The 57,671-nt window shown below is 62.3% G+C and carries 36 protein-coding genes (1 of these 36 only partly in view); 17 read left to right on the plus strand and 19 right to left on the minus strand.

The window, feature by feature from the left end:
- Nucleotides 1-127 precede the first annotated feature (127 nt).
- Complete coding sequence (locus tag IVB24_RS12235; RefSeq protein ID WP_247773011.1) at nt 128-397, minus strand: hypothetical protein; 270 nt, start codon at nt 395-397, stop codon at nt 128-130.
- An 814-nt stretch (nt 398-1,211) separates the two neighbouring features.
- Between IVB24_RS12235 and IVB24_RS12240 the strand changes: the two genes are divergently transcribed.
- The 6 genes from IVB24_RS12240 to IVB24_RS12265 all read left to right on the plus strand — a co-directional run bounded on the left by IVB24_RS12240 (nt 1,212) and on the right by IVB24_RS12265 (nt 7,034).
- The gene (locus IVB24_RS12240) at nt 1,212-1,853 is read left to right on the plus strand and encodes a DUF3102 domain-containing protein (protein ID WP_247773012.1); all 642 of its coding nucleotides are present in this window, start codon (nt 1,212-1,214) and stop codon (nt 1,851-1,853) included.
- A 292-nt stretch (nt 1,854-2,145) separates the two neighbouring features.
- Nucleotides 2,146-2,304 (plus strand): hypothetical protein, encoded by a 159-nt coding sequence (locus IVB24_RS12245; protein WP_247773013.1) that lies wholly within the window; start codon nt 2,146-2,148, stop codon nt 2,302-2,304.
- A 259-nt stretch (nt 2,305-2,563) separates the two neighbouring features.
- Nucleotides 2,564-3,502 carry a hypothetical protein gene (locus IVB24_RS12250; RefSeq protein WP_247773014.1) on the plus strand — a complete coding sequence of 313 codons (939 nt, stop codon included), beginning with the start codon at nt 2,564-2,566 and terminating at the stop codon, nt 3,500-3,502.
- A gap of 215 nt (nt 3,503-3,717) precedes the next feature.
- Nucleotides 3,718-4,113, plus strand: coding sequence for a hypothetical protein (locus IVB24_RS12255; protein WP_247773015.1), 396 nt, complete (start codon nt 3,718-3,720; stop codon nt 4,111-4,113).
- Nucleotides 4,110-5,702 (plus strand): AAA family ATPase, encoded by a 1,593-nt coding sequence (locus tag IVB24_RS12260; RefSeq protein ID WP_247773016.1) that lies wholly within the window; start codon nt 4,110-4,112, stop codon nt 5,700-5,702. The genes IVB24_RS12255 and IVB24_RS12260 overlap by 4 nt, the downstream gene beginning before the upstream one ends.
- 309 nt (nt 5,703-6,011) lie before the next feature.
- A complete protein-coding gene (locus tag IVB24_RS12265) occupies nt 6,012-7,034 on the plus strand; it encodes a plasmid recombination protein (RefSeq protein ID WP_247773017.1) in 1,023 nt (340 codons plus the stop codon).
- 1,402 nt (nt 7,035-8,436) lie between these two features.
- On the opposite strand, the gene IVB24_RS12270 is transcribed toward IVB24_RS12265, so the two are convergent.
- A complete protein-coding gene (locus IVB24_RS12270; RefSeq protein ID WP_247773018.1) occupies nt 8,437-9,537 on the minus strand; it encodes a helix-turn-helix transcriptional regulator in 1,101 nt (366 codons plus the stop codon).
- A gap of 305 nt (nt 9,538-9,842) precedes the next feature.
- On the opposite strand from IVB24_RS12270, the gene IVB24_RS12275 reads away from it, so the two are divergent.
- Nucleotides 9,843-10,325, plus strand: coding sequence for a hypothetical protein (locus IVB24_RS12275; RefSeq protein ID WP_247773019.1), 483 nt, complete (start codon nt 9,843-9,845; stop codon nt 10,323-10,325).
- Between the two features lie 226 nt (nt 10,326-10,551).
- Entirely contained in the window at nt 10,552-23,367 is a 12,816-nt protein-coding gene (locus IVB24_RS12280; protein WP_247773020.1) for a VCBS domain-containing protein, read from the plus strand.
- Nucleotides 23,368-23,645: 278 nt separating this feature from the next.
- On the opposite strand, the gene IVB24_RS12285 is transcribed toward IVB24_RS12280, so the two are convergent.
- Entirely contained in the window at nt 23,646-23,858 is a 213-nt protein-coding gene (locus IVB24_RS12285; RefSeq protein ID WP_247773021.1) for a hypothetical protein, read from the minus strand.
- A gap of 624 nt (nt 23,859-24,482) precedes the next feature.
- Here IVB24_RS12285 and IVB24_RS12290 point away from each other — a divergent pair.
- Entirely contained in the window at nt 24,483-24,770 is a 288-nt protein-coding gene (locus tag IVB24_RS12290) for a hypothetical protein (RefSeq protein ID WP_247773022.1), read from the plus strand.
- 82 nt (nt 24,771-24,852) lie between these two features.
- On the opposite strand, the gene IVB24_RS12295 is transcribed toward IVB24_RS12290, so the two are convergent.
- Entirely contained in the window at nt 24,853-25,590 is a 738-nt protein-coding gene (locus IVB24_RS12295; protein WP_247773023.1) for a metallophosphoesterase family protein, read from the minus strand.
- A gap of 609 nt (nt 25,591-26,199) precedes the next feature.
- Here IVB24_RS12295 and IVB24_RS12300 point away from each other — a divergent pair.
- On the plus strand, nt 26,200-27,630 hold the full coding sequence (locus IVB24_RS12300) for an undecaprenyl-phosphate glucose phosphotransferase (protein ID WP_346771370.1): 1,431 nt from the start codon (nt 26,200-26,202) through the stop codon (nt 27,628-27,630).
- 38 nt (nt 27,631-27,668) lie between these two features.
- On the opposite strand, the gene IVB24_RS12305 is transcribed toward IVB24_RS12300, so the two are convergent.
- The 3 genes from IVB24_RS12305 to IVB24_RS12315 all read right to left on the minus strand — a co-directional run bounded on the left by IVB24_RS12305 (nt 27,669) and on the right by IVB24_RS12315 (nt 31,180).
- Nucleotides 27,669-27,956 (minus strand): hypothetical protein, encoded by a 288-nt coding sequence (locus IVB24_RS12305; RefSeq protein ID WP_166466827.1) that lies wholly within the window; start codon nt 27,954-27,956, stop codon nt 27,669-27,671.
- Between the two features lie 468 nt (nt 27,957-28,424).
- Nucleotides 28,425-30,653, minus strand: coding sequence for a Wzz/FepE/Etk N-terminal domain-containing protein (locus IVB24_RS12310; protein ID WP_247773025.1), 2,229 nt, complete (start codon nt 30,651-30,653; stop codon nt 28,425-28,427).
- A gap of 32 nt (nt 30,654-30,685) precedes the next feature.
- Nucleotides 30,686-31,180: a hypothetical protein gene (locus tag IVB24_RS12315; RefSeq protein ID WP_166469921.1), complete on the minus strand. Its 495-nt coding sequence runs from the start codon at nt 31,178-31,180 to the stop codon at nt 30,686-30,688.
- Nucleotides 31,181-31,894: 714 nt separating this feature from the next.
- Between IVB24_RS12315 and IVB24_RS12320 the strand changes: the two genes are divergently transcribed.
- The 4 genes from IVB24_RS12320 to IVB24_RS12335 are packed head-to-tail and all read left to right on the plus strand — an operon-like array spanning nt 31,895 to nt 36,643.
- Nucleotides 31,895-33,097: an acyltransferase gene (locus IVB24_RS12320; RefSeq protein ID WP_247774079.1), complete on the plus strand. Its 1,203-nt coding sequence runs from the start codon at nt 31,895-31,897 to the stop codon at nt 33,095-33,097.
- Between the two features lie 7 nt (nt 33,098-33,104).
- On the plus strand, nt 33,105-34,439 hold the full coding sequence (locus IVB24_RS12325) for a hypothetical protein (RefSeq protein ID WP_247773026.1): 1,335 nt from the start codon (nt 33,105-33,107) through the stop codon (nt 34,437-34,439).
- Between the two features lie 6 nt (nt 34,440-34,445).
- Nucleotides 34,446-35,555, plus strand: a complete 1,110-nt coding sequence (locus IVB24_RS12330; protein ID WP_244642897.1) for an acyltransferase — start codon at nt 34,446-34,448, stop codon at nt 35,553-35,555.
- On the plus strand, nt 35,552-36,643 hold the full coding sequence (locus IVB24_RS12335; protein WP_247774080.1) for an acyltransferase: 1,092 nt from the start codon (nt 35,552-35,554) through the stop codon (nt 36,641-36,643). The genes IVB24_RS12330 and IVB24_RS12335 overlap by 4 nt, the downstream gene beginning before the upstream one ends.
- A 21-nt stretch (nt 36,644-36,664) precedes the next feature.
- Here the strand turns inward: IVB24_RS12335 and IVB24_RS12340 are convergent, their stop codons facing one another.
- Nucleotides 36,665-37,810 (minus strand): glycosyltransferase family 4 protein, encoded by a 1,146-nt coding sequence (locus IVB24_RS12340; protein WP_247773027.1) that lies wholly within the window; start codon nt 37,808-37,810, stop codon nt 36,665-36,667.
- Nucleotides 37,811-38,030: 220 nt separating this feature from the next.
- Between IVB24_RS12340 and IVB24_RS12345 the strand changes: the two genes are divergently transcribed.
- Nucleotides 38,031-39,488 carry a lipopolysaccharide biosynthesis protein gene (locus IVB24_RS12345; RefSeq protein WP_166466821.1) on the plus strand — a complete coding sequence of 486 codons (1,458 nt, stop codon included), beginning with the start codon at nt 38,031-38,033 and terminating at the stop codon, nt 39,486-39,488.
- A gap of 19 nt (nt 39,489-39,507) precedes the next feature.
- Nucleotides 39,508-40,869 carry a polysaccharide pyruvyl transferase family protein gene (locus tag IVB24_RS12350; protein WP_247773028.1) on the plus strand — a complete coding sequence of 454 codons (1,362 nt, stop codon included), beginning with the start codon at nt 39,508-39,510 and terminating at the stop codon, nt 40,867-40,869.
- A gap of 25 nt (nt 40,870-40,894) precedes the next feature.
- Here the strand turns inward: IVB24_RS12350 and IVB24_RS12355 are convergent, their stop codons facing one another.
- The 7 genes from IVB24_RS12355 to IVB24_RS12385 all read right to left on the minus strand — a co-directional run bounded on the left by IVB24_RS12355 (nt 40,895) and on the right by IVB24_RS12385 (nt 53,280).
- Complete coding sequence (locus IVB24_RS12355) at nt 40,895-42,019, minus strand: acyltransferase (RefSeq protein WP_166466818.1); 1,125 nt, start codon at nt 42,017-42,019, stop codon at nt 40,895-40,897.
- 255 nt (nt 42,020-42,274) lie between these two features.
- Nucleotides 42,275-46,180, minus strand: a complete 3,906-nt coding sequence (locus IVB24_RS12360; protein ID WP_247773029.1) for an RHS repeat protein — start codon at nt 46,178-46,180, stop codon at nt 42,275-42,277.
- 562 nt (nt 46,181-46,742) lie between these two features.
- The gene (locus IVB24_RS12365) at nt 46,743-48,134 is read right to left on the minus strand and encodes a hypothetical protein (RefSeq protein ID WP_247773030.1); all 1,392 of its coding nucleotides are present in this window, start codon (nt 48,132-48,134) and stop codon (nt 46,743-46,745) included.
- Nucleotides 48,131-49,405 carry a glycosyltransferase family 4 protein gene (locus IVB24_RS12370; protein ID WP_247773031.1) on the minus strand — a complete coding sequence of 425 codons (1,275 nt, stop codon included), beginning with the start codon at nt 49,403-49,405 and terminating at the stop codon, nt 48,131-48,133. Before IVB24_RS12370 ends, IVB24_RS12365 begins: the two co-directional genes overlap by 4 nt.
- 30 nt (nt 49,406-49,435) lie before the next feature.
- Nucleotides 49,436-50,773 carry a cellulase family glycosylhydrolase gene (locus tag IVB24_RS12375; protein ID WP_247773032.1) on the minus strand — a complete coding sequence of 446 codons (1,338 nt, stop codon included), beginning with the start codon at nt 50,771-50,773 and terminating at the stop codon, nt 49,436-49,438.
- On the minus strand, nt 50,773-51,912 hold the full coding sequence (locus tag IVB24_RS12380; RefSeq protein ID WP_247773033.1) for a glycosyltransferase: 1,140 nt from the start codon (nt 51,910-51,912) through the stop codon (nt 50,773-50,775). The genes IVB24_RS12375 and IVB24_RS12380 overlap by 1 nt, the downstream gene beginning before the upstream one ends.
- Before the next feature lie 264 nt (nt 51,913-52,176).
- Complete coding sequence (locus IVB24_RS12385; protein WP_247773034.1) at nt 52,177-53,280, minus strand: glycosyltransferase family 1 protein; 1,104 nt, start codon at nt 53,278-53,280, stop codon at nt 52,177-52,179.
- Between the two features lie 180 nt (nt 53,281-53,460).
- Between IVB24_RS12385 and IVB24_RS12390 the strand changes: the two genes are divergently transcribed.
- Nucleotides 53,461-54,336 (plus strand): aldose 1-epimerase family protein, encoded by an 876-nt coding sequence (locus tag IVB24_RS12390; RefSeq protein WP_247773035.1) that lies wholly within the window; start codon nt 53,461-53,463, stop codon nt 54,334-54,336.
- 26 nt (nt 54,337-54,362) lie between these two features.
- On the opposite strand, the gene IVB24_RS12395 is transcribed toward IVB24_RS12390, so the two are convergent.
- From IVB24_RS12395 to IVB24_RS12410, 4 genes are all read right to left on the minus strand, one after another.
- A complete protein-coding gene (locus tag IVB24_RS12395) occupies nt 54,363-55,211 on the minus strand; it encodes an MBL fold metallo-hydrolase (RefSeq protein WP_247773036.1) in 849 nt (282 codons plus the stop codon).
- A gap of 93 nt (nt 55,212-55,304) precedes the next feature.
- Entirely contained in the window at nt 55,305-56,462 is a 1,158-nt protein-coding gene (locus tag IVB24_RS12400; protein ID WP_247773037.1) for an acyltransferase, read from the minus strand.
- 270 nt (nt 56,463-56,732) lie between these two features.
- Nucleotides 56,733-57,497: a transglycosylase SLT domain-containing protein gene (locus IVB24_RS12405; RefSeq protein WP_247773038.1), complete on the minus strand. Its 765-nt coding sequence runs from the start codon at nt 57,495-57,497 to the stop codon at nt 56,733-56,735.
- A gap of 51 nt (nt 57,498-57,548) precedes the next feature.
- Nucleotides 57,549-57,671 carry the 3' end of an alpha/beta hydrolase gene (locus IVB24_RS12410; protein ID WP_247773039.1) on the minus strand. 1,005 nt of this gene lie beyond the right edge of the window, so only the last 123 of its 1,128 coding nucleotides appear in the window; the start codon falls outside the window, past its right edge; it ends in the stop codon at nt 57,549-57,551.

Genomic DNA, 57,671 nt, shown 5'->3' on the forward strand with positions numbered 1-57,671 from the left:
GCTTGCTGGTGACCTTCTTCCAGCCCTCGTTCAAGCTCAAAGAGAAGCGCCGCGAGGATGCCAAGATCAAACGCTATCATCCGCCTCACACCATACGAACGTGCACTGAGGGCACCCGAAACCCCCATCAGCGGTCAAGCGCCGTCTGCGCCAGACGTATCGGACTCTCGATCCCATACAATTGCTTGCCACCGTCCGTAGGGCGCAGGAAAAGCTCGGCGAACGGATTGGCAAGCGCGTTCTTGCGAAGGTTCTCACCGTATCCCCGGCGGATCCGCTCTCGTTCGCCCGGTCGCTCGGCATGGCGGCAAAAACCGCCGAAGTGCGGGCAACGCATCGCCGGCCGAAACGGCGATACAAAAAGCGCATTCAACTGCCCACCAGGCTCGATCCCCATCTCGCGACCATCGAGACGGGCTTGCCGTTGAACCGCAGCTCACTGCACGGGCCATTGCGGGCAGGCTCACCACGATCGATCCTTCGATGTTCAGACCAGCGGCATTCGATCGTTTAGCGCCTGCTTCGGTCCCTCCGGCGGAAGGTGGCGGAGACAGCCCTCGTATCCATGCCCGTCGTTGAAATACAGCCCGAGGCTGCGGGCGGCGCTACGTGTGACGAGCGCTCCGCCCCGCCGAGCCTCTCCACCGAGCTGGCCGCGGCTCGAGGCCGGTCTGGGCAGTTCGTAGACCTTCATCCCGGGTAACATTACTTCCTTAGGCAGTACGGGGGCAAATTTGGGCCCCGGTTGACAGTCGGGATGCCGCGGGTGTCGGATCGAAGGCCTGTCCGACCTCATCGTCGAGCCGCGATCAGCGGCCTCATTCGTGCGCAGGACCATTCCTGCCCGATTGAGGACTAAAGCGGGTTGTCGGACCCGGCCCAGGACGCGGCCACCGATGTCAACGCGGCCCTGCCAACCCCTGTGGCGAGTGTGGCGGTCTTGGCCCGACTCGGCGCCAACTGAGCGAGCAATTGTCGCGCCTCGAATGCGCCTGCGCGGCCGGTTCGTTGGATCGTCAACGCCCACGTCGCGCTGTCGGCCCAGGAGCCGGTGCCGATGATTGGGCAAATACGAAAACGTTTTCGTTTTTGACTTTTCCGGATGCTGCGAGTGTGCCAAGTTGCCATCATATTGATATTGTTGGTATTTTTCTTGAGTTTCTTTACATGATGCGCTATCGTGTGCGGGAGGTTTTGTTGGGGTACTCGCCATGACGACCAGAGGATCGTTCGACTATAGCCGCGTTCCGGGCCTGGAGGCTGAGCTGCGTGCGCTTGCCGACGCCGTCGGTGAGGGGACGAAGCAACAGACGCAGGCCGGGGTCGCTACGGGCCATACGTTGCTTTTGGCGAAGTCGATGCTGGACCACGGGACGTTTCTGGACTGGTGCAATCGGGAGACGCCGTACAGCCCGGCGATGGCGCAGAACTACATGCGGTTGGCGAAACTCTTTCACGACTTGGACGGGGAGAGCCGTGACAATCTCTGCCTCCTGCCATTGACCGGAGCATTCCAACTCGCTCAGCCCTGGGTGGGCGAGAACGTCGTTGCGGAAATCCTGGAGCGTGTGCGGCGGGGCGAGCGATTGACGGTCGAGATGATCAGGGCCTTCGTCGGCACGAAAGGCGAGGCCGGCGAGCCGGCGTCCGATCCTTCGCCGCAAATGGTCAATCTTATCGTGGACGCGCTCGACGCGCAGAGGAAGCGGCAGCTGTCAAAGTTCCTCGGCAGGAAGCCGGGGAAGCATGACAGGGCCTTCATGAAAGCCCTCCGGTCGGGCCTTGTCCGACACGATCACGGAAGCGATGGGCGTGGCAATTTGCTGATCGCTCACCAGCAGATCGTGGCCTAGTGCCGCAAATCTTTCAACTGACCCTGAGGCCGTTGCGCAGGTGTTCTGCCGGTCTAATACGGCCGCCAGGTCGTTTGCGAGCCATCCCAACCGCCGAACGAAGTGCAACAATTCCGGCTGAGCTTTTGAGGCCGTCGTTGGGTGGGACAGGGGCTGCGCGGCTCGGCCTTAACCATATGAATGCAGCTCGGAAGATAAGGCTGGCGTTGCGTCACGTTTTGTTCTAGGTTTGTCCCATCTTCGCCACCATCGCGACCGCGGCCTAACCACAACCGACCAGAAGGAGTCAGTTATGGCTAGCAGCCACTATATCGCCGATTCGGCGCCCCCGATCTCGTTCCCCCTGCCTTTCTTTCGCGGGTCCGCCGTGCCCGGAGAGGGCTTCATCCTGCGCTTCGCGGCAAGCAATCCGGCGGTCGGCATTCCGCTCGCCGTCACCATCGCCGGCTAAGTCGCGATCGCAAGGCTTTGCGGTCATGCGACGCTCGTCGTCAGTGGGCAAGCTGTTCGCGGATCGTCCGACGGCCGCGGCCTTTCACCGCATGACCGATGCGTGCCGGGCAGGTGGTCTGAAGAGGTGTCCCGAACAGAGCGCCGATCGACCCGGACGGGCTGCGGCCTGCGCTGATCCGCGCAGGAGCAGCGTCGGGCGTCTGCGAGCGATGACCCGAGCCTTGCGATCTCTCAACCCCAAGAACGAGAGATCCAGAATGAACATCTTCTCCAACGACACCTCTCTGCGGCTGGCCTGCAGCAACAAGGTCTATCGTCCGCTCGGCGGGATCGCCGGCGTCCGCGAGATCCGGGACGACGTCGGCCGCCTCATTGTCGCGGCGCTGCCGTTTGCGATGGTGAGAGACCTTCCTCTCGCGCGCGCCAACATGCCGGCGACCTACATCCTGGCCGATCACGCGTCGGTCTATATCGGCGAGAGCGGCGGCGTGGGCCGACGGCTGTCGGACCATGCGGCCGACCCCGGCAAGGCGTTCGCGCGGGAGGCCTATCTGATCTACGGCTACCGCCGCGACTGGTTCGACAAGACCGCGGCGATCTATCTCCAAGCGCGCCTGACCGAGCTTGCCGAGCAGGCCGGCCTTGTCGAGGTGGTCCGGGGGACCAATCCGCAGGTGCTGGAGCTGCCCGACGACGAGCGGGCCGCGCTCGAGACGTTCGTCCAGCACAGCGTGCGCCTGCTGTTCGACGCCGGCTGCCGGGCGTTTCACTCCTGCTTCGCCAGCCAGCGCCGGAGCGCCTCGGAGGCCGAGACCGCGATCGAGCCTGAGGAGGCCGGCCCGATCCACATCGACGTTCCCACCGACACGCCGCACGAGAGCGAACTCGAACTGTCCTATACCGGCCTTTGGGCGCGGGGCTATCTGGCCGAGAGCGGCTTTGTCGTGATGCCGGGCTCCGAAGTGCGCAGCATCGTGAACCCGAGCGTGAACCCGATTATCCACACCCGCCGCGCCGAGCTCGCGGCCGCCGATGCCCTCGTGGCCATCCCCGGCGTGCAGGACCGCCTGCGGCTGTGCGTGCCGGTTTGGTTTCCGTCGGCGGCCATCGCGGCCAAGGTAATCACCGGCGCCCACGTGAACAGCAGCAAGTGGATCCCGCCGCGCAACCCCCGCCCTATCCTGATCACGGACTAGGCGCAGCCGCGGCCCCGATGCTGTCGACGACGTGCCGGAGCACAAAGCTCCGGCGACGCGACAGGGACCTCGGCGGACGTCATGCCGGCGGGTCTCGCCGAGCGCGGCGCACAATCGCTCGGTCACCCTCGACGGCACGTCGGCGAACCGCATCGGCCGGCCGCGGTCGCCAGCCTTTCCATTTCCCGCAAGTCTTCCTTGAGTGCCTTCTCACCATGCTGACGCGTCTGCTTACCCATCTGGATCCCGCCCGCATCAAGCCCGATTTCCCGGCGAAACTGCGTCGCCTCGCCGAGGACTGCGAGGGTGGCGAATACCTCCTGCCGGGCCTGCACCAGCCGAAGAAGGCGCCGCCGCTGGAAGATCGGGCCCCCACCGTGACGCCGCAGGGTTTGCTGCTGATCGACTATGCCAGCGATCTTTCCGTCTTGGGCGACGGCCCCCTTCCCACCTCGCCCCTGTGCTTTGCCGATCCCGGGGATCGGTTGGTCCGCACGCTCTCGGGCTTCTATCGACTCGGCGCTTTCGTCGAAGAGAGGGCGATCCGCCGCAGGCTCCCCGCGGCCGGCGCCGTTAGGGGCGACGTGGACGGGTGGGGGGAGCAGGGATGAGCGGCGAGGACGCGACGGACGACGTTAGCGACAGCGACCTGCCGCGGGCCATCGACGATGTCGTCTCCACGGGCGCTGCCGCCGATTCCGCCGGCTGGAACACGCGACTGGAAGGCCTGCCCCGCCTCCTGCGCTATGCCATTTTGGTCGGCGACGGGGCCAGCCATGTCGAGCAGCGGCTCATCGCCGAGATCTACCAGCTCTGCCCGCGGCTCCCCCACACCGCGGCCTGGGCGGCAGCGCTCGACGTCGAGGCCGGCCTTGCGCTTGCCGCCGAACTCGACCGCCGAGCCGCTCTCGACAGCGAGCCCACGCTAAGAAGTGTTGCCGATTGCGTGCGGTTGCTATCCCTGCCGACACCGCGCGACATCAGATATTTCGAGGACCATCGTCGGGTCGGCAAGGCCCTGGTGCAGGCTTTTAATGCGATCTCCGGGCGCGCCACGGAGGCGCTCTGCTGCGATCTCGAGCGCTGTGTCTTCGGCTGGGCCGCGCTGCCGACCTGCACCGACCTGCTTCGAAAGGGACCCCGGCGGCGCGCGGCCATCTTCGGAAAGCGTATGGCGAGACACCGCGTCTCGGCCGCAGCCACGGCCACCCGGCGACAGATTCAGGACGAACGCCGAAGCAGGAAGGAGGCGAGAGTACAGGCTGCCGGACGCACCGAGCAGCCTGTCTCCGACGGGCATCAAGTCGTTCCCGCCCATCATCTGCGGGTTGCCAGCCTGAGCAGCGAGGAGATGAAGAACGCCAAGCTCAAGGACGTGATTGGTCCACTAAAGGGGGCCATCAATACCGCCCTGCCGCTGGTTGAGGTGCCGCCGTTGCATGAGGTGCGGTGCGCGCTTGTCCGCGAATTCCCCTACGCCAGGGATGTGGTCGACTTCGCACTGGCCGATTTGATCGGCCGAACTACCGTCCGCCTGCGGCCGTTAGTGCTGATCGGCGATTCGGGCGGCGGCAAGAGCCGTTTCGCCAGACGTCTTGGCGAGGCCCTCGGTCTGAACGTCTGGCGCACCGATGCCAGCCGCTCCGACGGCGCCGCGTTCGGCGGCACGGACCGCCGGTGGTACTCAGCAGAGCCTTGCCATCCCTTTCTCGCCATCGCCCAAAGCGGGATCGCCAACCCCCTCGTCCTGATCGACGAAATCGACAAGGCTCCCACGCGTTCCGATTACGGACGGTTGTGGGACTGCCTATTGGGATTTCTCGATTGCGAGACGAGTGCACGCTATCCGGATCCGGCCTTGCAGACCAATCTCAATCTGTCCGAGGTCTCCTTCGTCGCGACCGCCAACAGCCTCGACCCGTTGCCCACCCCGATCCGTGACAGGTTGCGGGTGGTGAGGTTTCCGAAACCGGGCGCACACGATCTCGACGCGCTGCTGCCGGCCATCATCACCGACATCGCCCGCGAACTCGGTCTCGATGAGAGCTGGATGCCGCGGCTCGATGGCATCGAGCGTGCGGCTGTCGCCCGGCACTGGCGTGGCGGCTCCGTGCGCCGCCTCCACCGCGTCGTGGAGGCGATCCTGCGCGAGCGCGGCCTCGGCGCGGCATTGATCATGCGCCGGCTACCAGCCCTTTGATCATCGGGCGCCGCTGTCGGTTCGGCTCCGGTGGCGCTGCGTCGGCAGTTCCTGTGCGGTCCGTCAGGTCGCGCGGACAGGTCCCTTCCGACGTCGCGACGGCCGGCTCATGGGATTCTTGCTCGGGGCCTTGATGTCTGAGGGAAGCCGACCACACGAACCAAGTTTCGAGAAGTGATTTTGCGCCAAGGACACATCTAGTGAAACCGACTAGATGTGCGATTTCCTCACCCGTAAACACATTGGCACTTCCAACTTGCCAATGCCGACTCCAAGCTGTCCTCAATGAAGATAGCACGAGAGCCGCCGATGCCCTACCAATTCTTGCACATCGAAACCTACGCCCGGATGGGAGCTCACAAGAGGCGATCCTCGGTGCGCAAACGTTCGATGCATGACATCCGGGACGAAATGCTTCGCGCCCCGCATGCCTGCCCCCACGTGGCTTTTCCGGGCGAGCCCGGCGTTCTGATCGGCTCGCCGGACCAGGCGTTTGCCATCGCAGCCGAGCGCGCCCTTGCGGCCGTGGACAAGGTGGGACGCAAGTTGCGCTGCGATTCACCCGTCACCCTGGTCGGTGTCGTCTCCTGGCCCGACCTCGTCTCGGAAGTGACGGCGGACCCGGAGAAGCAGGCCGAGTATGCCTTTTGGCGCGCCACGACGATCGCCTGGCTCCGGGACCGGTGGGGCGACGATCTGGAGAGCGTGGTCGAGCATTTGGACGAGCTTCGGCCGCACCTGCACTTCGTCGTGGTGCCCAAGCTGTGCGGCGCGGGACGTCTCCGGATGGAGAGCGTGCATCCGGGAAAGCGTGCCGCCGCCCAATGTGAGGACGCGGGCGGGACCCGGCGCGAGCAGAAGGATGCCTACATCGACGCGATGATCGACCTCCAGCACGCCTACTACGAGCAGGTCTCGGTGCTCTGCGGCCTCACGCGCCTCGGACCGCGTCGGCAGCGCCTGACGCGGAAAGAATGGATCGAGCAGCAGCGTCAGGCCGAAGCGCTGGCGGAGGCGCATGCGAAGCTGGAGACGCTGAAGACCGAGGTGCGGGCAAAGGCAGTCGATTTCGTCAATACCCGCGTCGCCGCCGTCCGGGCTGAAGCGAAGACGACGGCGGATGCAGAGGCGAAGCAGTGGCTTCAGCACATCGAGGTGGTGAAGAACGCCGCTCGGCGGCGCGTCACGGATCTCGACCGGGAAACCGCCGAGCTGAAGCGGCAGCTCTCCGTCAACAACGCGATTAACGCGGCCCAAGCGGAAGAGCTCCAGCTGCTCCGGACAATGCTCGAGGAGCACGGCATCGGGCTACATATGACGCTGCAGAGATGACATGCCGATGCTCGCGGATTGGCTCATCTATTGCGAGCGGATCGCGAGGGAAGTTGAGGTCGCGAAACGTTTTACGTGGCGAAGGCGCCCCATGCTGCCCGTGAAATTCGATGCCGCGCCGAAACGAACGTGCCACGTCTTTCCTTGGCCCACGTCCCTGGTAGGGCCTGCCCTTTTGGCAAATGTCGCTGATCGATCGAATTTCACGCGAAGCCGCGTGCGCTGGCGGTCGTGGTTCGGACCAAATTGCGAACGACGCCCGGGCGATATTATCGGCCCCAAGCCCGAGCCTTCCCTCTCTCCCGATCCAGCCCGGGCATCGGATTCGACCCGGCCGACCTCTCGGAGCCCGTCGGAGGCCGCGACCTCGCAAAGATCCTCACATCGATGCACGAAGAGGCACCCGTCGGAATCCGGTTTCAACTGCCCAACCCGGATAATAAGCTTCCTGCCGGACTTCGCCGCAAGGTCGAGTTCGCGAATGGGCTTTGATTGCGCGTTAGGTCCCAATGCGTGGTCGTGATGCCCGACAGTTTTTTCACCTTCGTGCGGATCAGGCGCCCAAGTACTTCGAATCCAACCAGTGCTTCCGCAGCGCCGTGATCTCGCGAGAGGAAGCGCTGCGCCGTACGACGGCGGCTAACTCTGGAAGGAGGTCGCGATGCGGCTGCTCGCCGACCGCTGCACCAGGCGGACCGGGCGTCACGGAAAAGATGGCTGCTGGCCGATCTTCAGGTAATCCGACGCAACTGGCTCACCGATGATCAGCGTGCATCGAGCGCCTCGTCGTCGCCTTCCGTGCGCTTTGCCCGCTCCCATGCCTTTGCAGCTACGACTCGCTCGCCCGGCCGAAGCCCGGCGCCTGATCATGGTCGGGGCCACTTTGTCCGACACGCGATCGAATTCCACATCCGCCGAGAGGGTTAGCCGTTATTTTTCTTCGCCATGCCCATTTGGGGGAGGCGCAACGAAGGGAGATTGCATATCGCCTTACGCAGCCCCCATTGCCGTAGCTTCTTTGAGTATGCGACAAAATGTCGGCTGGGCTTCAAGCAGGAAAATGACCCCAAACTCATTGGGAGACAATTTGGTGGGCTTAGACAGCTTCTCGTTCTTCGAGCTCGAAATGCAAGCGTTCGCGGAGTTGGGAATGGTGTGTTGGCTCCGGCGATGGACAAGCCATCATGCGAGGACGAGCGAGGAAACGCGTGGTGGCAAGATATCAGGCGACCAGCGCGTTGTTTCTCTTGCTCATGAATGCATCGGTGGCGGCTCGGAGCCGAAAATGAAAAGTGGCGCGCAACCTAAGGTCGCATCTCAATTGAATTACTGAAACGATGAGCCCGGTCTTTCGTTGGCGCGCGGGCCAATTTGTGGCCGTCGACGGACACAAACCAAAGCCTCACCCCAGCTGCGAAACCAGCGTGACCAGCTCCGATTGCCGATGAACGCCCGTCTTCGAGAAGATCGACTTGAGGTGATTGCGGGCCGTTTCGCGCGAGATGCGCAGGTGTTCGGCGGCGCCGGCGATTGATGAACCGGTTGCGAGCTGGGCGGTCAGTCGGGATTCTGCCGGGGTGAGATCGAAGGCCTGGCCGATCAGCGCCGGGTCCGGCGCCCGCCGCGGGATGAGGTTGGACAGGATCACCATGGCGCGCGCGCCGAGGAAGACGGAGCGCGCCGCGCCGTCCACCGGCAGGAGCCGCAACACGACCGGGGGCTTGGTCGTCCGGCGAATGAGGATCGGAGAGGCGGGGATGGCGGCAGCGTCCGGCGTCGACCGGATCAAGCTGATCAGCTGATCGAACCGCGTCATCGCCTGCTTGTCGCGGAGAACGAGACGCCGCTCCCTGATGCGGATCTCATCGTCGAAGCCGCGATCGGCCGCCTGGTTGGTACGCAGCACAATCCCTTCCCGACTGATGACGAGGGCGGGTTGGCGGACCCGGTCGAGGACATCAGTCATCGAGGTCAGCGCGGCCCGTCCAATCGCTGTCGCAAGCGTGGCGGTCTCGGTCAAGCGCGGCGCCAATTGGGCAAGCAGCTCTTTGTCGCGCGCCTCGAATGCGCCTTCGCGGCCGGTTCGCTGGAGCGTCAAGGCCCACGCCGCGCTGTCAGCCCAGAAGCCGATGCCCGCAAACCACCGGTATCCGTATGGAAACAGCACCTCGTTGTACATTGGATCGGCGCGAATTTGTTGAGCGCTCATGACATCGAAGTCGGTCACGACCTCGCCCGCCATCATGCGCGGAAAAGCCTTGGCGCGAGGGTCCCTCAAATGCCAATTGTTCCTGAAGTAGAGGTCAGTCGCTTCGGCGATTGATTCCGTGCGTGGAACGTCCGGTGTCCTGATGTCGCTCTGAAGAAGTATGGCCGCAGAGGCTCCAACGGCCTTGCAGATGTCGTCCATGATGCCACGCCAGGCCTCCGGATTTACGGCAGCTTCGCCAAGTCGATTGAGGACCTGCGAAAGCTCACTTTCGTCAATTTTGCTGGCCTTCACGAGCGGTCCCCCTCCGCTGAGCCCTCGGTCATTCGCTACAAGCCGCTGCGCATTTGCGCTGTGCCATGTAGGCCCCTCTGTTGGGGCTCGACCCCTTTCCCTGACCGCCCATGCTTCGTGAGGAGGCGGCTAGACGCAAGCCCTCCTTTGCCTGATTTTCCTGAAAATCGCGCCCGACCAAAGTCTAACAGGATAATCCTGCGGAGGCCCCGTCCCCAAGACCCGGATGACCCATTCGGGTCATGCGCCAGGCCGCACCGGGGCTATTCCATGGGACGAGGAAAGTCCTAGTCCCGGGAATCGAGATGACGCTGCTCTGTTCGAGCCAGATGGATTTCGGCATTGGTCCGCCGCGGCTGAGGTCGATCCGCGGTGAGATCTTGGTACGTCAGAGTGTCGCAGGGGGTTCGGCGGGACTGAGCGCGGATTGCACGCTGGCGCTATCAGCGGTGGTAGGTGATCTGCGCCGCGGCTTGAGCGATCTTGTCGTGTCAAGCCGGGGCGGCAAGGCGATCGCTTCATTTCATCCCATGTCGCACGGCGGTTCGGCAAAGCTTCGATCCGCCGGTTCGCTGAAATCGCGCGCGACCGCAAGCCGGAGACATGAACTTTCGCGGTTGCACCGTTCAGTCCACACCCCGCTTAAGGTTAGCCGCTGTGTTGTCTTGACGCAGTCGCACAACAGTGAAAACAAACTGCAATTATCAGAAAAGTCTTTTCGACGGTCGGAAATTGCAATTGCGAGAATCCAGGGATGCCGGGCAACGGGGCAAGGCGTCGAACAATAACAAGACCACGTCATTTCAAACTCACGCCGTTGGGCTGACGGCGAACCTTAACAATCAAGAAGGTTACGGGAGGAAGCTCACCATGCGCGACCGCACGATGTCACGCGTCGCATCCATACCACGTTCTGCTTTCGCCGATTGAATATTTCTACATCCGTACAACGCGAAGCCGCTTCCGCGCGCTCGCGAGCAATGCCCCTTGCTCCATTGAGAGAGATGAATCGCCATGATCATTAACGGCACCAATGCAAACGATCGGATCACCGGCACCAGCTCAGCTGACATCATCAATGCAAGAAATGGCGACGACACCGTCGGCGCCGGGGCAGGGAATGATCTCATTCAGGGCGGCAACGGCAACGACAACATCAATGCCGACTCGGGCAACGACATCATCGACGCCGGCAATGGCAACGACACGGTGGATGGCGGCACCGGCAACGACATCATTTTCGGCGGCAACGGCAACGACACGCTGCTCGGCGGAACGGGCAACGACCTGATCTCCGGCGACAACGGCGACGATATCATCGACGGCGGCGCCGGCACCGACATCGTTAGCGGCGGCAATGGTAACGACATCCTGATCTATCGTGCTTCAGAGAATGTGGGCTCGGTCGACATCTACGACGGCGGCAAGGGCCAGGACACGCTCCGTCTCGTCGTGACGCAAACGATGGCGAACTCGGCTTCGTTCAGATCCGATCTTGCGGCCATCCAGGCCCTTATCGCGCGCTATGGCAGTGCGGACTATGCGTTCAGGAGCTTCGACCTCACCGTCGCCTCGATCGAAAAAGTCGAAATCGTCATCGAAGGCCCGACCAATCACGCGCCGGTTGCATTCGCGGACACCGCCTCTGTCAAGGAGGACGTGACGACCGTTGCCAGCGGAAATCTCCTCGCAAACGACGCGGACGCCGATGCCAGCGATACCCACACCGTGTCGGCCGTAGCAGGGGGCACCGACAACGGCACCACGATCACCGTCGTTGGTACTTATGGAACGCTGTTGGTAACCAAGGCGACCGGCGCCTACACCTACACGATCAACAATGCCGGCGCCTCCGTGCAAGCCCTCGCCGCAGGCCAGCAGGCCACGGAGCAGTTCACCTACACCAACTCCGACAACCATGGTGGAACGGGCTCTTCGACTCTTGCGGTGACCATCACCGGCAGTAACGATGCGGCGACGATCACGGTGTCAGGGAGCCAGGATATTTCGGTGACCGAGGCCGGGAGCGTGGCCGGCGATCCCAGCGCATCGGGCCAGCTCGTAGTGCAGGACGCCGACATCGGACAAGCCCATTTCGCAGCCCCGGCCTCGTTGGCCGGGACCTATGGCAACTTCAATTTCAACGCGGCGTCAGGAGCCTGGACCTACACGCTTGATCCCGTGAAATCGAACCCGCTCGCCGCGGGACAGCACGTCACGGACACCCTGACGGTCGCCTCGTCCGACGGCACCGCCACATACGGTATCGTGGTCAACATCACGGGCACCAACGACGCGGCCGTGATCGGCAACCCCGTTCAGCACGACGTCACAGAGGACGGCGTCCTGACGGCGTCCGGCACGCTGTCAATCGACGATGTCGACCAGAACCAGAATTCCTTCCAGACCACCGTGGTCTCGCCGACCAGCAATCTCGGGACGCTGACGATCGGCACAAACGGCAACTACAGCTATTCGGTCGCCAACAGCTTCGTTCAATATCTCGGCCAGGGCGAGTCCCGCGACGAGACCTTCACCGTCAAGGCGCTGGACGGTACCACGAAGGACGTCACGTTCACGATCCACGGCGTCAACGATGCCGCCATCATCGGCGGCCCGACCCAGCACGACGTCACCGAAGACGGCCAGCTGACCGCATCGGGGCAGCTAACCATCAGCGATGCCGATCAAAATCAGGCCGCGTTCCAGGCCGGTGAGATCACGGTGCAGGGCAACATCGGCAAGGTGACGCTGCAGGCCGATGGTCACTACAGCTATTCCGTCGACAATTCCGCGATCCAGTATCTCGGTGCCAACGAGGTCAAGACGGAGACTTTCACGGTTACGTCGGTCGACGGCACGGCCGAGAATATCAGCTTCGACGTCCACGGCGCGCAGGACGCGCCAAACTTGAGTGTTCAGGACTCGTCGGGCGCAGCCGACGGAAACATCACGCTTCACATAGCGGCCGAGAAGGTCGATCTGAGCAGCACCTTGTCGGTGAAGATCGAAGGTGTCCCGTCGAGCTTTGCGGTACAGAACGGCGCAGCGATCGGGGACGGCGTCTGGCTAGTGACGGGCGACTCAATCCAGAGCGTCGTTCTGATCCCGAACCATGCCGTCGGCAGCTCTGATCCGTTCACACTGCAAGTCACTGCCATCTCCGACGACGGCGTTCATCAGGCGGTGAGCTCGGCCGCGCTCTCGCTGACCGTGACGTCCGGTGCCAACGAGATCAACGCGCTGGATATCGACGGCTATATCGGCGGCGCGACCGTATTTGCTGACGCCAACAACAACGGAATACTTGACGAAGGCGAGGCGCACACGACGACGCGGGCTGACGGCAGCTTTACGCTGGCGGGTGGATCCGGTCCGCTCGTGAGTATCGGCGGCGTCGATATCTCGACGGGGTTGCAGGTCGCCGGCGTCCTGAGGGCGCCGGAGGGCTCCACCGTCATCACTCCGCTGACGACGTTGATCGCCGCGCTGGTGGACAGCACGGCAAATGACGAGCACCCGCTGACGGCGGATCAGGCCATGAGCGCCGTGGCGGCCGCATTCAACCTCGATCTCACCGGAGGCGTCGACCTGAGGTCGTTCGACCCGGTGCCCGATGCGGTAAACAACGATGCCACCGCGACCGCGGTACTCGCGGCAGCCATCCAGGTCCAAAGCACCGTCGCCCAGGTGTCGGCCGTCGGCGTGGAGACGGGCGCGGTCATTACAGCCATTGCGAGCGCAATTACAGCGTCTCTGAGCGGCCCCGGTGCGCCCGTCTTCGATCTGGCCTCTTCGGATACGGTTCAGAGCGTCGTCACATCCTCCGGTGTCGATTCCGCGGCCGCCGCGACGGTGATCCAGGTTGTTGCTGCTGCGAACGACAGCATTCAGTCGGCCACGAACGTCACTGAATTGGCACAGGCCGGTCAGGTCGCTCAAGGCGCGGCTGCCGACCAACTCGCCGCGACCGATTTTTCGGTTCAAGAATCGATCAATCAGCTTACGGACCGTTTTGTCGACAATCTCGGCGCTGAGGTTACGAATGCCGTGCTGACGCCGGTTGGGAGCGCCTTGTTCGGCTCGCTCGGCGACGACGTGCTTTCTGGCGGAGGCGGCAACGATCTGATCGACGGCCAGGATGGCAATGACCGCATCAGCGGTGGCGACGGAAACGACATCCTCTTCGGCGGGGCCGGCAAGGACTATCTCGGCGGCGGATCAGGCGACGATATTCTCGACGGTGGCCCGGGCTTCGACCGCGCCATCTACACCGACGCAACCGGCGGCGTCACGATCAACCTCGCGACCGGAACGGCGTCCGGCGCTGGCGTTGGGACGGACACCCTCGTCAACATCGAAGCAGCCGTTGGCAGCGATTTTGCCGATACATTCAACGGAGCTGGCTTCACCGGCGATGCACGTGTCCCGGGTAGCCCTGTCGGCTACAACGAGTTCGAAGGCAGGGGCGGCGACGACACCATCATCAGCAACACCAACAGCCAGGGCGCTGAGCTGACGCGCGTCTCGTATGTCAGCGCCACCGGCGCGGTCACGGTGGATATCGTCGCCGGCTACGCACAGGGCGATGCATCGGTGGGCCACGACACGCTCGTCGGGGCCGGCTTCAACGGTGTCTGGGGCTCCGCGTATAGCGACACGATTCTGGGCAGCAACAACCCGATGTTCACCGCAGAGGTGTATTCGGGCTTTGCGGGCAACGACTACATCGACGGCCGCGGTGGCTACGACCGCGTGGACTACAACGTCGATCCGAACACCACGACGGGAATTACAGTCAATCTCGCCGCCGGATCTGTCACCGGCGATTCGACCGTCGGAACCGATACGTTGCGCGGGATCGAGGCGATCCGCGGCACCAACTTTGCCGATACCTACAATGCCGCCGGTTTCGGCTTTGGCAGCGTCAATGCCGGCTCGAACGGGACGTTCAACGAGTTCACCGGCAATGGCGGCGACGACTTGATCACCGGCAACGGCTTCACGCGGCTCGGTTTCAACAACGCGACGGGCGGAGTCCAAGTCGACTTCGTCACCGGCATTGCCACCGGCGATTCATCGGTCGGAACCGATCATTTCACCGGCGTCAACGCTGTCCAGGCCTCGATGTTCGACGACACGCTGCTGAGCGGGGCGACCAACGACACCTTCGCCGGCCTTGCCGGCAACGACTACATTGACGGCCGCGCCGGCTTCGACGTCTCGTCCTACAATAACATCTTCTTCACCACGGGAAGCATCACCGTCAATATGGCGGCCGGCATCGTCACCGGAGACGCCTCGAACGGCACGGATACGCTTCGTTCGATCGAGGGCATTCAGGGCACCAACTTCCAAGATACCTACGATGCGACCGGTTATGGGGTGACGGGCGCAAATGTCGGCAACAACGGAACCTTCAACCAGTTCAAAGGGCTGGGCGGTGATGACGTCATCACCGGTAACGGCAACACGCGCCTGATTTTCGCCAACGCGACCGGCGGGGTGACCATCAATCTCGCGGGCGGCACCGCCACCGGCGACGGCTCGACCGGTCACGACACGTTCACCGGCGTCAACAGCGCCCTGGGCAGCAACTTTGCCGACATCTTCGACGCAACCGGATTCTCCGGTCCGAGCGGGACCTCGTTCCAGGGGCAGGGCGGCGACGACCAGATCACGGGCAACGGCGCGACGCAGATCCAGTACAACAACGCCACTGCCGGCGTGACCGTCAACCTCACTGCGGGCACGGCCGACGGCGACGGATCGGTCGGCCACGACACCATCACGGGCGGCGTGTTCAATGTTCTGGGCTCCAATTTCAACGACACCATCATCGGCAGCGTCAGCAACGACAGTCTCTCCGGAAACGTCGGCAACGACATCCTGGATGGTCGTTCCGGCAACGATTTTCTAAGCGGCGGCGCCGGCGCGGACACCTTTGTCTATACCAGCGGGGGCGGCTTCGACTTCATCCAGGACTTCGTCCACGGCCAGAACGACAAGATCGATCTGACCGGGGTCTATGGCATCTATAGCCTTTTGGACGTGCAAGCGCATGCCGTGCAGAGCGGCCCCAACACGATCATCACATTTGGCTCAGGTGACAGCCTCACGCTTCAGAACGTCAATCTGGGCAGCCTGGTCGCCGGCGATTTCGTGTTCGGAACGCCCGCCGCGCCGATCGTCGGTGACGACAACGCCAATACTCTCGTCGGAACGGCCAACGGCGAGACCATCAGCGGTGTCGGCGGCAATGACCGGCTCCAGGGCATGGGCGGTAGCGACTACCTCGCTGGTGGTCTGGGCTTTGACCGCGCCATCTATACTGATGCGACCGGCGGCGTCTCCATCAACCTGACAGCCGGCACGGCGTCGGGAACGGGGGTCGGCACGGATACGCTCGTCAACATTGAGGGCGCGGTCGGCAGCGACTTTGCCGATACGTTCAATGCTACCGGGTTCACCGGCGCCAGCGGCATTCCCGGCGCCTCGGTTGGCCTTGCCGAGTTCGAAGGCAGGGGCGGCAACGACGTCATTATCGGCTCGATCAATGCGTCCGGTGAGATTCTTGGGCGTGTATCCTATGTCAGCGCCACGGCTGGCGTGACCATCGACATCGCGACCGGAACTGCCGATGGCGATGCCTCGGTCGGACACGATACGTTCAGCGCGGTCAATGCCATCGTCGGTTCCACCTATGCCGACACCTTGCTCGGCAGCGACAATCCTAATGGAACTTACGAGCAATACGATGCCCGCGGCGGCAATGATCTGATCGACGGCCGCGGCGGCTACGATTTCGCGAATCACAACAACGACCTGGCGACGACATCCGGTCTCACGGTCAATCTCGCCGCCGGCACGTTCACGGGCGACGCCTCGGTCGGCACCGACACGTTGCGTTCGGTGGAAGCGGTGCGCGGTACCAATTTCGCCGATACCTACAACGCCACCGGCTTCAGCGGCTCCAGCACCAATGCCGGCTCGTACGGCACCTTCAACAATTTCGAAGGCATGGGCGGCGACGATACCATCACCGGCAATAGTAACACCCGCCTTCAATATACGCTGGCGCTCGACGGCGTGACGGTCGATCTCTCGGCAGGCACGGCTCACGGCACCGCGGCGGGCGACGTCGCCCAGGTCGGCACGGACCACTTCACCGGCGTCAATGCGGTCATGGGATCGCTGTTTGACGACATCATCGACGGAAGCGGCGCCAATGAAAACTTCATGGGTCTTGCCGGCAACGACACGATCAATGGCGGTGGCGGATTCGATACCGCTCAATACGGCAACCTGACCTTCGTCACGGGCGGCGTGAACGTCAACATGGCGAGCGGCACGGTCACGGGCGATGCCTCCACCGGGGCCGATACCCTGCGCTCGATCGAGGGCATCCAGGGGACGATCTTCGCTGATACTTACAACGCGACCGGCTTCGGTCTGGCCGGCGCAGCCAACGTCGGCAACAATGGCAGCTTCAACCAGTTCGAAGGTCAAGGCGGCGATGACCAGATCACCGGCAACGGCAGCACACGGCTGATCTACACGAATGCCACCGGCGGCGTCACCGTCAGCCTGAGCGCTGGTTCGGTCACGGGTGACGTGTCGGTCGGGCACGACACCTTCACGGGCGTCAATAGTGCTTATGGCAGCAATTTCGCCGACACTTACGACGCATCAGGCTTCATCGGCTTCAATTCCTTCCAGGGTCTTGCGGGCAACGACCTCATCACCGGCAACGGCAGCACGCAGCTGCTGTTTGCCAACGCCACCGGCGGCGTCGTTGTCGATCTCGCCAGCGGCACCGTCAGTGGGGATGCCTCGGTCGGGCATGACATCATCACCGGCGGCGTGAACGGCGTATCCGGATCCGGCTTTAGCGATACACTGAAGGGCGGCAGTGGTGCCGACAATCTGCTCGGCAGCGGCGGCGCCGATACCTTCATTTACGTCAGCGGCGGCGGCGCCGATTTCATCGGCGACTTCTCGCATGCGCAAGCCGACAAGATCGACCTTTCGGGTGCAGGTATCTACAACCTCGCCGACGTGCAGGCGATCGCTTCGCAGCAGGGACCGAACACGTTCATCAATTTCGGCAATGGCGACGGCTTGACGCTGCAAAACGTGACTCTATCGAACCTGACTGCTGCGGATTTCGTCTTCGCGCCCGGCGTTCACCTGATCGGCGATGCCAACCCGAACACGCTGGTCGGCACAGTCTATGCCGACAATTTGAGCGGCCTCGGCGGCAACGACGTCCTGCAAGGCCTCGGCGGCAACGACCAGCTCGATGGTGGCCAGGGCTTCGACCGTGCCGATTACGGCGATGCATCGGGAGGCGTCATCGCCAATCTTGCGGCGGGCTCGGTGACCGGCCCGGGCGTCGGCACAGATACGCTGACGAATGTCGAGGGGATCCTCGGCAGTAATTATGCCGACACATTCAACGCGGCCGGGTTTACCGGCTCGACCGGTCTGCCCGGCGTGGCCGCCGGCCAGAGCGAGTTCGAAGGACGGGGCGGCGACGATAGCGTCGTCGGCGATCTCAACGCCCTGGAGCAGGCGGTGACGCGATTGTCCTATCTGAGCGCGACCAGCGCGGTCACGGTCGACATCGGGGCGGGAACCGCCGATGGCGACGCCTCCGTCGGTCATGATACCTTCTCCAACATCTCGACGATCTGGGGATCGGGCTACAACGACACGATCTACGGCAGCGACAATGCGGCCTTCACCTACGAGACCTATGAAGGTCGCGGCGGCGACGATTATATCGACGGCCGTGGCGGCTACGACCAGGTCACCTACAATTCGGACACGACGACCACGTCAGGCATCTATGTTCACCTCGCCGCGGGCGTCGTGAACGGCGATGCGACCGTCGGCACCGACACGCTGCGCAGCGTCGAGGCCGCGCGCGGCACCAACTTCGACGACACTTTCGACGCGACCGGGTTCGGTCAGGTCGGGGCGACCAATGTCGGCTCCTCCGGAACCTTCAACGACTTCGCCGGCGCCGGCGGCAACGACACCATCATCGGCAACGGCTCCACCCGCCTGAACTACCAGATCGCCGCTTCCAGCGTCAGCGTCGACCTCGAGACCAGCGTGATCGGGACCACCAATGCGGTCACGGTCGCCGGCAGCGCCACGGGCGCGACGGAGGGCACCGACACCTTCACCGGCGTCAATGCGGTGCAGGGGTCGACGTTCTCCGACACGCTGCTCGGGAGCAGCTTCAACAACAACTTCGCCGGCCTTGGCGGCGACGACTATATCGACGGCCGCGCTGGCTTCGACGTTGCCATCTACAACAGCCTCAGCACCGTCACGGGCGGCGTCACCGTCGACATGGCGGCGGGCACGGCGAGCGGCGATGCGTCGATCGGAACCGATACGCTACGTTCGATCGAGGGCATTCAGGGCACCGGCTACGCCGACAGCTATGTGGCGACGGGCTACGGCCTGGCCGGTGCGCTCAATATCGGCAACAATAGCAGCTTCAACCAGTTCGAGGGCCTCGGCGGCGACGATGCCGTCACCGGCAACGGCAACACCCGCGTCATTTACGCCAACGCGACTGCCGGCGTCACCATCAGCCTCCAGGCGGGAACGGCCAGCGGCGATGCCTCGGTCGGCCACGACACGTTCTCCGGTGTCAACAGTGCCACCGGCAGCAATTTTGCCGACCTGTTCGACGCGACCGGCTTCGCCGGCTTCAACGCCTTCCAGGGCCAGGGCGGTAACGACACCATCACGGGCAACGGCAGCACGCAGATCCAGTTCGGGAATGCGACCTCCAGCGTGATCGTCAACCTCGCCGCCGGTACCGCGGACGGCGACGGCTCGGTGGGGCACGACACCATCGTGGGAGGGGTGACCAACGTTGCGGGCTCGAACTTCAACGACACGATCACCGGTTCTGGTGGCAACGACCAGCTGTTCGGCAATGGCGGCAGCGACTTGCTCAGCGGCGGTGCCGGCAACGACGGCCTGAACGGCGGCATAGGTGCAGACACCTTTGTCTACGCTGCCGGCGGCGGCGCCGACACCATCGGAGACTTCCTGCAGAGCGATGCCGACAAGATCGACCTTACGGGGATCCCTGGCGTCTCGACCCTTGCCGACATTCAAGCGCTTGCCACGCAACAGGGGCCGAACACAGTCATCAACTTCGGCAATGGCGACACACTCACGTTGCTGAACGTGACGCTGTCGAACCTCACGGCTGCCGGCTTCGTCCTGGGGCAGGGCGTGCATCTCACCGGCGACGCCGGCGCAAATACGCTGGTGGGCACCGCCTACGCCGACAATCTGAGTGGCCTTGCCGGCAACGATCGCCTGAAGGGCCTCGACGGCAATGATCTGCTCGATGGCGGTCTCGGCTTCGACCGCGCCGACTATGTCGCGGCAACCGGAGGCATTACCGCAAATCTCGCAGCAGGCTTCGTGACCGGTTCAGGCGTCGGCACTGACACGCTGGTGAACGTCGAGGGCATCGTGGGCAGCGACTATGCCGACACGTTCAACGCCACAGGATTTGCAGGCGATACCGGCATTGCCGGCACCAATGTGGGCTTTAACGAGTTCGAAGGCCGCGGAGGGAACGACAGCATCACGGGAGCGGTGAACGGCCTGGGTGCGCTCCTGACGCGCATCTCTTATGCCAGCGCGACGGGCAGCGTGACCGTCGATTTGACAGCCCATTCGGCGACGGGAAATGCTTCGGTCGGCACCGATACCCTGGTGGGTTCGGGCTTTGGGGGGGTTGTCGGCTCCGGCTTTGCCGACCAACTGCTCGGCAGTGCCAACGGTCCGGGGACCGTGGAAATCTTCGAAGGCCGCGCCGACGACGACTTCATCGACGGCCGGGCTGGCTTCGACCGGGCGGACTACGCGCTCGATCCCGCCGCGGTGGGCGGGATCGACGTTCAACTGGCCTTGGGAACCGTGACGGGCGACGCCGCGACGGTCGGCACCGACACGCTAAAATCGGTCGAGTCCTTGCGCGGCTCGAACGCTGCGGACGTCTTCAACGCTGTTGGCTTCGGTGCGGGCAGCGCGAACGCGGGCTCCAATGGGACGTTCAACGAATTCATCGGCATGGGAGGTGACGACAGCATCGCCGGCAACGGAAACACGCGTATTTCGTTCACCAATGCGACGGGCGCGGTGGTCGTTGACCTGCAAACCGGTGCGACGCCCGGCACAGGTACCGCAAGTGGTGATGATTCCACGGGCCTCGATACCTTCAGCGGCGTCAACGCCGTGATGGCGTCCATGTTCAACGACATCATCCGCGGCAGCAACATTACAACGGCGACGGAGACGTTCACCGGCCTTTCCGGCGACGACTTCATCGACGGCCGCGGTGGGTTCGACATCGCCAGCTACAACAACCTCTACTTCTCCACCGGACCGGTCACCATCGACTTCACGGCGGGCACCGCGACCGGCGACGCCTCGATCGGCAACGATACGATCCGCGGGATCGAGGGGGCCCAGGGCACCAACTTCAACGATGTCTTCACGGCGACGAATTTTGGTGCCATCGGCTTCCAGAACGCCGCTGTCAACAACGTCGGCAACAACGGCAATTTCAACCAGTTCGAGGGTCTGGCCGGCGACGACACGATCACGGGCAACGGCAACACCCGTATCATCTACTCCAGCGCGACCGATGCGGTGACCATCAATCTGCAGGCGGGGACTGCAACCGGCGCCAGCTCGATCGGTTCCGACACCTATGTGGGCGTCAACAGCGCGACTGGCAGCAACCAGAACGACACCTACAACGCCGCGGGCTTCACCGGAGTGACCTCGGCCGGATCGTTCGGCACCTTCAACCTGTTTGAAGGCCTGCTCGGCAACGATACCATCACCGGTAACGGCAACACGCGGGTCTCGTATTCTCAGGCGAGCGGAGGCGGGGTTTCCGTCGATCTATCGACGGGAATTGTGAGCGGCGTGGCTGGCGCCGACGTCATCACGGGCGGTGTCAACAGCGTCCAGGGCTCGAACCAGGTCGACTTTCTGATCGGCGGCTCAAACAACGAGTTCTTCTTCGGCGGCGGTGCTGGCGACACGATCAATGCCGGCGGCGGCAATGACGGCATTACCGGCCAGGGCGGCGACGATTCGATCGATGGTGGCGCCGGCACCGACATGGTGATCTTCTCGGGCACGCAATCGCAGTACAACGTCGCGACGGCGGGAACGATCCAGGTTCAAGACACGGTTGTGGGCCGTGACGGCACCGACATTCTGACCAACGTCGAAGTGTTGCAGTTCAGCAATGCCATCGTGCTGCAGTCGGCGGGTACCTTGGGGAATCCGATCGATCTCTCGGCGCAGCAGTTCTCCAACTCTGCCCCCGTGATCGGAACGGCTGCAGATGATTATCTTCGTGTCGGAAGCAATATCTTCGGACACGTGCTCAATCTGGGGATCGGGACGGGCGATACGGTGCTGCTCAACGGCACCTTTGGCAACGGCTACACACTCAATTTCTCTGGCGTCGAAAACCTGGTCGGCAGCGGCAACGACGAATTCGTCAACCTCGTGACGACTGCCAGCGGACTGGTCGTTGACCTCGGGGGCGGCAATGATCAGCTCAATCTCGCGGGTGGCGCCAATACGCTTAGCTTGATTGGCGTCGAGGCAATCGCCGGATCCGATTTCGGTGCGACGCCTGGCATCAACGACGTGCTCACCTTGTCGACGACGGTCACGGGCCTGAACATCAGCCTCGGCAACGGCGACAATACGATGAATCTCGCTGCCGGCGCGAACTCGTTCGTGAACATCTACGATGTCAATCACGTGCACGGAACCGCGAGCGACGATATCTTGACGGTAACCGGTGCGATCGCGGCTGCCAACGGCGTCGCGATCGACCTCGGCGATGGCGAGGATACGATCGCCCTCAACGGAAGCTACGCTGCGTTCGCCGCGATCGGCGTCGAGCACATCAGCGGCAATTCAGGGGATAATTCGCTCAGCCTGACAAATGACGTCGCCGGAATCGCTATCGATCTGGGCGGCGGAAACGACTTCGTGTCTCTCGCCAATGGCGTCAACTCGCTCAGCATCAACGGCGTCGAGAACCTCAACGGCAGTGATTTCACCGGAAATCTCAATCCATCGGACGATTCGGTCACGCTGTTGACTACGGTGTCCGGCGTGACGGTCAATCTCGGGGAGGGAACGGCTAACGTTCTCAACCTCGCCGCAGGCAGTAATTCGTTCGACAATCTGTGGAACGTGAACCTGCTGAACGGGAGTTCATCGGATGACACTCTGACCCTGCAGGGCAGCCCGGCGAACGTGATCGATCTCGGGAACGGCAACGACACCCTGAACTTCAACGCGAATGTCTACGACATCACGGTGACCAACGTCGAAACCGTCAATGCCGCCGCGAATTTCGACCGGATTACGATCGGCAACACGTCGGGCAATACCACGATTACCGCGGGCGCGGGCGCGGACGAGATATTCGCCAGCGCGGGTCATGACAACTTCCGCTTCGTCAGCACCGCAGACTCCGCCGCGGGTGCTGCCGATACCATTTACAACTTCGATGCGGACAATGACAGCTTCACGTTCTCGGGTATCAGCGTCGCGGGTGGTCACATCGAGTATGTGGATGGGGCAGCCTTGTTAGGCGGCAACCAGGCTTCGGCCCATCTTCAGAATTTCGGGCCGGGCAACGATCTACTTCAGATCGATATCAATGGCGACGGAACGAGCGATATGGATGTGAGCCTGCAGAATGCGACGGGCGCGCTGCACAACGGCAACTTCCTTCTGAGCTGAGGGGGCACCGGATTCGGAGCAAGCGTCGGCGGTCCCGCCGTTTGTCTCCGGAGCCGTCGTCCTGGCAATCGCCGCTGGGCTTTAAGACGTGCACCTTGGCGGCCGGATCGCGTCTGGCTGGCTTCCTATCCGCGGGAAGCCATCGGAGCAGTCTGCGTGCGCGCCCAAGCAAAGACCGCCGCCACCGGCTATCCGGCAAAACGGCGGTCTCTGATCAAAGTTGGCCGGGTCGAAGGCGGCTGGCTTCTCAGGAGGCTGCTAGCCAAGCGCTCCCCCGCTCACCGAGCGTACCAATAGCCCCACCAGCGCTGTGACACCGGACGCGCCTGCGCCTTCATGGCGGCGACTTCATCGACGGAGCGAAGCTGCGGGCCGTAGATTGCGGGCGGATAGACGTCATCCCACAGCACGACCCCGGTTTGCGCGTAGGCCGCGCGCTGATGTGCCGGAGCAAGCGCGAGCTCGGCGGCCGGCGCTACGGATGCTGTCAAGACGAGTCCGAGAGCGGACAGGGCAATGGATGGAATAAGAGCGCGAACGGTCATTAGATTGAATCCCTCGTAATATGAGATGCGAAATAATGCGACGGGCCCCGAATGGTTGCAAGGGATGGATTGGCCGGTTGGCCCGAAATTTCCTGTTCGTTGGGAAGCGCGCCAGGTCCATCCAACGGCAGCAGGTTTGGACGGACCGTGGTGCGAGGGCATCTCTCTATATAGAGTGGCCCTAATAGACGGATCTTGATCGGTGCGGCCGATGAAGGGAATGCTTTGCTGCATGCACGTGAGAGGTCAGGCATGAACAATCTTTCGGCGCCCGAAGTCGGCAAGAACCATGATGTCGACACACTGCTCGCTCTTGATGAGTCTCGACTATCCAGGGCTATCCCCATGACTTCTGCATTCCTCTCCGCTTTCATCTTCAGTGCTGGCCTCACCTTGGGATACGCACTGCGTGCTTGGCGCGTCCAACGAAGCCCTGCCAATTCATCCTGCGGCGCCTCGCGCCGAATGGATGAGCCGACTCCCACCTCGACGTTCGGCCACGTCCGACGCGCCTTTTAGGCAGCGCTCGACGAACTGGCGGATTTCACTGACACGAATGGGCATGACGAGATGAGTGAACCCAAGAACGACGCGCCGCGACGCTACATCGTCGATGGCGCCGGACAACGCGTGCTTGTCGGGCTGACGATCTCGGAGACGGTCGAGTTCGAAGCGCTGGATCATCCGGGCTCCCGCCCTGGCGCCGACTTGCTAGTCGAGGCGCGCCGTGTCCAGGACAGACATCAGGACGGACATGGGAAGCGTTGGCTGGAGCTTTACGTCGAGCACGAGCGAGCCTGGAACGATTGGATGGCCGAAACACGTGCGCGGCTGGAACAGCCGCGCTTGCTCAACTAGATCCCGCCGAGGTCGATGTCATCCTGGTCGCGAGACGGTTTCGACCGGCCGATGGAGAAGTCGTCGCGACCAAGTCTCCACCTCACACCGCGAGCATGCGGCTACCCTGGATGCTCATCAGGGTGAGGTTGCCGGTCGCATAGGCGCCGGTGTCGATGTTGACGCGGTTCGCCAAGAATTCGGCACTGCGGACCGGCGTGTGGCCATGCACGATATACTTGCCGAACTGCTCCTCGCTGCGCAGGAACTCATCGCGAATCCAGAGCAGATCGTGCTCCGTCTGCTGGGCCAATGGAATGCCGGGGCGAACGCCGGCGTGGGCGAAGAAGAAATCTCCGCAACTGAAGCTCAGCCGCAGATTGTCGAGGAATTCCAGATGCTCGGTGGGCATCGCCCGAATCAAATTGCGCATGATCGTTGCCGGCTCGTCGCGCCTCAAGTCCGGCGGGGCAAGCCCGTAGGACATCAGCGTCTGGGTCCCGCCGACGGCAATCCAATCCTCGAACAGTGAAGGGTCTTCGAACACATTCACCAGAAATGCCTCGTGATTCCCTTTGAGGAAAACCGCGTTGCCCCGGCGGCTTCGTTCGATCAGGACGTCGAGGGTGGAGCGCGTATCCGGGCCACGATCGATGTAATCGCCCATGAAGACCTCGATCGCGTAGCGCGGCCGGCTGCAGGCAACGTCGGCGTCGATCACGCGCAACATCGGCTGGAGCAGATGCGCGCATCCGTGAATGTCCGAGATCGCATAGATGCGAACTCCCTCCGGCAATTGCGGTTTGGGAACAGGCGGGCGTGGTCGGGCGAGAGATATCATGGTGCTCAATCGATCGGGTGGTCGAAAAATTCCCCAAGTCGCCGGCACCGGAGAGCTTCCATCTAACACAGACAACGTGAGGTCGGTGGAGAGCGCCCTTGTTGTCCGGCTCGATCACGCCAAAAGAAGGGCGGCAGCTTTTGCCGACCTTGTCATACGATCGCGGTGCGAACGGATGGTCCTTAAGAATTGCATCGCTCAAGGCGAGAGCGCGGCAAAGATGCATGCCGGGCGCAATTCTGCATTTCGCGCGAAGATAGAAAATCATCGGAATGCCCGCAAACGACTGGCCGTCGGCCGCCGAAGGATTGCATCGCCTGAAAGTTGAGCGAAGAGTGGCTCACACGACGGCAAAGCATCGCGACGGGCGGTGGAACTTGAGTCAAAATAGGGCAGCGCGTTCGCTCGTGTGTCGGCACTGTGACGACATTTTCAGCGCGCCGAATTTCACGTCGCTATTCAACACGCAGCATCATTCGTGCGCCGCAAAACTTTTGCGTGCAGCGCCACAATGTCGCTGCGATCACGCAACACGTTCCGTGCGGGGAAGTGACGAGTCTTCAGCATCACGATGAGCGTCAGACACTCTCTCGATAGGCAGAGGTTCGAATGGCTGTTGCAACTTACGGTTCTGAAAACGCTCGCGCGCTGTCGTCGACGCGAGGTGGCGCTCTTCAGAGGCCATTTCAGATCGTCGTCATGGCTGCTGACTTTCTGCTGATCTTGTTGAGCTATGCCGCCGGGGCTTCGCTGTACGGCGCGGCCGTCGCTTCGCCCACCGACGGTGCTTCGGTGGGAGCGGGATTATTCGTCGGCGTGGTGTTCGTCGCGGTCGCCTATTTCCGGGACGTCTATGCCACGCACCGGCTGCTTAATATCGTCTGGCAGCTTCGAAAGGCGGTGTTTATCTGGCTGACGTCGCTGACGATCCTCGCCGTTGCGGCCTTCTTGCTGAAATCAACCGACAATCTGTCCCGCGGCACCGTCATCGTGTTCGCCGTGATCGGCGGACTTGGCTTGGTCAGCCTCCGCTTCGTCTGGCAGGCGGTGTTCGCTACGAGCTTTGCGAGAAGCCGGCTGGTCGATCGCAAGGTGATCCTGCTCAGCCTCAAGCCGCTCGACTTCACCTCCAGCCGCTTCAAGGACCTGCGGAGAAACGGCTTCGACGTGATGCGCCATTTCGTGCTTGGCGACGAGCGGGATGACGGCCATTGGGAGCGGCAGATTCGCGATGTGATCCGTCAGTCGCGCTCGGCCGATGTCGATGAATACCTGCTTGCGATCGACTGGAACGAATTGCCGATGCTCCGCAAGCTCGGACCCTATCTGCGCGCGGTCCCACAGCCGATACGCCTACTGCCGGACGATCCGATCGCCGATCTTGTGGCTCGTCCCTTCCTGCCGGTTAGTGGGACCGTCGCGGTCGAAATCCAGCGGCCGCCTCTGACCATTCTCGAGCGGTTGCAGAAGCGCTGTCTCGATGTCGGCGTGGCTCTGTTCGCGCTCGTGATCCTGACGCCGCTGTTGCTCGCCGTTGCCGTGCTTATCAAGCTTGATTCCCCGGGGGCCGTCATATTCCGCCAGTCGCGCCGCGGCTTCAATGGCAAGCCGTTCGAGATCTGGAAGTTCCGCAGCATGACCGTTTGCGAGAACGGCGAAACGATTGCCCAGGCGACCAAGCAAGATGCCCGCGTCACCAAGATCGGGCGCTTCCTTCGCATGACGAGCATCGACGAACTGCCGCAGCTCTGGAATGTGCTGCGCGGGGACATGTCGCTCGTTGGGCCGCGTCCGCACGCTCTGGCCCATGACAATTACTATGATGAACTCATCAGCAAGTACGTCTACCGCCACCACATGAAGCCGGGCCTGACCGGCTGGGCCCAAGTGAACGGCTTCAGGGGAGAAACTCCGACGATTGATCTGATGGAGAAGCGGGTCGAATATGACGTCTGGTACGTCAGCAACTGGAGTATTTGGCTCGACCTGAAGATTATGGTCCGGACAGCCTCCGCCGTGATGTTCCAGGAAGCCTACTAGTCGTTCAGTTCTTCACTGTCCGGAATCGGATCGAAGGATCAGGTTCCGTCTCTCGATGACCTGCTGAAGAGCCGCATGATCGCATCGCGCAAGGCGAGCAACGGCGGCACCAGCACGAAGAAAGCCCCCATCGCGACGGAAACGATGACATGGCGGACCGAGAAGGGTTCGTCCCGCTCGATTTCCCGTTGGCTCGGGTCGATGGGTGCGGGTGAGAGCGTCGTCGCCATCGCCTGCGGACGCGGTTTCCGCGGGGGAACAACGATCAACACGAACAGGATGTTGAGCAGAACCCAAATGGTCAAAATCGTCAGGACGATCAGCATTCCGAGCCACCGGCAAAGGACTATAAATATGGGTTGAGGTTAGCCTCAGGGAACCCAGAAAGAAAGATGCCAAGTTTCAGCATTTTGAAGCATCGAGGACCCGGATCGCCTGGTTTTGCCGATCAAGGGTTGCCAATTGGCGCACTGTTCTAGCCATCGTCGTCGTCGTCAATCCTTGCTTTTGGCTAGGGCAACAACCGTAGTTTGTGGATTCCGGAGGAATACGGGGGCCTCCGCTGCCGCGGTCTCGTGTGGGTAGGCGCCCTCGATCGCCTTCAGGCGAACAGTTCCGCGAAACGCAAAAAGGGCCCGCTGCCAAATGGCCGCGGGCCCGAGGTCGTTCCAGTTCGGCGCGACGTCGCGCCTCCTAAGAGGCGATGCGATCAGGATGAATCGTCATCGCGCTTTGGGTTGTCGTCTGAGCATGATCTTTTCGGAAAACCGCTGCGCACATTTCCGGACCGTGCTTTAGGCATGTTCGACGTAGTAACTGTTGTGGTGCTTGCCCTTATACGCCTCGATGCGCTTGAGCATCTTCGGGTTGGCGCGGTTGAGCACGGCGCCGAGCAATTTCTTCTGCAGGACTTCCGATCCCGAAATCGATTCCTGAAGAGCGCTTCGTGTCGTCTGGCCCCATTCGATCACGTAGACCATGGCGTCGATCAGGAAGCTGACGGCCTTTGCATCCGCCACCGGCATCACCGGCGCAAGGTCGATCACGATGTACTCATAGTGCTCTTTCAGCACCTTGAGCAGCTCGGCCATCGCCTTCGATCCAATGACGTCGGCCGAATTGACCATGCGGGAGGCCACGACGGACGGCAGGAAATCAAGCCCCGTCTCCTTGCTTCGTTGCACGTGGTAGCCCAGGCTGGCCGGATCGTTGAGCGCCTCGACCAGTCCGGTCGTGGCGTTCGGCGCGAGTTCGCGCGTGAGCGAGCGCGTGTGCAGGTCGCCGTCGATCAGGATCGTGCGATGTCCGGTGAGGGCGATCAACTGTGCGAAGTTGGCCGCCACCGTCGTTTTTCCCTCCTTGGGGAGGGATGATACGATGCCGATCACCTTGATCTCGCGGGTCAGGCGCGCAACGTCGATCGACACCTTGATGTTGCGCAACGTCTCGGCAAACCGCGAGAACGGATGATCGACGACGTAACGGGACAGGTTGGGTGGACCGTTTCTCGCAGACGTCAACAACGCGCCTGTCTTGGTCGGTGGACGAATGTCGGGCAGGACTCCGAGGCACTTCACGCCGAGCTCATCCTCGACCTCTCCGGGCGTCCGCAAGACATCGCTCAGCATTTCACGCCCGAATGCGACGCCAAAGCCGAGACAGAGGCCGCCCACGAGACCGCCGACCAGCGCCAGGACCGTACGCGGCGAACTCTTGCGATCCGGCTTGTTCGCAGTGCTGATGAGGCGCGACTCGCTGAGCGGAAAGCTCTGATTCTGCGTCGCGCTTTGCAGCTTCTCGAGGAAATTGTTGTAGAGATTGCGATAGGTGTCGGCCGCGCTTTCGAGGTCGCGCAACTGGACCTCGGCCTGGCCGGTGTGGCCGGCCTGGGCGACGAGATCCTTTACACTCTTGTCGAGAGAAGCCTCCCGGCTCTTGGCGATCTCGTAGTCGCTGCGGTAGGCGTCTCCGATCCGATGCAGTTCGTCCGCCATGTTCTTGCGGATTTCATCCATCTTGTTGGCCAGATTGACGGCGGCAAGATGGGTCTTGCCGTAACGCTTGGACCAATCGGAATATTGAGCCGCGAGATCGAGATATTGCGCCCGCAGGCGCGTGATGACCGAATTGTTGAGGGCGTCGGTCACGGTGGATTGTGCGACGTCCTGGTCCGAGATCGTGTTGATCCGGTCGAGTTTCGCCTTGGCTTCGGCCGTCGCTGCCCGCGCTTGAACCAGCTGCGTGTTGAGGTCGGACAATTGCTGTTCGGACATCAGGCCGCGGCTGGTTCCGACGATGTTGTGCTCGGCCTTGAAGGTCTGCACGGCACGGTCGCTGGCGGTTGCCTGCGCACTCAGCTCGATGCTGCGCTGCTGAAGCCATTCGGTTGCCCGCTTGGTGGACTGATATTTGGCTTCCAGCGCGCCGACCAGGTAGGCGTTGGCAATGGCGTTGACGATCTTGGCGGCTTTGTCGGGGCTCCGGGAGCGATAGTTCAGCGACAGGACATAGGTCGTCAGGACGCGCTCGGTTCTCAGGTTCTTCTGGACCGCCTCGACCACAGCATGTTCGAGCTGCTCCTGCGACGCCGGTTCGCCGGAACTGAACAGCGACATGACCTTGCCGAGGACAATGGACAGAAGGCCCGGTTTGGAGCCGTTGAACTCCGGATCCTCAGTCAACTTCAGGCGACGGACGACCGAAAGGATCAGGTCGTCCGAATTGATCACCTCGACCTGGCTGTCGACATAGCCCGTGTCGATCAGGGCGCTGTTGGCGTTGCTGTCCTTGTCCAGCACCTGGGCCTGGCGCGTATCCATCATGATGCGGGCATTGGCCGTGTACATGGGTTGCGCCGTGGCCAGATAGACGATCACCAGGGCCAGCGAAGCACCAGTACAGGCTGCGATGATCGGCCATTGCCGGCGCAGGACGTCGGTCACGCGCTCGAAGCTGAGGACGGCCCCGCCGAATTCGATACCGAATCGGTGTCCCGACTGGAAATGTTCTCTAGGCTGATACATTTGTTAATTCGCTGCCTTTTGACGATCGCTGATCAATTCGGAAGGGGGACGGGCTTGAATGGGTTGGCCAGCTTGGTCTTCCACTCGCCTCCGAGCAGCGCGCTGCCTCGAGGCGGTTGCCCAGGTCCCTTGTCTTGCGATTGAGCTTGGGCGCCGGAGGCGTCGTCTCCCGCGGCGGCATAGCCTGCCTGCACGTTGAGATCGCCGATTCGCTGCACGAAATCCCTGATCTTGCGTGCGGCGTCCGGCTTCTTCGACGTGCATCGCCCTTCGGCAATCCTCAGCGCGGCGCCGATGGACGAGCGATCGGTCGAAGCCGAAGCGGAGATGAGCGTCTGCACGGACGGCAACACCGACGGGCTTGTGGCGATATAGTTGGAGAGCCGATATCTCAGCTTCTCCTTGTCATTGCGCAGCCGCTCGAGGAGCGAGGAGGGCGATTTTACGAAAGTGTCGAGTTCGAGCTGTGAGGCACGATCGGAAAGTTCGACGCACTGGGCGCGGCAAGCATCGATACTCCCGACCATCAAGGCTGAACCCGCCAAGATGATTGGTAGCCATCGCGATCTCGCAAGAAGACGTGTTAGTCCGCAACCCATCCGTGTCCCTTCCTCCCTGTTGCAATAGGAGAACACACGAAACCTGGCAGGTAACTGTGTCAATTTTTGTGCGACGCAAAAGATGCGCGCGTGTGTGCTCTACGACAACGCGTGCACTCCCTTTTCCCGATCGGTTGCAAAATGAAGTTATGCAATGCCTGCGAGATCGGCGCCTGCGAGATCGGCAGTCCCGCGCCTAGGAATGTTGCAAACTGAAAAAATTTGAGGCGCTGCACGTCGAAGTGTCGCGAGCATGCGTCGCAAAACCGACACAAGTCCCCACCCGAGTCATTGTTCCAGTCCGAGAAAAAATTATGACCCGATAGGCGCAGCAGCGTGCATGCGAGAGACCAAGCGTCTTTGTGGGTCGCGTTGATCGCAACAGCGCCGAATTTCGCGCACACTTTGCACGCAAATACTCGCAATCATCTCGCCCGAATTGATTTGCGCGCCGACGCAGGTCGATCTCAGGCAAAAAGTGGCGTGAACTTGGCGCTCGCATGTCCGAATGATCTGCGAGCGTTGAAATTTTCGTCGCCCCTCATGCGTCGAATGCGAATCCACGATCGCAGAGATTGAACGCGCGCAAGACCTGATACACACTGCTGCGATGCAATAGCTGGGAATGTTGATGTGACGGAGATGGTTCATCGTGAGAAGGCGCATGTCCTGCCGCTCGACAGCATTCGGGGGATCGCCGCGACGTCGGTGGTGATACATCATCTGCTGCTGATGCCGACCTTCCTCGCGGCGTTCCCGCACAATGCGTGGATCAACTGCTCGTTCTTCAGAAGCTCCTGGCTACTGGTCGATCTGTTCTTCGTTCTCAGTGGGATCGTCATGTCGCTCAGCTACGTCGAGGGCGACTTCGGGCGCTTCTCGCTGCGTGAGTTCATGGTGCGGCGCCTGGCGCGGGTCTATCCGCTGCACATCGTCATGCTGATGGCAAATCTTCTGTTTCGACTTCTGCGGATCGGTTTGGTCACGGCTGGCGTCGTGGTGGCCGCGCCGGCGGCGTTCGAAGTGAACAATGCCTATTCCTTCGGACTCAACGTCCTGCTGCTGCATTCGATGGGGTTCATCGACTATCTCAGCTGGAATGCGCCGAGCTGGAGCATCAGCGTCGAATTCTATACATATCTGGTGTTTGGCCTGATCGTGCTGCTTGCCCAGCGCATGCGGTCCCTGCTCTGGTTCTACGTTCTCTGCGGGACGCTTGCGATTGGAAGTCTGGTCGTTATCATCTTCGTTCTGGACAAGAGGAGCCTCGGGCTCCAGACCGATTTCGGCATCTTGCGCTGCTTCGTGAGCTTCTTTCTGGGCGTGCTGACGGTGAGGATCGTCGATCGCCTGCCGGCCAAGCCGGGTCCTGCCGTGCAGGGCGCGCTGCAATTCGCCGCCATGATCGCGAGCATCGTGCTGGTGTCCCTGGCGGAGACCAATCCTGCGGCAACGTTCCTTGCGCCGGTGACGTTCGCGATCTTCCTCGGTAGCTTGCTGGCCTTTCCTGACGCGCTGTTGGTGCCGCGGATCCTGGTGGTCAAGCCGCTGGTCTGGCTCGGCAAACGGTCCTACTCGATCTACATGGTACATGCGCTCGTGGTGCTGCTCGCCGAATATTTCGTGCGGGCCGTCGGGGCAGGGCGGATCGCCGCGCTGGATTCGGTCTGGGCAGGCCTGCCGGCGACCTTGAACCTCGTGGTCTCGCTGGCCGCCGTGCTGGCGGTCTCGCACTTCACTTATCTCTACGTCGAAATCCCCGGCGGCAAGTTCATGCGAAATGCGCTCGGAAGCCGTCGGGATTTCGCGCGATCTTCCGCGCAATCGGCGCGCCTGACGAACTGAGTCTAATATGACGATCCTCGCGCTGCATCGGCCGAAAATCACGTTGATCAGCCTCAACATCGAGGCAATCGCGCTCGGGGTCTATCTGGTCCGCGACGCCTTCGGCGGCGTGATCCGTTATTACACCAGCATCTACCACGTGGACCCGCTCTGGTACCTGCCTGACGGCGTTGCGCTTCTGTGCCTGGCCCAGTTCTTCGTGCATTGCATTCTGCGCAATCGCAGCACCCTGGCGCTGTTGGTGCTTGTGCAGATCATGTTGTCGCTCGTGCTCGGCTACTTCTTTATGGGGACGACGAACGCTGCGATCTCGTCGTTCAAGATGATGCTGCCGGTGTTCGTCGGATTCTGCTTCTGTGATTCGAGTCTCGGCTCGTACAAGAAGCTGCTGTCGGTCATCGCCGTGACGTTCTACCTCTCCGTCATCGGAGTGTTGCTGACCAAATTCTATCTCATGCCCTGGGTCGGGTATAAATACGAGTCCTTCGGCGCGGTTCGGGAGGCGGGCCGGCTGTGGTGGGCCTATGGCGGCGACGACCAGCGTCTGATGGGTTTTGCGGCCGACAACACCATGGCCGCCTTCTTCATCCTGGTGTCGTTCGCGATCACGTCCATTCGAATGAGCACCACGTGGTGCCTCTTATTCGGTTCCATCGCGATCTATACCATCAAGCTGACCACGAGCAAGACGACGATGATCGTCCTCGTACTGTATCTGCTCCTGCTCGTGTTCGTGCGGATGCTGCCGGAGAGGTCGCGCTTTCCAGCAATCAGGGGCATCGCGCAGTGGTCCTTTGCCGCGATCTTCGTTCCGTTCTTCATGATCGTGGTCGCGTCCGGCACCGCTGCGGTTCCGCATTCGACCTTGTTCAGCATCGTCGATCGCATCAACAACAGCTGGCAGTTGCCGTTCGTCTACATGAACCAGCTGATGCCGATCGGTCTGGTGACCGGCTGCGGCGCGGGCTGCTTCAACTATCCGCAGAAGCTGTTCTCGCCGCTCGCGCACTTCTGGGTGCCCGTCGACAATTTCTACATCGGGACCTACCTGATGTTCGGTCTGCCGTTCGTCGCGTTCATGGTGATGGTGTTCAGGGCGACATTCGGCGCGACCGACGTGTACAAGCTGACGCTGATCTTCGTCGTCAACCTGTTCACGATCACGGTGTTGAACTACGGTCCGGCATCCGGCCTCCTGATCATCGCATTGAGCTTCAGCGAAGTGTTCTCGCGCCGCGCGGCCTCCGCGCGGGCGGGCGACGCCGTGCCGGTTGTCGTGCGGCCGATGCCGTCATTGGAAGGCTTTCGTCCGGATATGCCGGCGGCGAGCGGAGGCAGGTGAGAACGGATGATGCATAGACGGCTCGCATTTATCGACACGCTGCGCGGCATTGCCGTGTTGTCGGTCCTGGTCCAGCATGTGTTCGAGGTGATCGTCGAGAAGCACCCGACGGGTGCCTATTACTGGCCCATCCACGATGTGTTCGGCTACTACATGAACTTTGGCCGCTTTGGCGTGGTGTTGTTCTTCTTCGTCAGCGGCTTTGTCATTCCGTTCAGCTTCCCGGACAGCGCCACGCCCGTGCGGGATTTTGCGATCAGCCGCTTCTTCAGGCTCTACCCGGCTTACTGGACCTCGCTCATAGTCGGCCTCGTGACGATGCAGTTGCTGGATTCGAAGATCTATCCGCTCGGGCAGATCGCCGCGAACGTGACGATGTTGCAGACCTTCGTGAACATCCCGAACCTCTGGGTGTTCTATTGGACGCTGGCGATCGAGCTGCTGTTCTATTTCGGATGCACCATCCTGTTCGCGATGGGGCTGCTGAACCGACGCTTCACTGCGGTGACGATCGTCGTTGCGGCCGCGCTGGTCGGAACCACCGCTGCGCTCCTGGTGGAGAACAGGGCCGTTTCCTCGGTGATGGAGGTCGGGCTGAACCTGTCGGCGATGTTCCTGGGCAAGATCATCCGCGACACCGTCATCGGCGGAAAGCTGCGATGGTCCCACGTGGCGGTCTGCACGCTCCTGTATGCGATCTTCGCCATCGCCCTCGCCGACCGGCGGTTCGGAGGCGTGTACCACGAGAACTTCTTCCACAGTTATTCGATCGCAGCAGCCTATGTCTGCGCGGCGCTCGTCTTCATCGGTTTTGCCGTGTTCGGTGAGAGAATGTCGTGGCGGCCGATGGCGTTCGTCGGCGTGATCAGTTATTCGGTCTATCTGATGTCGCCGTTCGTGATCGTCTTCATCCATCGCCTCGTCTGGTTCGGCGACGGGCCGCTCGGATGGTCGATCTTCTTGACCCTGATCTTGGCGTTGTCGATCCTGGTCAGCTGGATGACGTTTACATACATCGAGAAGCCCAGCATCGCCTTCGGACAAAGGTTTCGCTCGGCACGGAGAAAGAAGGTCGTTCTCGAACCTGCGCTCAGTACCCAGGGTGCTGCGGAATGAGCAAAGCGCCGCACCAGTCGGGCGCCGCCTATGACGGATCGTTCGTTCCGTCAGTGCAGGGGCTACGCGGCATTGCGGCGCTGAGCGTGCTGATGGATCATTTCTACGACATGCCGAAGGGAGGCATGTACGACATCCCGGATCCCGGCTTCCTGCCGCCGCTCTGGCTCTGGCTACAATCGGTGATCAATGTCGGCGGACATGGGGTCGAGCTGTTCTTCATGATCAGCGGCTTCCTGATCCCGGCCAGCCTGGTGCGGCACGGCTCGCTGTCGCGATTCTTCTTCGATCGTGTCCTGCGCATCATGCCGGTGTTCGTCGTCCTGCATCTTGCGCTGTTCGCGATAGGTCCGATCGTCGGCTACAAGTTCTTCCGTGGAATCGACCTGACGAGCTATCTCGGAATTTTCGCGGCCAATCTTTTCTTCGTCCAGGACGCGCTTGGCTTGCCCATTGCCCAGCAGAACGCCTGGACACTGACCTATGAGTGGGCTTTCTACATCTGGTTTGCAATGACGTTTTCGATGCTCCGCGTCGGAGGCAGGATACTGGCAGCCCCCCTGATCCTGCTGGGCATCGCTTGCCTGCTGCATTGGCCGATCACAGCGTTCTTCTGCGTTGGTATGCTCGTCAGCGCCACTGGCTTTCGCATTCGTATTCCGGGACGTCTCGGCTTGGCCGTGGGCCTGGCTTGCGGAGCGGCCATGTATGCAAGCCTGGTGCTGTTTCACCCGTTCGTGGGGCTGCTTCCCGGATTCCTGCTGTTCGGCATGGTGCTTGCCCCGGAGTCGGGCCTCGGCAAGGCTCTGAGCGCGCCAGCCCTGCAATATGTCGGCAAGATCAGCTACAGCCTCTATCTCGTGCATCCGTTCGTGCTCTTCCCATTGCAGGTGATCGGCCTGAAGCTGGTCGCAGCCGGAGTCGATCGCTGGCTGCTGTGGGCCGCCTTCATCGTGCTCGGGCTGGTGATGTCGTTGGTCGCAAGCGCGATCAGTTATGAGCTGATCGAGGTCAGGCTGAGGCGCCTGCTGGATGGAGCGATCCGCGGCATGTTCTTTCGACCGTTGAAGGTCGGGCAATCGGTTTGAGTGACCGCGTGCCTGTCGCGGTCAGCTCACGGTACGGCCGGCGAGCTTGTGATAGGACCCCAGCAGCTGTTCGGCGATGCGGTCCCAGTTCAGGAGGCCGGCCGCGGTTTGCCGTGCGCCGTCGGTCAATGTCGCGGCAAGCGGCTTCGAGGTCAGCACGCGTTCGAGTGCATCGGCCAATGCAGTGGCGTCGCCCGGAGGAACCAGCAGCCCGTTGACTCCGTCGGTGACGACGTCGGGAATGCCGCCGGTGGCGCTGGCAACGACGGGACGAGCATTGCCGTAAGCGGAGGCAAGCACGCCGCTCTGCGTTGCATCCTTGTAGGGCAGGGCGACCACGGTGGCGGATTGAAACAGCTGTCCGGTGTCGGCGGGCGAAATGTAGGCGTTGATGGTCTTGACCGTCGGCATCGCTTCCATCCGCGCGCCGAGCCGTGTCATCTCGGGGCCGCGGCCGGCGACGATCGCCTCATGTGCCACACCGCGCTTGACCAACATGTCGATCGCGTCGATGAAGACGTCGAGGCCCTTGTAGGCCCACATCCGTCCAAAAAACAGGATGCGCGCAGCCTCTGGCATAGCGACCGTCCCCCGGGCTGGTGGAACCATGAGCACGCCGTGCATGCTGGAGACCGTTGCGCCGTTGAAGCCGGGCGAGGCGCGACGAAAATCGGCAATGCAACTCTCGCCATGTGTCGTGACGACCGACGCGGCGGCGCGCATGCGTCCGCGCCAGCCGTCTTCACGTGGCGAGGTGCCGGAGCCGCCTTCCGAATGCGGGATAGCATCGTGAACCGTCAGCACCAGGGGAATGCCGAGCGGGCGTAGGAACTGGATCAGCTTGGACGTGTAGATCTCCGGAACTTCGTGACAATGAACGACGTCCGGACGAAACGAAATTATATCGAAGAAAGAGGCCGGGATGCCGATCACGCCGCCGCGGCGCAGGCTCAAATCGCGAACCCGGGTTTCGAAGGGAGCCGCAACGGCAATATCGGCCAGTTCCCATTGCTGGTTGGCATCCTTGCGGTTGAGCACGAGCCTGACGTCGCAATGGTGAGCCAATCCCGAAGCGAGCCGGTAGGAATATTCTGCAAAATGCGGTGCGTAGATCGCCACACGCAAGCGCCTGGAATTGGAGATAGAACGCGGGGCGGACGAATTCATCAAGGCATCCATTTTGCATCACATCGCAGAGAGCGATTGGAGTGTAGTCCACGATTTGAACTCACTTCCACTCTAAATCGGAATCGTGATGGCGCTCATCTGATTGCCATCACTCCGTCGTAATGTAGCGAGCAATCAGTCGCCTTTGTGAGCGGCGACAAGCGGTGGCGCGTCATCATCATTGTCGCGTCGTCTGGGTCGAAATTGGGTCGAATTGTTGATGAACGTCACTCGAGGCAGGCAACATCAGGTCGTGGTGGCGCTGTTTTGGTCGCTTGCGCAGAATTGGGGCGGCCGCGCATTGTCGTTCGTACTGTTCCTGGTGTTGGCTCGGCTGCTGGATCCCGCGGACTTCGGCCTTGCTGCGCTGGTCGCCTTCGTCCTGCTGCTTTTGAGCTCCATCGCGGAATTCGGCTTCGGTGATGCGTTGATCCAGCGGCGGACGCTCGAGCCCGCCGACGTGACGCTGCCGTTCTTCTGCTCGTTTGCGGCCTCGTTGCTGCTGGCCGTTCTGATTGCTCTACTCGCGCCCCATATCGAGCGTTGGCTCGACGTGAAGGGGCTCGCGCCGCTGCTGACGGCCGCCAGTCTCTCGCTTCCGATCGGTACCGCGACCCTGTTCCAGGAGGCGCTCTACAAGCGCCAGATGGACTTTCGCGTGCTCGCGGTCAGGACCATGGTGGCGACAGCCGTCTCCGGCGTCGTGGGGATCGCCTGTGCCTATGCCGGGTTTGGCGCCCTCAGTCTCGTGATCCAGGTGGTCGTTCAGAGCGCAATCAGCGGCTTGTGGCTCTGGAGCCAGCCGCGATGGTTGCCGATGCGCAGCTACGATCTGAAGAGCTTCCGCGAGCTCTCCGGCTACAGCATCCACGTCGTGCTGAACAGGCTGCTGGACTTCGCCATCGTTCGGACGATCGACATGATCATCCTGTCGCTCTATGGCGTAGCGGCGCTCGGCATCTACACGGTCGGGGCGAGGGTCTACCTGATCCTGATGCAACTGCTCACCCAGGCTGTCATGGACGTCGCATTGAGCGCCTTGTCCAAAATCGCGCACGAGCGGGACCGCATCGCAGGCGCTTATCTGCGCAGCGTCAGTCTCGGCGCGCTGATCGGATCTCCGGTCTTCGTGCTGCTCGCGGCGATCGCGCCGGAGTTCTCCCTGCTGCTGTTTGGCGCGAAATGGGGCGGCAGCGAAGCGGTGATGCGGCCGCTGATGCTGATTGGCGCGGTCCAGACGGTGCAGTTCGTCAACAGCGCCTATTTTGGCGCCCTGGGGAAGCCGAACTACGTCTTTGCGCTCAACATCCTGAAATTCTGTACGGTCGTGCCGGCCATGTTCCTGCTTCCTTCGCACGACATTGGTCAACTGGCCACGATCTTCGCGTTCTCGCAGCTCGTGGTGACCCCCGTCACGTTTGCGCTGGCCCTTCGGCTGCTTGGCCTGAGCTGGAGCCAGTTTCTGCGTCCCATTGCAGGCTGCCTTTGCGCCATCGTTCTGGCCTACGGCGCGGTCGTGCTGTGCCGGGAGGCGACGCCGGGCATGAACCCCTATTTGCGGATTGGGCTGCTGTCGTCCTGTTTTGGGGTGACCTATCTGACGGGCATTCTGCTGTTCTGGCGGAAACAGCTCCTTTCCCTGATTGATTTCGTCGTGAAGCGCGGTGCGACCGCTTGATGAAGACGAGGAGAATGTCGTGAAGCAATTGATCCCGGTGCCCGTACGCAGGCAACTCCGAGGCTGGCTCAACAGCGCCAAGAATACGCCGTTGGCGCTCGATTTGCTCGAGCTGCGCAGATGGCAGAACGCCCGGAGGGACATCGGCGTCAACGCAGCGCCGCGTAACGACCCGCGCCGGCTCGTCGTGCTTCCTTCCGATCCCTGGAGCATTCGTCAGTCGCGCGGCGATGAGGCCATGATCGAAGCGGCCACCGGGGAGGTGAGGCGGACCTATCCGAACCTCGAGGTCTACATCGTCACCGCGACCGCAGCGGCCAGCGCGGACGTGCGCGCGATGGGTTTCAAGGCGCTCGAACTCTGGCGACAGCCATTCTCATACGAGACGGTGGCGCAGGAGCTGTCGCTCACCAGGCCGGATTTCGGGCTGGTTCTCGGCGCCGACGTCCTTGACGGCTACTATTCTCCGGTCGATGCCGCGCGCATGCTGCTCGTCGCCGACCTGATGGCTGCGTTCGGCGCCAAGGTCAGCGTGCTCGGATTCAGTTTCAATTCGCGCCCGGCAAAGGCGCTGCGCGAGGTGTTCCGGCTGCTGGATCCGGGCGTGGTCCTGAACCTGCGCGATGCGATATCCCTTCAGCGTTTCGACGATTTCGCCCGGAAACGCGCCCATCTGGTCGCCGACGCGGCGTTCATGCTGACGCCGCGGGCGGACACGGCCGCAGTGAAGCAGATCGCGGCGTCGATCGCGCGACAACGCGAGCAAGGTCGCAAGGTCTTCGTCTTCAATATCCATCCGATGTTGTTCAGGAAGCCGGAGCCGGCCAAGCTGCGGCAGATGATAGAGCTCGCGGCGGTCGCCATGGAGCGGCTGTCTCGGGAGCACAATGCAAGCTGGCTGTTGCTCGCACACGATTACCGCCCCGAGATCGCCGACGATAACTGTCTTCGGCCGCTGGCTGACCGCCTCAAGCCCACGCTCGGCGATCACGTGCACCATGTCGATCAGGCGCTATCGGCGGGCGAGATCAAGGCCGTCGTCGGTCTGGTCGACGGCGTGATCACCGGCCGCATGCATCTGGCGATTGCGGCGCTGGGTCAGGGAACGCCCGTCGCTGCGATCACCTATCAGGACAAGTTCCAGGGCCTGTTCGCACACTTCGGCGTCAGCGAATCGCTGTTGCTCTCGCCGGCCCAGTTCCTGGTCGACAACAGCTTTGAGAAGTTCGTGCTGCACTTCCTGGGCGCACACGAAACCGTCGGCGGGAAGGTGCGTAAAATGTTGCCTGATGTCATGGAGCTGTCCCGCGCCAACATCGCACCGCTCCTGGGCGAGAGCGCGATGCGGGCCGTGCCGGAGGCCGACGGCAAGGTCGCTTGAACGCCCTCATGTCATCGGCAGGCGGTCAGTTGACCGCCCGTTCGGTGGTGTTGTCAAAGCGGACGGAGGTGTCGGTTGCGGCCGCCTTGCGCGAGGATGCGGCACCGATGTCGGCCCAGCGGTTGACGAAGCGCCGCGCCGGATTCTCGAAATAGGCGTAGGTGCGGTCCGCGATGACGGTCAGGACCACACAGCACGCCAGGGCGAACATGCCGAACTGATCAGGCCGCAGTCCGAGCCAGGTCCACAACGGCTTGAACACGGCAATGAGGACCGCATCATGCAGCATGTAGATCGCATATGAGGTGTTGCCGAGCCGTCCGAGCAGGCGGGCACCCGGAAACTGCTTGAAGGCGCTTTCGCCGACCGCAGTGAGCAGGATCGCGCAGGAGAAAAGGACAATGGCCAGATCCGGCTTGGCGAAGACGTTGAGGACGAGCACGGAGAGGCCGAACGTGCCGATGCCGGCGAAGATCATCCGCTTGTGCCGATAGGGATGCGACATCCGGAATAGAATGGCGAGCAGGATGCCATTAAGGAAGCTCGGCAGCGCGCGGAGCATCCCGTAGTCGAAATTGGCGCCATACATCTGCGACCGTTCCTGCCAGATCGGCAGATGGCCGTGGGCAAGGACCAGATAGAGCGCTGCCACGATCGCGCCAAGCACGATCGGCTGGACCTTGCGCGCAAGCAGCATCAGCAGCGGAAAGACCAGATAGCAGAAGAATTCCGCGCTGATCGACCAGGACGGCGAGTTGAAGCTGAGATGGTTGGTGACGCCCCAGGCCTGGAGCAGCAGAAGGTTGTACAGGAAGTCCACAGGGGTCGAGCGGGCCGTGCGCTCCAGGCCGACGCCGATGAGCACCACGAAGATGAGCAAGCTCAGCAGATGTAGTGGATAGATCCGCGCAATGCGACGGATCATGAACCGGGAATAGGCCGCCACGCCACGCGCGTCCGACGGGTATGAATAGGAGATCACGAAGCCGGACAGGATGAAGAACATGTCCACGAACAGGCCGTAGGACCCGTTCCAGGCCGGCGAAATGCCCGTGTCGATCAGCTTCAGGTGGAAGATGAAGACCCCGAGCGCGGCGACGAAGCGGTAGAAGTCGAGAACGACGAAACGTCTTGCTTCACTGGCTTCCATCGGGCCTCGGAGTCCTTGCGCGGTTCATCCCTCTTCTAGAGTCGAATTGTGACGCAAGTTCGCTGGATGGAGCGGTGGAGGCAGCTTGATCCCGGATCGTTCAGCCTCGAGTTCCTCGGACCATCTTGTCAGGGAAGCGAACGTCTTCATCGTCCCAACGCTGCCTCTTGATGAGGCAGACGCCAAGTGAGCTGGCCGGGACCTTGACTGGTCCCGGCCAGCGTCGAGGTTGACGCAGCCGTCGGTCCGCCCAGCTCAGACGAACAGGAAGTCGTGGCTCGTCAGGCTGGAGACATAGACGTTCTTCAGCAGGATCGAATCATCGGCCGAAAACGTGATCAGCGCGTTCGTGCCGGATTGCGTGATCTGCAGGTGACTGTAGTCCGCAGCCAACAGCTTCGAGATCTGGACCACGTCATGGGTTGTGCCGTCGCCGGCCTGGAAGTTGAGGATCTGGTCCTGGCCATGATCGTAGGCGATGGTGGTCGAGTTCGGCGCGGCCGAGAACACGTCGTTGCCGGCCCCGCCCTGGATCGTCACGCCGCCGGCGACGGCCGTGACATTGTGGGTGCCGTCGGCCTTGCTCTGATCGAAGAATTGCAGCGCGCTGGCAGAGTTGTAGTTCTCGTGCTGCGTCGTGCCGGTCTGTCCGTTGAAGTTGAACAGGAAGACGTCCTTGGAGCCGTCGGTATTGTTGGCGATCTCCTGGGTCTTGGTGCCGGCGCTGTTGTAGATGTCGGTCAGCTTGCTGCCATCGTCATGGATGACCTGGGTATAGTCCAGAGTACCGTCGGCTTGGGTCCGGGTGAGCTCGACCATCTTGCCGGAGGCATCGAGGTGCTGATGCTGGGTCGTGTACGACTGCCCGGTGATGTTGTAGTTCCAGTTGTCGGACGTGCCGTCAGCGTTCTTGATGTAGGCAGCGCTCTTCACGCCGCCGCTATAGACTGTCGTGGAGCTGTAACCGTCGCTCTTGGTCGTCACCTCGCTGGTGATGACGCCGTGGGCGTCGTACCAGTCGGAGGTCTTGGTGCCGTCGGCGCTCTGCTTCAGCGTGAAGGCCAGGCTGTTGTCCGCGTGGGTGCGAACGATATCGGTGAGGAAGCCGGCCGAATCGTAGCTGTCGTGCTCGTTCGTGTAGGTCTGGCCGACGACGTTGAACTGAAAGACGTCCTTCGAACCGTCGGCGTGATAGTCGGTTTCCGTCTTCTTGACGCCTGATGCATCGTAGTTGGTGACCACGCTGCTGCCGTCGCTATCGACGATTTGGGTGTAGTCGAGCGAGTTGTCGGCATGCCAGCGGGTCACCTCGGTGGTCTGGCCGGATGGATCGAGGTGCTGGTACTGCGTGGTATAGCTCTGCCCGGTGATGTTATAGCTGTAATTGTCGTGACTCATGTCCGCGTTGGTGATGTAGGTCGCGGTCTTCACGCCGTTGGTGTACACCGTGGTCGCGCTGTAGCCGCTCGGCTTCTGGAGCACCTCGCTGGTGAGCACGCCGCTGGCGTCGTACCAGTCCGTGGTCTTGGTCCCATCGGCGCTCTGCAGCAGCTTGAACGCCATGCTGCCGTCGGCGTGCTTGCGTATCAGCGTGGTGAGGAAGCCGGTCGCATCGTAGATGTCGTGCTCGGTGGTGTAGGTCTGGCCGGTGATGTTGAAGAGGAAAACGTCCTTGCTGCCGTCGGCATGGAAGTCGGTTTCCTTGGTCCGCGATCCCGCGGCATCATAATTAGTGACGACGCTGCTGCCGTCGCTGTTGATCACTTGGGTATAGTCGAGCGTGCCGTCGGCATGCTTTCGGGTGACCTCGGTGACCCTGCCGGAGGGATCGACGTGCTGGATCAGCGTGGTGTAGCTCTGGCCGGTGATGCCGTAGGCGGTATTGTCCTGGCTCCCGTCGGCGTTCTTGACATAGGCGTTGGTCTTGACCCCGTTGCTGTAGAGCGTGGTCGAGGAGAAGCCGTCGGCCTTCTGGATCACCTCGCTGGTGAGGCTGCCGGCGGCATTGTACCAATCGGTCGTCTTGGTGCCGTCGGTCGTCTGAATAAGCTTGAAGGCGAGGCTGCCGTCGCTGTGCAATCGCGTCAGGCTGGTGAGGAAGCCGGTGGCGTTGTAGACGTCGTGCTCACTCGCGTAGGTCTGGCCTGTGATGTTGTAGGTCCAGACGTCCTTGCTGTGGTCGGCATGATAGGCGGTCTCGACCAGCTTGACGCCGGTGGCGCTATAGGTGGTGATCACGCTGCTGCCGTCGGCGTTGTAGACTTGGGTCGAGTCCAGCGAGCCGTCGGCATGGCTGCGGGTCACCGAGGTGACCTTTCCGGACGCGTCGAGGTGCTGAACCTGGGCGGTGAAGCTCTTGCCCGTGATGCCGTAGGTGTAATTGTCCTGCGAGCCGTCGGCATTCTTGATGTAGGCGGCGGTCTTCACGCCGCTCGAATAGAGCGTGGTGGAATAATAGCCGTCGGACTTCTGGACCACTTCGCTCAGAAGAGTTCCGGCCGTGTTGTAGGTGTCGGTGGTCCTGGTAGCGTCGGTGCCGACGTGAACGAATTTCGTCTGCACGCCGCCGGTGTAGCTGATCAGGTCCTTGGAACCGTCGGTGTAGGCGACGGTGGTCGAGGTCGGCTGTCCGCTCGGATTCAGCCCGGTGTCCGACTTCGACAGCAACGCTCCATTGGAATTGTAGGTCTTCGTGCTGCTCCAGGTCGCGGCCGTATTAGTCACCGAGAACGAGTATCCGCCCTGGATCTTGGAGAGAGCGCCGCCGTAATGGGCGATCATGTAGTCCATGGTCGCCTTCGAGGCGACCGGCAGGACGTGAGAATCGGTCAGCGTGATCGTCTGAAGCGCCGTCGAGTCGCTGAGGTCGGACAGTTGCGGCACGATCTCGGTTGCGGTGCCGCTGACGCTGGTCCTTGTGTCCGGCGGAGTCGTGGTGGTCGGAGGCGCGTCGATCTCGATGATCAGCGGGTGATCGCTGACCGGAATAGTGATCGTGCTGACGTCGGTATAGCTGGCGATCGCAGTGGTTCCCGTCAGCGTGTCGTACACCTTGACCGAATGATGCACGCCGCCGAGGTTCACGGTGACCGTCTGAGCCGGATTGGAGACCTCGGTATCGGTGGGATCGTTCCAGAGCTTCGGCTCCGCCCACACGACGAGCTCGTAAGCGCCGTTGCTCTTGCCGAGCACCATGCTGTTGCCGTTGGCCGGCATGTTGCTCAGGGTGTAGTTCAGTGGATCAGTCGGCTGCAGGCTCCCCTTGCCGTCGTCGGCCAGAATGGTCGTCAGGTTGTGAATGGCCGTAGCGGCGAGCTTCGGCGTCCCGTCGGAATTGAACAGTCCGAAATTGGCCTCGGGATTGGTATTGCTGGCTGAGGAGTCGCGGTCGAACAGCTCGTAGAGATAAGTCGCGCTCACGCCCGCCTTGTAGGCATCGACCAGGGTGTTCAGGATCGATTTGGCCTGCACTGTCTCGCTGACGCCGAGATACTGGGTGTTGGCCTGCGTGGTGTAGCCGGTCTCGGTGATGACGACCGGCTTTCCCGGTGCCGCGGTCATGACGGCGCTCAGTGTCGCGGCAAGCGAGCTGCTGGTCGTCAGGCTGGTGCTGACATAGGCATGCGCGTTGGCGTAGTCGACCGAGCCCGACATGTTGCCGAGCTGGCTGTAGCCCTGCGGATCGTTGTAGGCCAGTGACAAATTGTACACGGGGATGCTGCCGAGCGCGGCGTTGCCGTTGACGGCCTGATAGAGCGCGCTCTGGAACTGAGCCGCGGCGGTGAGACTCGAACTGCCATTGTAGCTGAAGGGCTGGTGATTGGCCTCGTTGAGCCCTTCGATGGCGCTGATGCTGCCCGGGTGGCTGGTCGCGAACTTCTGCAGCGAGGCGATGTAGTTCTGCAGCCCGGTTGTGCCGGTCTGGGGCAGCGCGGACGACACCAGGAAGTCGAATTTGTAGCCGGCAGCGGCCAGACCCTCGACGACGGGTTGCGCGGCCGGGGTCCCCATGGCGTCGCGGAGATGGGTGACGCCTAGATACTTGAGGTCATCGACCATCAGCGCGAGATTGTTGTAGCCGGTCCAGCCGAAGCCGGCGTGCGTGTTGACGCCGATGGAGTTGATGAAGCCGCTGGCGGATAGGATGGTTTGATCGGACATTGCACACTCGATTTCAGCGCGAACGAAATTGCTCGCAGGGATTGCGTTCAAGCTTCTCTGTCGAGTGTGAATTTCAGATAAAAATCGAAGCTACAAATCGCGAGCGAAACGCGGTTCCTTGTGCAGGAACAGACGCGCTCTGTGTTGCAGCAGAATATCGATGCGATGCCGGGGCAGCATGGCGTCAGGAAGGCGCTTTCAAGATTTTCGCAATTTGCGCTGCTGAATGTATACGCATGCTGCGCGAATTGGATTTGATATGACAGATTTTAAACGAGTGATCGGCGCGCTTGCGGTGCGCGAGGTCGATAAAGGCAGCAAGACTTTCTCTCGCTCTTCGTCGTTCGAAGTATCTTCCTCTCATTCCCTCGTGCAGCTTGCGCTATCCTGCACGGGAAGTTCGCAGATGCCGCTTCCGTGGGCGGTTAAACTGAGAGATTTGCTCGCAATGGTTGTGGTTACTCAGAGATGGTGCAGCATTCGCTGCTGAAGCACCAAAGGTGATGAGGCAGACGGTTCCTCATCGGAACCCGATTTGCTTTGCCGCTGCCGGTGCGACCAATCAGCCGCGGCGGGCCGACATCAGAAAGTCTCCGCGCCATGCGATGACCGCGGTCGCAATCGCGGCGATCGCGATCTTGCCGGCGAGCCATGCCGCGGGCTCCGTCGGTATCGAACCGAGCGATCCGATCAGGATTGCGGCCAATCCCGCCTGCACGACCAAAGGCCAGCGCGGGAACGCTTCGAACCGCAGGGTAGGACCGAGCGCGACCAATATCGTTGCGAGCGTGGCGAGTGAAGCGCAACTGACCGCCCCTCGCGGCGACAGGCCGGACGACATTGCGATCAGGGCGAAGGACACGACGAGAGCGAGCTGGCCGGCCGCAACGACGACGAGCCTGATCGCCAGCTTCTCGAGGTGGGGAACGACCGCGATCGTTGCCTGCAGATGGGTGTGCAGGAAATAGAAGGCGGCAACCGTCGGCGCCGTCTCCACAAAGCCATCCAGGCTCGCCTGCGGCACCAGGAGACGGGCTGCGTCTGGAATGAATCCAATGAGACCACCGAGCAGCACGAGAGTCGTGCAGATCATGAACTCGAACATCCGCCGCGCCGACTGCACCGATTTTGCGCTGCCTTCGTGTTCGAAGTCGTTGACCAATTCGGGATAGCTCACGGTGTGGATCGCAGCATTGAGGACCCAGAAGGGACGCTGCAGGAGGTCGAGCGCAATCGAGAATCCGGCCCCGGCTCCTGTCGCACCCAGCTGACCAATGACGACGACACGGAGCAGCACCGGAACCGACAGATGGATGACGGACGCGCCCGCTGCGAGCATGCCGTAGCGGGAGAAATCCTTCCAGTCGGCCAGCATGTCCTGCAACGACACGCGCTTCATCGGCGTGCGATAAGCGATAAGGCCGGCAAGGAGGCCGAAGGCCTGCCCGGCAGCAATTCCAATCAGCGCCGCTTCGGCCGTTCCCGAGATCACGCTTCCCGCGGCGGCTCCGGCCAGAAGGGCCGTGGCGCGCAACGCAAGCAGAAAGGAGGAGATACCCAGCCGGTCGGACAGACGGATCGACAGGAAGTAGAGATCCGTCAGGCCCTGAAGCACGGATATGCCGAGGCCCAGCGCGACGATCCCCGTCGGGAGCAGGCTGGCCAGAGACGCGCAGCTTCCGACCACAACGAGCGCGGCCGCGCTCGACAGGCCCGCTGTGAACAGCGACCACCTCAGCCGCGACGCCTCGTTCTCCCTGGCTGCCGCCAGAAACCGCAGTCCGGCCAGCTGCAGCCACTCGAACATCAGGACGCAGAGCAATTGGCTCGAGGCCAGCGCCAGCGAAAAGTTGGTGTAGTCGGCGGCGGGCAGCAGATGGCTGATCGCGAAGATCAGGATGATCGCCGCGGCGCTCTGATAGACGTAGCCCGCCATCGCGAGGAGGCGTGTCATCTCGGAATGAGGCGCTCCTTGCCGACGGTCCGCCCCTGTGGCGCGCCGGAAGTTATAGCGCGCATGCGCGACATTCGCTGGTCGCGCAATTGCTCATACAAGTTCTTATATGAAGACAGAACGTCGGAGAATATCCATTTGTTGGTATCGGCGATGAGGCGCCGGCTGATCTCGTCGATCTTGTGCGGATCTGCTGCGACCGCGAGCATGCTTTTGGCGAGGGATTGCGGATCGGCTTCGGTCAGCCAGCCGGTCACTCCGTGCTCGATGACCTCGGGCATGCCGCCGAAGCGCGTTCCCAGCAGCGGCCTGCCGGCCGCCTTGGCATCGGCGACGACGAGCGGGCCAGGGTCGTGCCAGATCGACGGGGCGATCACCACGTCCACCTGCTTGTAGAAGTCGTCCGGCACCACGAAGCCCATGAACTCGATGCGCGCGTTCGGCGCGAGCGCCCTGAGGCGCCGTTGCTCCTCGTCGCTGACGCGGCCGGCGATCATCATGCGGATGCGGTCCCGTGGCAGCATGGCCAGCGCCCGCATCAAATTGTCGATGCCCTTTTCCTCCGTGAGGCGGCCGATGAATCCGAACGTCACCTCCGTGGTGCAGACCGGACGGGGATAGGGTTCGCGCGGCGGCTCGGTCGAGGCGTTGCGGATCACGGTGCGGATCGGCGTCTCCGAGAACATGCCCATGTCGGTATGAATCGACAGGACGCGCTCGCTCACGCCGACCACGGCGCTGAGCCAATGCGTGGCACGCTTCCGATGGAAGCTCAGAATTCCGCAGCTCGTGCAGGTGTGCTCGCAGGACCGTCCGTTCTCGAAGCGCGAACAGCGCGGGCAGGTCAGGTAATAGTCGTGAAGCGTGTGGAGCACGGGGACCCCGAGCTGGGCGGCAACGCGCCAGACGGCGGTGGTGAGACCCGATAGATTGTTGGAGTGCAGCACGTCCGGCTTGAAGGCCCGGATGCGTTCCGCGATCAGGGGAGCCTGCATCTGCCAGTCGTCGACCGCGTGCCAGATGCTGCGCAATGCGACGTTCTTCTGCTCCGTGAAGGGCAGATACACGTTCCGCACCGGCGCGGAATAGACGTTGATGCCGTCGCAGGTTTCCGGAGCTTGCCCGGGCGTGGATGCGGCCCGGATCACTTCGACCTCGTCACCGCGCTGCACCAGCCCCTCGGCGAAGCGTCGGGCGAAGATCTCGGCGCCGCCGACGATCTTTGGGACCTGAGGCGTCGGATAAAGCGTGGACGTCAAAAGAACTTTCATCGCATCAACCTCATGTCTGTAAAATCGCGACTATCGCGCCGGCCTTATCTCCAGGGCGGGAACGGCACTGTCATTGGCTGCAATCAGGACCGGTGTGCTCGAGACTGGGATCCAGACCCCGGACGCAGGCTTTGCCGTCTGGTCGCACGGCATGGCAAAGCTTGCGCCTTGTTGATCACCCTTGAGCCGGATTTCGTAACGTCGGTCCGGGGTCTCGGACCAGACTGCAATTCTGCTGCCGGAATTCGTCGATGCATTGATCGAAACGACGCCGCTCGCGAGCTCGCGTCGCTCGGAACCCAGGGTGGGGCGAATGAAAGCCCAGGCCCCCTGGGCCGCGCAGGCGACGGGCTTGGGCGAATTGTCGAAACGATAGAGCCCGAAATTATCCTCCAGCTCCGACGGGTTCTTTCCACTGTCCTTGAGTTCGTAGAGCCACATGCCCTTGAGCCAGCGCGTCGCGGTGGACGCCCACAGGATCAGCTGCGCGGTATTGTCGGCCTGGGCCTGCTCACTGACGCCGCATTTGTTGCTGGCCGTGGTCCAGCCCGTCTCGGTGACATAGATCGGGAAGTCAGGATTTCCCGAGGCCTGGGCGACGAGACGGTGAAACGCCGTGAGCCGCTCGATGATCTCGGCCGACGTGCGTTTGCTCGGGCCCATGCAGAAATTGTAAAGATGGATCGAAGCACCGTCCGCATGTTGAAGAATGCCGGTCCGCAGCATCTTCTCGGTCCATGTCCAGCCCGGATCGTCGCCGAGCGCTCCGACCAGGAAAGGCGCATTCGGCGCAACCCGCTTCACCGCCGGTCGCGCGACTTGCGCGAGCGCCAGATAGTTTTCCGGCGAGAACGCGGCATCCTTCTTCGACGCCAGATTCCACTCGTTCCAGAGCTCGAACAGCGGATGCTGCGCCACGACCGATTGCGCCGCCGCAGCAGCATAGTCGGCGAACCGCTGTCGTGCCTCGTCGGTGGTCGGTGGAGAGGAATTCGGAACGAGATGATGGCCAAAGGCAAGGATCAACAAAGGACGCGCGACGCCGGACTTGATCTGCGCTTCCAGCCTGCCGAGCCTGGGCGTGAAGCCCATCCGGCGTCCGCCGACCTCGAAATCCGACCAGGGAAAGTCGTCGCGGAAGGCGTTGAAGCCGAGTTGCTTGATCTGCGCGACGTTCTCCGCAGGCACGTATCCGCGCGCACTCACAGGTCCGCCCAGCCCTTGATGGGTGCCGACGCCCAGCAGAAAGCGGGCATCGAGCGGCTGAGCGTGTTGGGCGCAAGCGGGGACCGAGAGAACAAGGGACGAGACGAGGCCCGCAAGGCGCAGGAGATTGCCGCGAGCCAAGGTGCGTGCGCGTCTTTCCATCAGAAATTCTTGGAGAGGTCCGACTGTAGCCCCGCCTTCGCGTCGATCGGTGCCCGGTCGTCGTGGAGCAGCTCGGCATAGACCTGCTGCAATTGCCCATGCGTCTTCTGAACGTCGTAAAACTGCTTGAACCGGTCGTAGCCGCGCTGTCCCAACACCCTGAGATCGAGATCGAGTGCTCGGCGGAAACCATCGACGAGCGGCTGGACCGCAACGGGCTCGCAAAGCACGCCGGTCACGCCATCGACGACGATCTCGGGCAATGCTCCGCTGCGGAACGCCAGGATGGGTTTGGCCGCGCGCATCGCTTCCAGGGCAACGAGGCCGAAGGCTTCCCATCGTGACGGGATTACGACGAGGTCGGCGGCCTCGAGCTGGGTCTCGATGGTCGGGCGATCGAGCCAGCCCAGCAGGGACACGTTGGACGGGACGCTCGGGCCTTCGTATTTGTTGACGACGGATGCGCCGATCATACGGATCTCCAGCACATCCTCGAGCGAGCGTGCCGCTTCGATCAGGAGATCGAAGCCTTTCTGGCGGTCCAGGCGCCCGATGAACAACACCTTGACCTTTTTGGACGTCCAGTCGGCCGCGACAGGCTGTGGTGTGCGGCTCCTCGAGATGCCGTTATGGACGAGGGTGAGGCGCTCGGCGGGAATCCCGGCGCGGACGGCTTCGTTGAACTCGTCGCCGGAGATGCAAATGATTCGGTCTGACGTGCGCGCAAGAAGGTTCTCCGCCGCTTTCGTCACGAGATGACTGAGGCGGCCGGTCTCGCGTGAAAACGCCCAGCCGTGCGGGCAATAGACGACGCGCGGGCCATCCGAGCGGGCCGCCAGCGCCGGGCGTAGCACGAGGCCAGCAAAGGAGGAATGCAGGTGCACGACATCGGGACGGAAGGCATCCAGCGCTTGCATGCTTGCGCGCAACATCTGGAACAGGCCGGCAACGCCGCGGCCGGATCGCTCGAACGTCGTAATCTGGTTGTCATCGACCGCCGGAAGATCGCGACGATGATCCGACGGCACGACGTAATGCACGTTCCCGGTGCCGAAGCTCGCTTGTTGCTGTGGGTGCAACTCGTTCAGGTAGCTCGCAATCCCGCCACGGATCGTCTCGGCGATGTGCAGCACTTTCATCGTTTGCCTTCCGTAGGAGCGCGTTGGAGAGCCGGACATCGTGAGTCCCTGCTGCGAGTTCGCTAGTGCGAAACACAGTTCCTCGAATCCGTAGCGATATTGGGGCAGCGATGTGGTGATGTTGCGCCAAGCTCTTTGCGCGCCCGATTGTCATAGGAAGAACCAAAATGTTTGGTGGAACCATGTGCATATGCGCGAGTCGCAGCCAGTTGCAAATTGTTTGTGCGAAAACCGATGCGCGCAATGAGCGAAGTGCATCGAACTTCAAGCAGCGCTGGCAATTTTTGCCGGTGGTGTAAGATGATCGAGTAGCGACTTCGCCGACTTCTGCCACGAAAAGAACGCAACGCGTTCCTGCTGCCGCCGGCGTTCCTGATCGGAGATGGCGCCGATTGCCAATCTTTCGAGCATGAGTTGCTTCAATGCTTCGGCATCATTGGCGTCAAAATACGCAGCGGCGTCGGCGCACGTCTCAACGACCGCTTCGGCCGTCGAGGCAATGACCGGGCAACCGAAGATCATGGCTTCGAGCGGCGGCACGCCGAAGCCTTCGTAGAGCGACGGAAATACGAATGCCGATGCATGCGCGTAGAGCGCTGCGATCTCGCTGTCCGTCAGACGCCCGGCCAGCAAAAGGCCGGAAACCCCGTCGCTCGAATTGTCTTGGAAGACCTTGCTGTTGTCGCCGCCGACGATGACCAGTGGAACGTCAGTCCTGTCGAGCAGCTCGATGGCCCGGATCGCGACGGAAAGGTTCTTGTTCTTGGTCCTGGAGCCGACATAGAGGAAAAATTGCTGCGGCTGAATCCCGAGACGGGCAATGATGCCGGGATCCGGCTTCGTCCTGGCGAAGTGTTCTGCGCTATTGGGAAAGATCGGGATCGCTGTTGCCGACAGATTCAGCACCTCGGCAAGCTCTTTGCGCGAAAAGCCCGATACGGTTGCGATGCTTGCGTGTCGGGCGAGCAGCCGGCCCATGGTTCGATGAATCGCCAGATAGCGCCAGTTGAAGAAGTCGGGCCTGCGAAAGACCTGTGCGTCGTGGATCACGACGGTGTGGTCGCGATGGAACACCGGGCCGGAATTGGCGAGACTGATCAAGCGGCCTCCGGCAGCGGCGCGCGCCAGGTCGATTTGATCCCAGGCGTGCCCGCGCAAGCGGCCGACGGCGCGAATCTTGATTCGCTCCAGCTGAAGCTGCTCGCTTGCATCCACGGGCGTCAGCAACTGCCAGTCTGCGTTCCGCAGCGAGGCGGACGTTTGCTCCGAAGCCAAAAGCACGTCGATCGCCTTGACGATCTCGGCGGCATAACGCTGAACGCCAGTGAGCTTTTGCGACAGGAAGCGGCCGTTGATGAAGAATTTCAATTAGCTACCATGCTGGTTGATCGGCGCCCGGGCCGACTTGCGGCACGCGGGCGGGGGACGAGCCACAAAGGAGCAACCGTTAGGTACAGAAATATGACCAACCGCTGCACGGCGGAGGCGCTCCGCCTGCATGGCTGACGCTGCCTTGCTGCGTGTGAGGTCGCAGTGTAGATGTCGGCCATGAGTGACGATACCCACTCCCTTCGCAGCGGCTCCCTCACCGCGACCGTCAAAGCGCACGGCGCCGAGCTGTGCTCGTTGAAGGACGATTTCACCGAATTCGTCTGGCAGGCCGGGCCGGAATGGCCGCGCCATGCGCCGTTGCTGTTTCCCATCGTGGGGCGTCTTGCCGGGGACGAATTGCGGCACCGGGGCAAGACATACCGGATGACTCAGCACGGCTTTGCGCGCGACAGCCGCTTTGCATGGGCGGAGCGCGGCGAAAGCCGCTGCGCGCTGCTGCTCGAAGACAGCGAGGCGACCCGCGCGCTCTATCCGTTCGCGTTCCGTCTGACAGCGATCTTTGCGCTCGACGCCGGCGGCCTCGATCTGACGCTCACGGTCGCCAACACCGGCAAGGAGACATTGCCGGCTTCGATCGGCGGCCATCCGGCCTTCAACTGGCCGCTCCAATCCGAAAGTGCGAAAGAGGATTACGCGCTGACCTTTGCGAAGGCGGAATCCTCTCGCGTCCGCCGTCTTGATGGCGGGCTGCTGCGTGCCTCCGCGGAGCCTGGTCCCGTCAAGGGTACGCTGCTCGCCTTGTCCGAATCCCTGTTCGCCGATGACGCCATCATCTTCGACCGGATCGAGAGCGACGCGGTCCGCTATGCTGCGTCCAGCGGCCCGTGGCTGAAGATATCATGGCGCGGCTTTCGCGAACTCGGGGTCTGGTCGAAACCATCGGGCGCACCGTTTCTCTGTATCGAGCCCTGGCGCGGCTATGCCACTCCTGCCGGCTTCGATGGCGAGTTCGCGGACAAGCCGGGCCTGATGCATATCGCGCCGGGTGCGGAAGAGCGACTGTCGTTCCGGATCGAGGTCGGATCGTCCTGAGTCGTAGGGCCGCTGATCGTTGGCGCTCAGACCTCGATGCGCATGAGATCCTCGCCGAGCACGACCGGCCCCGCATAATCCTGCCTGATATCCGCAAGCAGCGCGTTCAGCATGGCATCGTCGGCGCGCGGCCGGTGATGGGTCAGTGCGAGCTTCTTGACGCCGGCCTTGGCCGCAACCTTGCCGACGGTGTCGCCGCAGGCGATGGTGAATTTCGCAAGACGGCGGAGGTGCTCGTTGTTGATCTCCGGCGTTGCGAGGAAACAGCACTGGACAAGCAAATCGGCCCCCTCAGCCAGCCGCTCGAGCCCGGGGCAGGGCACCGTGTCGCCCGAAATTGCTATGACCTTGCCCTCCGCCTCGAAGCGGTAGCCGAGACACATCCATCGCGCAAGAAAGGCCGGCGGCATGTCGAGGCCGTCGCCATGCGACACCAGCTCGGCCCTGATCTTCCAGCGCCCGGTGTCGAGAACGGGCCCCGGGATGATGTCCGTCGCGACGACCGGTTTCCAGCCGCCCAAGGCCGGCTCGCCCTTGTCCCGCCAGGTGATGTCCTTGTCGTAGACCTGCGTGATCAGTGTGTTGACGAGCCGCTCGGTATCCGGTGGCCCATAGATGCGCAGCTCGCCGTTGCGTCCGTGCATCCATGAATTCAGCATCACATCGTAGAGGTCGCCGATGTGGTCGAAATGGTGGTGCGTGAGAAGAACCGTGTTGATGGCGCTAAGCGGAACGCCGGCCTTGCTGAGCTGCACCATCACGCCGCGGCCTGCGTCGAACAGGATGTTCTCGTCGCCGAGCCTGATCAGCGTGGTCGTTGCCATGCGGCGCGGGTCCGGGCGCGGACCACCCGTGCCGAGCAGTATGACCTCCATGGTGCCCACTCCAGCGTGAGGAGTCTCCACAGTAAAGTTCAAGGCGGCAATGAAGCAAGCCGTATCGGGGTGGAAGTAACGGAGCGGGGGCGTTCAGCGCATGCCGGCCGCGGTGGCGGCGATGGCGGGCCGGAGGGGCGACCGGTCCGATCCCGCGGATGTCAGGCGGTGCGCCAGGTCCTGCGCGCGCCGTTCGACCAGGTGCCATGTCGCGCGTGCGACGAGATAGCTCAGCGCGGCAGTGAGGACATAGGCGATGAGCAGCGAGACCAGTCCATCGGCGAGCGGCCAGAGCTGACGCAGGCCGTAGATCACCGCAAAGTGGGACAGGTACATCGAATAGGAATTACGGCCGAGCGCTTCGAGCGGCTGGAAGCGGATCGCAAGCCTGATGCAACCGGCAACCAGCGCGCCGAGCACGAGGTTGATCATCAGGTAGTTGAATTCGTGCGAGCCGGTGAGGCGGTTGGCGACAAAGGACAGTGCGATGAAGACCGCGTAGATCGCAGCGTCCGACCTCGCAAATCCGTCGCGCAGCGAGAAGAACAACGCGCATCCGACCAGGAAGACCGGCAACTGGTTCAGGAAGCTGATGTGCAGCGTGGTCCAGACGAATGCCTCGTGGCTGGGCCCGTAATAGGCGGAGAACAGCGCGAAGGCCCACGGCTTGAACAGGCAGACATTGACGAGATGCAGCACGATCGCGAGCGCAACATAGAGATGGCGGCGCGCGCCGAACGCGGTGACCAGGAGCGGAAAGACGAGATAGAAGGTCATCTCGGCTGCGATCGACCAGTCGCCAGGCACGACGCTGTTGACGCTGTCCGGCCAGAAGCCGTGCAGGAACGTCGCGGTCAGGATCACTTGAATGGGCCCGATACCGTTGGGCGCATTGTCGCTCGGTCCGGTGCCGTTGATGACGAGGTAGACCGGGATCGCGAGCCAGAACAGTGGCGCGATGCGCAAGGCACGGCGGATGTAGAATTTGCGCGTCGGACTGGCTTCGACACGCTGCGTCCACATCAGGCACATCGTCATGGCGCTGACGAAGTAGAATACGTTGACGCCGGTCCAGCCGCACATGAGCGCGTAGTCGACGGCGTGGATATTCGACGGAAATGATTGCGAGACGTGGATGGCCATCACGCCGGCGATGGCGAGGCCGCGCAGGACATCGAGTGTGTGCGAACGGCCGAACGGCGCTGTGCCTTGCTCGCTTCGACCGGCAGCCAACCGGGCCTGCCCCTGCATCACGCCTGCTCCGTGTTTCGCATTGTGCAGGTGGACCATAGAGGCGCGGATCGGCTTTCCGAAGCTGAAGGCCTTCTTTACGTTAACCACCGGTTGAGTCCAAAGCGAATATGCGGGATTTCGGGGTCTCGAACAAGTCGTGAATGTCCGTTCACATGACAGCGCGTTGCGCAGTGACTTGAATTTCCAGGTCGGATCCCAGGCACATAGGATACCCAGGACCGTGGCTGCTTCCGCACTCAGGGAGTTGCCCCGCCGCCCGCGTCATCGTCAGCGCGATGCGACGCGCTTCCATCGTGCTTCGATGCGAGCCTTGATCTGGCTGACCCGGGCCTCGTGGGCGGCCCAATAGGCGCGGCTGGCCGCCGCGGTGCCGTGACGATAGCGAGCATAGACCGTTTTGGGTTGCGCCGATAGCTTCGGGCGGCTCGCCGGTTTGGCCGGAGCTGCAGCCGCAACAGCGATCGGGCGCGGGGGCGCCGGATCCGGAACAGCCGCCACTTCAGTCTCCACCGAGGTCGAGTTCATGGCGACAAGACGGTTACGGGCGCGGTTGCAATAGACCTGCGACCGCGCGGTCATCGCTTCCTCGCCATGACCCGCCCGGTATTTCATGAGGGCGCGGCAGATGTCCCCGCCGGCGAGGCGCCAGGCCCGGCTGAGATAAAGCACCCCATAATGGATGTTGATGTCGGGTTCGGCGAGTTCCGCATCGCTGCCCCGGAAACCCAGCATCGCCGCCGTCTCGGGCCGGACCTGCATCAGGCCGATCTCGCCGACGCTGCCGATGACGGCCGAATTGTAGCCGCTTTCGACGAAGACGACCGCCTCGGCGATATCGGCCGGTAAATTGGTGTTTGCGGTTTCTCGCTCGATGATCTTCCGGATCATGGCCCGGGATGACGGCGTTTCGCCGGCCCCGAGCTCCGTGTTGCCGTCTCCGGCGTGCGCGCAGAGCGGAGCCGACAACAGCAACACGACCGCCACGTGTCGCCACGTCGCGCCGAGATGGAAGCATGCCCGATCCCACAGCATGGCTCCGTCATAGAGCTCCGGAGTTAACAAACGGCCTCCGACGCACGGCGGCTAGCGCGCGCGGGCGCTCTGGTCGGTGGGCGCGGGTTCAGCCAGCCGGTCGTCGACCGCATAGAGCGTGCAGGTCCGCGACCACTTCATGCAGGCGGCCAGCGAGTCGCGCCGGGCGTCGTC

The organism is Bradyrhizobium sp. 192, assembly GCF_023100965.1.
In the GTDB taxonomy this organism is placed as follows: domain Bacteria; phylum Pseudomonadota; class Alphaproteobacteria; order Rhizobiales; family Xanthobacteraceae; genus Bradyrhizobium; species Bradyrhizobium symbiodeficiens.

Excerpts from the sequence above, each read along its gene's own strand:
- IVB24_RS12325 (WP_247773026.1), top strand. The coding sequence starts at position 33,105 with ATGACGATCCTCGCGCTGCATCGGCCGAAAATCACGTTGATCAGCCTC.
- IVB24_RS12300 (WP_346771370.1), top strand. The coding sequence starts at position 26,200 with ATGGCTGTTGCAACTTACGGTTCTGAAAACGCTCGCGCGCTGTCGTCG.
- IVB24_RS12280 (WP_247773020.1), top strand. The coding sequence starts at position 10,552 with ATGATCATTAACGGCACCAATGCAAACGATCGGATCACCGGCACCAGC.
- IVB24_RS12305 (WP_166466827.1), bottom strand. The coding sequence starts at position 27,956 with ATGCTGATCGTCCTGACGATTTTGACCATTTGGGTTCTGCTCAACATC.
- IVB24_RS12240 (WP_247773012.1), top strand. The coding sequence starts at position 1,212 with ATGACGACCAGAGGATCGTTCGACTATAGCCGCGTTCCGGGCCTGGAG.
- IVB24_RS12320 (WP_247774079.1), top strand. The coding sequence starts at position 31,895 with ATGGTTCATCGTGAGAAGGCGCATGTCCTGCCGCTCGACAGCATTCGG.
- IVB24_RS12345 (WP_166466821.1), top strand. The coding sequence starts at position 38,031 with ATGAACGTCACTCGAGGCAGGCAACATCAGGTCGTGGTGGCGCTGTTT.
- IVB24_RS12355 (WP_166466818.1), bottom strand. The coding sequence starts at position 42,019 with ATGGAAGCCAGTGAAGCAAGACGTTTCGTCGTTCTCGACTTCTACCGC.
- IVB24_RS12275 (WP_247773019.1), top strand. The coding sequence starts at position 9,843 with ATGACGCTGCTCTGTTCGAGCCAGATGGATTTCGGCATTGGTCCGCCG.
- IVB24_RS12245 (WP_247773013.1), top strand. The coding sequence starts at position 2,146 with ATGGCTAGCAGCCACTATATCGCCGATTCGGCGCCCCCGATCTCGTTC.
- IVB24_RS12295 (WP_247773023.1), bottom strand. The coding sequence starts at position 25,590 with ATGATATCTCTCGCCCGACCACGCCCGCCTGTTCCCAAACCGCAATTG.
- IVB24_RS12265 (WP_247773017.1), top strand. The coding sequence starts at position 6,012 with ATGCCCTACCAATTCTTGCACATCGAAACCTACGCCCGGATGGGAGCT.
- IVB24_RS12340 (WP_247773027.1), bottom strand. The coding sequence starts at position 37,810 with ATGAATTCGTCCGCCCCGCGTTCTATCTCCAATTCCAGGCGCTTGCGT.
- IVB24_RS12405 (WP_247773038.1), bottom strand. The coding sequence starts at position 57,497 with ATGCTGTGGGATCGGGCATGCTTCCATCTCGGCGCGACGTGGCGACAC.
- IVB24_RS12360 (WP_247773029.1), bottom strand. The coding sequence starts at position 46,180 with ATGTCCGATCAAACCATCCTATCCGCCAGCGGCTTCATCAACTCCATC.
- IVB24_RS12395 (WP_247773036.1), bottom strand. The coding sequence starts at position 55,211 with ATGGAGGTCATACTGCTCGGCACGGGTGGTCCGCGCCCGGACCCGCGC.
- IVB24_RS12365 (WP_247773030.1), bottom strand. The coding sequence starts at position 48,134 with ATGACACGCCTCCTCGCGATGGCGGGCTACGTCTATCAGAGCGCCGCG.
- IVB24_RS12290 (WP_247773022.1), top strand. The coding sequence starts at position 24,483 with ATGAGTGAACCCAAGAACGACGCGCCGCGACGCTACATCGTCGATGGC.
- IVB24_RS12255 (WP_247773015.1), top strand. The coding sequence starts at position 3,718 with ATGCTGACGCGTCTGCTTACCCATCTGGATCCCGCCCGCATCAAGCCC.
- IVB24_RS12400 (WP_247773037.1), bottom strand. The coding sequence starts at position 56,462 with ATGCAGGGGCAGGCCCGGTTGGCTGCCGGTCGAAGCGAGCAAGGCACA.
- IVB24_RS12375 (WP_247773032.1), bottom strand. The coding sequence starts at position 50,773 with ATGGAAAGACGCGCACGCACCTTGGCTCGCGGCAATCTCCTGCGCCTT.
- IVB24_RS12250 (WP_247773014.1), top strand. The coding sequence starts at position 2,564 with ATGAACATCTTCTCCAACGACACCTCTCTGCGGCTGGCCTGCAGCAAC.
- IVB24_RS12380 (WP_247773033.1), bottom strand. The coding sequence starts at position 51,912 with ATGAAAGTGCTGCACATCGCCGAGACGATCCGTGGCGGGATTGCGAGC.
- IVB24_RS12370 (WP_247773031.1), bottom strand. The coding sequence starts at position 49,405 with ATGAAAGTTCTTTTGACGTCCACGCTTTATCCGACGCCTCAGGTCCCA.
- IVB24_RS12235 (WP_247773011.1), bottom strand. The coding sequence starts at position 397 with ATGGGGATCGAGCCTGGTGGGCAGTTGAATGCGCTTTTTGTATCGCCG.
- IVB24_RS12260 (WP_247773016.1), top strand. The coding sequence starts at position 4,110 with ATGAGCGGCGAGGACGCGACGGACGACGTTAGCGACAGCGACCTGCCG.
- IVB24_RS12330 (WP_244642897.1), top strand. The coding sequence starts at position 34,446 with ATGATGCATAGACGGCTCGCATTTATCGACACGCTGCGCGGCATTGCC.
- IVB24_RS12390 (WP_247773035.1), top strand. The coding sequence starts at position 53,461 with ATGAGTGACGATACCCACTCCCTTCGCAGCGGCTCCCTCACCGCGACC.
- IVB24_RS12310 (WP_247773025.1), bottom strand. The coding sequence starts at position 30,653 with ATGTATCAGCCTAGAGAACATTTCCAGTCGGGACACCGATTCGGTATC.
- IVB24_RS12335 (WP_247774080.1), top strand. The coding sequence starts at position 35,552 with ATGAGCAAAGCGCCGCACCAGTCGGGCGCCGCCTATGACGGATCGTTC.
- IVB24_RS12315 (WP_166469921.1), bottom strand. The coding sequence starts at position 31,180 with ATGGTCGGGAGTATCGATGCTTGCCGCGCCCAGTGCGTCGAACTTTCC.